The organism is Winogradskyella aquimaris, assembly GCF_042676105.1.
Classification (GTDB): Bacteria; Bacteroidota; Bacteroidia; order Flavobacteriales; family Flavobacteriaceae; genus Winogradskyella; species Winogradskyella aquimaris.
The window spans coordinates 173,014-230,684 of the sequence record NZ_JBHTJQ010000003.1; the positions used below are offsets into that span (position 1 = coordinate 173,014).

Genomic DNA, 57,671 nt, shown 5'->3' on the forward strand with positions numbered 1-57,671 from the left:
CAATCCGAATTCTATTTTAGATGTAGCGGATATCGTATATATCAACCCTGTGAATACAGGGTATTCCCGTAAAGTAGCGGATAAGGATGGGAAGATGCCCGATGATAAGCTCTTTTTTGGCATCAATGCCGATATAAAATATTTAGCGAGTTGGATGAATACCTTTACCACGCGACATAACCGTTGGGAATCGCCAAAATATATTATTGGCGAAAGTTATGGTGGCACACGAGTTATGGGTTTATCCCTAGAACTGCAGAACAGCCAATGGATGTATTTAAATGGTGTTATTTTGGTTTCACCTGCTGATTATAAGGTGTTGCGCGTCGGAGGTCCTTTGGCATCTAGTCTCAATTTACCCTATTATACTGCAGCAGCCTGGTACCATAAAGCCTTATCACCAGAATTACAATCAAAAGACCTGTTGGATATTTTACCTGAGGCCGAAGACTTTGCCATCAACAAACTAATGCCAGCTATTGCTAAAGGAGGTTTTATATTAGATTCCGAAAGAGCGGCTATTGCCAAACAGATGAGCTACTATTCAGGGTTGTCTGAAAAAGTCATCCTACAAATGAATTTAGACGTACCAAATCGCTTCTTCTGGAAAGAACTGTTGCGGGATAAAACAGGTGAAACCATAGGCCGATTAGATTCGCGATATATTGGTATTGACCGTGTGGAAACCGGCTCAGAACCCGATTATAGTGCAGAATTAACGTCTTGGCTCCATTCCTTTACCCCAGCCATTAACTATTACATCCAAAACGAACTAGGCTTTAAAACAGACGTTAAATACAATGTCTTTGGCAATGTTGGTGATTGGGACAGATCTAATGACAACACACGAGATAATTTGAGACAGGCAATGGCTCAAAACCCTTACTTAAAAGTCATGACACAATCGGGTTATTACGATGGTGCGACCACCTATTTTGCCGCCAAATATTCGCAATGGCAAATGGATCCGAGCGGCAAGTTGAAAGATCGTTTTTCTTTTAAAGGCTACAGAAGTGGCCACATGATGTACCTGCGAAATGAGGATTTGATACAGGCCAACGATGATTTGCGTGAATTTATAAAGAATTCATCCTCAAATGGAAAGTCAGCCAAATATTAGCACCAAGTTTATTCTTTATAGAAACTGATTTAATAGAAAAGGCTTCCAATTTGGAAGCCTTTTATTTTGTTATGCAGTTTTCTGCCTAATCAGTAAATTATTAGCCTTTTAACCAAGCCGCTCTTAAAGCTTTTTGCTCTTCAGTTGCATTTTCATCTTCAACTAAAGATTCACTAATCGCTGTAGCTTTACCTAAAGTTCCTTTTAAAGTGATGGCTTCGCCGTTACGCTCTAAATCCAAGCTGTATTCCATACCCTCTTGCCATCCAAACATACCACCAATCACTTGTTGTGCATTGGCTAAAGTTAAGTCTGCTCCGTTTACTTTTCTAATAATATCACCTGGTTGCACACCTTCTGATGCCCAGAATGAATTCTTAGATACCATTGGCGAGAAGAAAATAATACCTTTCTCCTGATCTCCATCAAAAATGATGTTTTGTCCTCCAGCAAAGATATAGTTTGTTGGTACTTCAGTTTCACCCATAGTTAAACCAACCATTTCAAAGAATTTGTTATAGTTAATTGGCACATCACCTTCCACATGGGTTTTTAGGAATTCACCAACACTTGGGTAAGTCATTTCTGTAATTTCGGCAATGATCTTATCATCCTCAAATGGCTTGTCCTTACCATATTTAGCCGATAATTCTTTCATTAAGGACAGCATACTTCTGTTACCATCACTTTCCTTACGCATTAAAATATCTATACACATTCCGATGAGCGCACCTTTCATATAAACATTATAGTAGTTAGAAGCATAAGGCTCTTCCAGTACGTTTTCACTCATAATAGTAAAACTCATGGCATCATCTAAATTTCTAGACGTATTGATTTTTGAAGTGATGGTACTGTAAAAATCAGCAGGCTCTATTAAACCTTCATAGACCTGAAAGTGCTGTGCGAAATACTCCGTCACACCTTCGTACATCCATAAGTGCTTTGAGAATGTTGGTTGGTTGTAATCAAAGTAATGTACATCTTCAGAATGCACCGATAAAGGTGTTACGATATGAAAGAACTCATGTGCTACTACATCTACTATAGAAGCAGCTAACCCTTCTTTACTGGAAGACTCTGGTAACACCACGACAGTTGAGGTGTGGTGCTCTAAGGCTCCCATCCCTTTTGGTGCTGTTTCAGATCCATCGGATAAGTATAAATAAATATCGTAACGTGCAGTACTGTTTATATCACCTAGATATTTCTTTTGTGCCTGCATCATTTTATAAACTGTTTCCTTTTGGCTAGCTGCCGTATGCACTTTATTTGGTGAGAAGACACTCAACACAATTTTAATATCTCCAACCATAAACTCTTCAACATCTAACTTACCGTACATCATTGGGTTGTCGGTAATTTCAAAATAACGCTGGGCAAAATAGCTGCTGGTAATGGATTTACCGTCCGGACTCGATTTCATACCTCTATCCTCTAAAGCAGAAGTTCTTACGAAGGTTGCTGGAGCAGTAACGTCCAAGGCATATTGGTTGTTTTTTAAAGAATCGAAATAGCCAATAAATCCATGTAGGTTTAGCACATAATTATCGTCTTCGATATTCGTGCCCGCTGGTGAGAAGGGATTTTCACCACCTATACCACCTGTAGACTCTATGTCGAACGTATCGTTAACATAATAAGTTAACTTGTCTAATTTAGTCGCATCTGAAATGGTCCATGTATTGGTGTCTACTTTAGATACTTCCAATTCATTACCCTCATAATCCAACGCTTTCATATCATCTACATATTTACCAAAATCACTCACAGAGTAGGTGCCTTGCACAACTCTTGGTAATCTATAGGTTACGGATTCTGTCGTAAAACGACCAGGATTAATTGTTACCGGTACTTTGTCATCTACAACTGCAGTTAAATCTAAAGCTGTTTCAATAGGATTGTTAACGGCTAAATCATCTACTTTTGGCTTGGATGCACCGCAACCAACCAAAATTACGCTCAAGCCCAAAATGGCTAAATAGTTCTTCATTTGTGTTATTTTTTTTTACAAGACGCACAAAACTACAATCTGTTACCACTTTAAGTCTAAAGGTTTTGTTAAATTCGTGCTATGTCGCAGCCTTTGGTAAGCATTTTAATTCCTTTTAAAAATACAGACGCCTTCATTTCTGAATGTATCACCTCAATTATCCATCAAACCTACCCTCATTGGGAAGCCATTTTTGTAGATGACCATTCGAATGATTCATCCGATGAAATTGTAAAAACATTTTCTGAAAAAGACCCTCGAATTCAAATCTATAAAAATAAGGGTGAAGGCATTATCTTAGCCTTGCAAACCGCCTTTGAAAACTGCAATGGCTTTTACATTACCAGAATGGATAGCGACGATTTAATGACTCCAAATCGGTTGGAGATTATGGTCCATAAATTAGAAACATACGGAAGAAGGCATTTGGCTTTAGGACAAGTCAAGTATTTTAGGGAAGATGGTTTGAGCAATGGCTATGCACGTTATGAAACATGGCTGAACGAACTTACAAAAACCGGTACTAATTATTCGGAAATTTATAAGGAATGTGTAATCCCCTCACCTTGCTGGATGTTACATCGTGATGACTTTGAAGCTTGCCAAGGTTTTGAACCCAACCGATATCCTGAAGATTATGACTTGGCCTTTAGATTTTATGAAGCTCGCTATCGATGTATCCCTTGCGAAGACATTTTGCTAAATTGGCGTGATTATAGCAACAGAACCTCGAGAACCCACAAGCACTATGCTGCCAATTACTTCTTAGACATTAAGGTGCATTATTTTATAAAATTGGATTATAATCCTAAACGACCCTTAGTCCTTTGGGGAGCAGGTAAAAAAGGAAAAAAAGTAGCCCGATTATTGCTAAAAAAAGAGATTCCGTTTACCTGGCTATGTAACAACAAAAAGAAAATTGGTAAGGATATTTACAAAAAAACCCTATTAAAATTCAACCATTTAGCCGAACTTGAGCATCCCCAATGCATTATAACAGTAGCCAATAGGAAGGAGCAGAACCAGATAAATGCCTACCTTAACCAACAAGAAATGCAACCAATGGAAGATTATTTCTTTTTCTGTTAAAATTCTCAAAAGCGCATGGCGCTTATCCTTTATCATTTTCTATATTTGGCTAAATAAACATCTTCAAAACAGGAATGCAGTTTAAACATCCCGAATTACTTTATGCGCTTTTTTTACTAGTTGTTCCTATTCTTATACACCTCTTTCAGTTACGTCGTTTTCAAAAGGTGCAATTCACCAATGTTAAGTTCTTAAAAACGGTCCAATTACAAACACGAAAGAGTTCTCAATTAAAAAAATGGCTCACACTGTTCACAAGAATGCTTTTACTAGCTTGTGCCGTAATAGCCTTTGCACAACCTTTTATCCCAACTACCGAGGACTTTAATGAAGCACAGGAAACGGTCATTTATTTAGACAATTCCTTTAGCATGGAAGCTACAGGTAAAAATGGCAGCCTACTAAATGAAGCGGTACAAAATATCATTCAGACCTTTCCTGAAGACGAACCATTAAGTCTTTTCACAAATACACAAACTTTTAGAAACACAACTGTTAAGGCCTTAAAGAACGACCTGATCCAATTAGGGCACTCTCCTACCCAATTAAGTTATGACGCCCTTTTTATAAAGGGTGAACAATTGTTTTCCAAGGACAAGGCCGTTACAAAAAATCTAATATTGGTTTCTGATTTTCAACAAAAAGAAACTTCATTACACTTTGAACCAGATAGTACGATACAACTTCATTTGGTTCAACCAAAATCTACAGTAGTGTCTAATGTAAGTATAGACAGCGTGTATATTGCCAATTATAATGCAGAAACCATAGACTTGAATGTAAAATTATCAATGCAAGGCGAGCCTTTAGAAAGTATTACAGTATCCCTATTTGATAAGGATGCTCTCCTGGCAAAAAATGCAGTAAGTATTAAAGACAGTGCCGAAGCTACGTTTACTATACCCAGTACACTAACTATCAATGGAAAGTTAATAATTGAGGATAGTGGTTTGCAATATGACAATAGCTTTTATTTCAATATCAACACAAAATCAAAAATTAAAGTATTGGCAATTAATGAAGACGTTGACAATAACTTCTTAGAACGCATTTATACCGAAGATGAATTTGACTATAAATCCTATAAAATAAGTGACTTGAATTTTAATCTTATTCCCGATCAGAATTTGATTGTCCTAAATGAATTAGAGTCCATTTCATCCGCCTTAAAAGTAGCCCTTACCACCTTTAAAAAGGATGGTGGCAGCATTTTAATTATACCTTCAGGTAAAGTTTCATTAAATACATATAATCAAACATTTAATGATTTAAATTTTGTTCCATTTGTTGAATTGAATGATCGGCAAAAACGAATTACAAGCATTAATTATAATCATCCACTTTTAAAAAATGCCTTTTACTCTAAAGTGAGTAATTTTCAATATCCAAAAGTTGAATCGAGTTACACTTTAAACTCTAATAATAATGCAGTTTTATCTTACGACGATGGTAGTGCATTTTTAATTGGCAATAGTAATGTTTATGCCTTTTCCTCTGCTTTGAATAGTAATAATTCCAACTTTAAAAATTCGCCGCTAATAGTTCCTGTGTTTTATAATATTGGAAAGCAAAGCCTTAAATTACCACAGCTTTTTTACACTATAGGGCACCCTAATTCCATAGCTATAGATGTTACATTAAGGCAAGATGACATACTCACCTTAGCATCTGATGAAACCTCGGTGATCCCATTACAAAAAACCTATAGTAAATCGGTAATTTTAGAAACGGAAGAATATCCAGAAAGGGCTGGTATTTTAGAAGTAAAAAATAAGGCTGAGGTCCTCCAGAGGTTAAGTTTCAACTACGATAGAGACGAGAGTAATTTGATGTATTTTGATATTGCGAACAATGCAAACTATAAATCAAGTGATAGCTTAACCCTAACCATAAATGACATAAAAAGTAGTACAACAATTAATGCACTATGGAAATGGTTTGTTATTTTTGCACTGGTGTTTTTAATAATAGAAATACTTCTTCTAAAATATCTTAAATGAACGCACTCATAAAATCTGCTACCATCGTTGATTCTAAAAGTGATTTTCACAACGAGACGGTAGATATTTTAATTGAAAAAGGTCGCATTTCCAAGATTTCTAAACGTATTCCGAATCCTGATAATTACAAAGAAATAAAATTAGACAACCTACACGTTTCCCAAGGTTGGTTTGATAGTAGTGTTTCTTTTGGCGAACCTGGTTACGAAGAACGCGAAACTATAGACAACGGATTAAAAACCGCTGCAGAATCAGGTTTTACGGCAGTCGCGCTTAATGCAAATACCAATCCTGTAATAGACAGTTATGCGGACATCACCTTTGTAAAAGCCAAAGCACAAAACAAAGCTACAAGCCTATATCCTATTGGAGCCTTAACAAAATCTAGTAACAGTAAGGATTTAGCAGAACTGTATGATATGAGAAATGCAGGTGCTGTTGCCTTTTATGATTATCAAAAACCCATTTCAAATCCCAACCTACTAAAAATAGCATTACAATACGCTAGTAATTTTAATGGTTTAATATTTTCCTTTCCGCAAGAATCAAAAATTTCTGGCCTAGGTGTTGTAAATGAGCATGTAAATAGTACCAGACTCGGTTTAAAGGGAAATCCTACCCTAGCTGAAGAATTACAAATTGCCAGAGATTTATTTTTATTGGAATATACAGAAGGTAAACTTCATATACCCACCATTTCTACCGCCAAATCTGTTGAACTCATTAGAGAGGCTAAAGCTAAAAAACTGGACATTACCTCTAGTGTGGCCATACATAATCTCGTATTAACTGATGATCAACTCAATAGTTTTGATACGAGATACAAGGTTTTGCCACCACTCAGAACACAACATGATTGTGATGCCTTAATCGAAGGTTTAAAAGATGGTACCATAGATATGGTAACCACAGACCATAATCCTATTGACATTGAAGATAAAAAGATAGAATTTGATCATGCCAAATACGGTACTATTGGTTTAGAAGCTGCCTTCGGTGCTCTACAAACTGTGTTTACAACTAAAAAAGCGGTTAGTTTATTAACCCAAGGAAAATCGAGATTTGGTATTAAAGAGACGACAATTAATGTTGGTGAAACGGCTAATTTAAGTCTATTTAACCCTGAAGGGAAATACCAGTTCAACAAAACTGATATCACGTCTAAATCTAAGAATAGCGCCTACTTAGGCTTGGATCTAAAAGGTAAGGTATACGGAGTTGTTGCTAACAACAAAGTCGTTATTAAATAATGGAAAATCAAGATATCAAAGACGGCAAAACTTTGGCCACCATTGCCTATATTACACCACTAGGTTTACTAATTGCCATTTCATTAAATTTAGAAAAAAGAAATCCTTACATATTCTTCCATGCCAGACAAATGATAGGTTTAATAATCATGGTCGCCTTTTCCAATTTATGCGAAAAATATGTTAACTCATGGTTTGGCACCGCGTTATGGTTTGTAACTTTTTTTTCTTGGATATACTGTTTGGTTTTTGCAATCAAAGGAGAATATAAATTACTTCCTTTTCTGGGTAAATATTTTCAGGATTGGTTTAGAAATTTAGAATAACAAATGAATACAAGCTTATATTACATTAAAAAACCAAGTAGCTTAAAGGAAAATGCACCATTACTTATCATGTGCCATGGCTATGGTAGTGATGAAAATGATTTATTTTCGTTTGCTCCGGAATTACCAGAAGAGCTTTTTATAATATCTCTTAGGGCACCTTATGCTATGCAACCCTACGGAAATGCTTGGTACGCTATAAATTTCGATGCTGAAAAAGGCAAATGGAGTGATAATATCCAAGCTAAACAATCCGTTGAACTAATTTCCGACTTCATTGATTACGCGTGCCAAACCTATGCTGTCAATAAGGACAATGTGACCCTTCTTGGGTTTAGTCAAGGTACAATTTTAAGTTTGGCTGTGGCAATGAATTACCCTCAAAAGCTAAAGAACGTTATCGCGCTTAGTGGTTATCTTAATGAGGCTATACTTCCTGAACACATTGAAAAAAAGCGTGTATCGCATTTAAATGTATTCTGCTCACATGGTTATGCCGACCAGGTGATTCCTGTAGAATGGGCAAGAAAAACACCTGAAGTTTTAAAGGCGCTAGGAATGAACTACACCTATAAAGAATATCCTGTAGGGCATGGAGTTGCTCCCCAGAATTTTTATGATTTTAGAGATTGGTTAAAGGATTACGTCTAACCTATTTTCGGATACATAAAGTATTCGACCAATTTATACTTTAAATCATTGTTTTCATCAATGTCGTATTTGACAAAGATTTCACCCCAATATTCGCCATCCGTAAAATTGGCCAGAATCCACTTATGGTTGACTATTCTAATTTTATTAATTAGTAATTTTGAGCCAGTCATAGAAACAAAAGGTACAATTGGATGGTCCTCCCCTTCATAATGATTTGTATCATAAAGCCCTTCGGTAATGGCTGTAATCAATTCATCAACATCATACCCTTGCGCAATAAAATAATCTAGGGCATTATCATTTCTATCGATATTGAAGTAATTGAGCTCAAAATTTTCGTCCTCTAACTGTGTTATCGTCTTCTGCTGCTCCACAACAGTATTCTTATATTCTTTAATGTCCTTTTCGTATTTATCAAGTATGTTTTTGGAGTTGACATATTGAAAAATTAACAGTAACGCCGAAAAAATAAACAAGTACATAAAAATTCTGTTCTTCATATCCTTTAAATGTTGATTTGTAAGTTATCGTATGCTAAAAAAACGTTTTTAGGAAGTTTTTGTTGTACCTCCTCATGAAATCCTAAATGATGACTTATATGGGTTAAATAGGCGCGTTTGGGTTTTACGTTTTCAATAAAAGCTAAAGCCTCTTCTAAGTTAAAATGTGACATGTGTGGTTCTTCCCGTAAGGCATTAACGACCAAAACTTCAAGATTGTCCAACTTTTTAATTTCTTCATCTTCAATGGTTTTCATATCCGTTAAATACGCAAAATCTTTAAAGCGGAACCCAAATACCTGAAGTTTGTAATGTAAACCATCTATAGGTATCACATCTAAATCACCAAGTCGGAAGGGTTTGTTTTTTATCTTATGGGTTACCACACTTGGAACACCAGGATATTTATTCTTGGATGTAAAAATATAGTCGAACCGTTTCTTTAAGGCTTTAAAAACCCGCTTATGTGCATACAAATCAATATCGCCTTGCCTAAAGAAAAATGGTCTAATATCGTCTAATCCCATGGTATGATCTGCATGCTCATGAGTAAAAACGATACCGTCAATTTTAGAGACTTTTGCATTTAGCATTTGTTGTCTAAAATCCGGACCACAATCTATCACATAAGTAAAATCATTCCATTCAATTAAAACGGAAACACGTAAACGCTTATCTTTAGGATCAGTACTTAAACAAACTGGGTGAGTACTACCAATAATCGGTATGCCTTGTGAAGTTCCAGTGCCTAAAAATGTAATTTTCAAGAGGTGTTAAGTTTAAGACAAAAATAAGGTTATTTTTTTGTTTGCAACACTAAATTAATACCTTTGCGAAAACGATGTAATCCCCATAGCCATGGAAGAAATAACGTATAAGGGCGACTTTGAAATTGAAAATATTCCTTCATTAAAAGACAAGGCCCTACGTATTAACCTCAATAGAGATATCTACGGCACATTTGCAGAGATTGGTGCAGGCCAAGAAACTGTGCGTCATTTTTTTAGGGCTGGTGGCGCTTCCGGTACTATTGCAAAAGCAATGTCTGCGTATGACAAGCATTTTAGCGATGCCATTTATGGTATAGAAGATGATAAACGTTATGTGACCGAAGCAAGACTTCGTAAAATGCTAAATCATGAAGTCAATCTGATGGAGCAGCGTATTCCTAGGGATGACAATCCACATAAAATTTTCTTTTCATACGCCAATACGGTAGCTACTATCGATTTTGCAAAAAAATACAAAGGTCATGGTTGGGTAGGTATCAAATTTCAGGTAAAACCTGGCGCAGATTACAATGAGATTGTACTTCACATTCGATTCAAGGAAAATGATGCTAGATTACAGCAAGAAACCCTCGGAAAGTTAGGTACCAATCTAATCTATGGAGCTTTTTACAAATACAATCAACCGAGAAAACTTTTACGCTACCTTTATGACCATTTAGAAAAAGATCAATTAGAAATTGACACCATTAATTTTTCTGGACCTGTATTTAAAGATATAGATAACCGATTAATGAGTTTACAATTGGTTAAAAATGGTATGACAGATGCGGTAATGTTCTCACCAGATGGCAATAACGTACTGCCTGCCAGGGTCCTGTATAAGAAAAATATATTAGCACTTAGAGGAAGTTTTAGACCTGTAACCAAAGTAAACATGGATATGTATGAGAAATCATATGAAATGTTTATTAAGGAGAACAAGGTAGATAAAAACAATACTCAGGTTATTTTTGAAATAACACTTTCTAACTTGAGAGCAGAAGGTGAAATTGATGAACAAGACTTTATGGATCGTGCAAGACTGTTGTGTTCATTAGGGCAAACGGTTTTGATATCTAATTTTCAAGAGTATTATAAACTTGTAGAATACTTCTCTCAGTATACCAGAAATAGAATGGGGCTTACAATGGGTGTTAGTAATCTGGTTGACATTTTTGATGAAAAATACTATCGCCATCTGAGTGGCGGTATACTAGAAGCTTTTGGTAAGTTATTCTATAAAGACTTACGTGTCTATCTCTACCCTATGGAAAATAAAGATGGTAGTATTACAAATAGTGAAAATCTCAAAGTTCACCCTCGTATGAAAGAGCTCTACAAGTTCTTTAAGTACAATGGAAAAGTGGTTGATATCACAGATTATGATTCTTCTAACTTATCAGTGTTTTCTAGAACCGTCCTTAAAATGATTGCTAATGGGGACAGCGACTGGGAAGAAATGCTACCGGAAGGAGTTGCAAAACTCATAAAAGAAAAGAGCCTATTTGGTTATGAAGCGGAAGAAGTTATGCATAAATAAATTTTAAAGGCTTAAGAAATAAAAAAGCGACCTTAAAATGGTCGCTTTTTTTATTATCTATAATTACAATAAATAATTATTCACTTAATATTTGGGCTGTATGTTCCTTGGTTTTCACTTTAGTAATAACATCTTCCAAAGTTCCATTTTCATCAATAACAAAAGTTGTTCTATGGATACCATCATATTCCTTTCCCATAAACTTTTTTGGCCCCCAAACACCAAAAGCCTCAATAACAGATTTATCTTCATCGGCTAACAATGGATATTGAAATCCATATTTATTTTTAAAATTTGATTGACGTTTGGCACTGTCTGCACTAACACCTAAAATTTCATATCCTAGTGCCTTAAATCTATCATAATTATCGTTTAGATTACAAGCTTCGGCCGTACAACCAGGTGTACTCGCCTTTGGATAGAAAAAAACCACTAATTTTTTCCCTTTATAATCAGACAGCGAAATCGTATTACCATCTTGATCTTTCGCCGAAAACTCTGGTGCTTTATCACCAACTTTTAAATGTGTCATAATTGCTTAATTTTGTTTTTTGTAAAAATACAAGGAATGACAAAGCAAGGAAAGGTACAATTTGTTATAAATACGTTAAACCGCATTACTATTTTGTATAAGTCCTTCAAATAATGTTTTCCACTGATTCATAATTTTATCTACAGAATAGTGTTTTATATTTTCACTTGCTTTTTTACCCATTTGTTTACGTATCTCAACATTATTAATCAACCGACATAACGAATCTGCCAATAGACCTATATTATTTTGAGGTACAAGAATACCGTCTACCGAGTCCTTAACTATTTCCCTTGGGCCGTATTTACAGTCAAAAGATACGACTGGGAGACCAAAAGACATTGCCTCTATTATCACTAATGGAAAACCTTCCAATCTTGAGCTGCATGCATATATTGAAGACTCTAAATAGACTTTTGAAATGTCTTTTGTTTCGCCTTTAAAAATAACCTTATCATAAATATTTAGATTTTTTGCTAAAGATATGAGATCAATATTAGAATTTCTTTTTCCAACAATCTTAAGTTTCCAGTCAGGATATTTTTCTGTTACTTTTTGCCAACAATACAATAGCATATCGAACCCCTTGACATAATCGTGTCTTCCTACAGCCAATACTTGTTTTTGTTCCAATTTTGCTGTTACTCCCTTAGTATCAATTATAATAGGATTGCTTATTATTTCAATACTATTTAAATTTTTCCAGTCTAATCTATGTGCATCCGATAGCAATACAAACTTATCATACCCACCCCCTGCATTAGTAAGCAATAGCTTTTTGAGCTTATTTAAAAATATTGCTTTTACTGAACTATTAATACTTTTTAAATTTAGTTGTTTAGTATCGTGTCGTTGGTAAACCATCTTGAATTTTCGGCTAACAAATCTTGGTAAATACAGACTGAAAATATCACTTTCACATACTATAACAATATCAGGCTTAACTATTTCTAGAGTCCTGTTAAGGCCTTTAACTTTTGAATAAACTCGTATAAAATGATTTTTATAGTGTTTTAGGTAATGTAAGCCTACCTCTTTATCAAGCTCAAAAAAGTTTTTTTCTTCACTTTCATCTTGCTCTAGAAGAAGTAAGTCAATCTCATAATTATAATTTACAATGAAGTAATTAATCTGTAAAGTAATCATCCTTTGCAGACCTGAGGTACCATTTATTTTATTTGCTATGTAGGCTAGTTTCACATGAGTTATTTAAAATTTGACTTATAAAGAATAAAGTTTAAGATTTTATAAAAACCATCAAAATTTACACTTAATTACTTGTTAAAGAGCGATATAAGTAGGATTAACTGATAAGCTTTACATAATATATTTCTTTTATGGCTTCCTAATCAATCTATATTTTTTAACCATTTCTTTAAATTTGTTCATAAATTCAATCATAAATGACTAAGAAAGAGAAAGTAGATTTTGTAATTAATAAACTGAACGAACTTTACCCTGAAATCCCAATACCATTAGAACATAAAGATCCATACACGCTTTTGATTGCTGTGTTAATGTCTGCACAAAGTACGGATGTACGTGTTAATCAAATAACTCCACTTTTATTTGAACGTGCCGATAATCCATATGACATGGTAAAGCTAAGTATTGAAGAAATAAGGGAAATCATAAAACCTGTTGGACTTTCACCTATGAAAAGTAAAGGCATTTATGGACTGTCTCAAATATTGATTGATAAACATGATGGTAAAGTGCCACAAACATATGAAGAACTAGAAGCCTTACCCGCTGTGGGTCATAAAACTGCCGCTGTGGTCTTGTCACAAGCTTTTGGCATACCCGCATTTCCTGTTGATACGCATATTCATCGTTTGATGTACCGTTGGAATTTAAGTAATGGTAAAAATGTTGTTCAAACCGAAAAAGATGCCAAACGCTTATTTCCAAAAGAGTTATGGAATGACCTACACCTTCAAATTATCTGGTATGGAAGGGAATATTCGCCAGCACGTGGTTGGGACTTAAATAAAGATGTTATTACGAAAACTATTGGAAGAAAGTCTATATTAGATGAATATTACAAAAAGAAGAGGTAATCTATTTTGAAATAAAAAAATCCTGACTTTTCAATCAGGATTTTCTTCCAACTTAATTCTGAAGTGCTTCAAACTTCAATTTATTATAATGTATAACACTTAAAGCCTTAGAGTAATTCAAAAGGAAACTAATCGTTTCATCTTTTGGTTTTAGGTTATTATTTTTTGGGGAAGCGTTAGAGTAAATGTTTGCCATATTATCAATTTTAGGTTTATTATATGGCTAAAACGCAACTTAAAACACTTTATTGTATTAATTTGTTAAAATTATATTATTCTGTTCTATCACTTTGCGCATATTAATCAATGCATAACGCATTCTTCCAAGAGCTGTATTAATACTTACTCCTGTGCGCTCAGATATTTCCTTAAAACTCATGTCTTGGTACATACGCATTAAAAGCACTTGTTTTTGATCTTCTGGCAACTCTTCAATAACCCGTCTAACATCAGATTCTACCTGATCTTTAATCATACTCTTTTCTGCATTGAGACTAGAATCGCTTAGCACTGAGAAAATGCTAAAGTCACCTGAGTTATCAAATTTAGGCATACGACTATTCTTTCTAAAATAATCAATCACCAAATTATGGGCAATACGCATTACCCAAGGTAAAAACTTACCTTCCTCATTATATTTACCACGTTTTAAGGTTCTTATAACCTTAATAAAGGTATCCTGAAATATATCTTCAGTAATATCCCTATCGTACACTTTAGAATAAATAAAGCTGTAAATTTTTTGTTTGTGCCTTTCTATCAATATTGATAATGCACTTTCATCGCCGTTAATATAGTTGCTGACCAACTCTGCGTCTTGGATAAGTTCTCTTTTCATAATATTACTCTTAATAGCTAGAAGCAAACTTCTTAGCAAGGGGTTAATTTTTAAGTAATATTATGCTATACGCAGGTGTTTTTTAAATGATTACGTGGTAAATATAACAACATTCATTCCGAAAAAACAAAATTTCGTACCAAATTTTAACATTTTATCTAACATTATGGCATTTTAACAGCTTGATTAGATAACGTATCTTTGCAAAATCATATGCTCAAAAATTCTATGAACACAACAGATTTAGACGTAAATCCTAAAGAAAATATCATCATAAAAGGTGCAAAACTGCACAACTTAAAAAATATTGATGTTGTTATACCAAGAAACAAATTGGTAGTTATTACGGGATTATCTGGATCAGGTAAATCTAGTTTGGCATTTGATACGTTATATGCTGAAGGTCAAAGACGATATGTAGAGAGTTTATCCAGCTATGCGCGTCAATTTTTAGGACGTTTAAACAAACCTAAGGTCGATTATATAAAGGGTATTGCACCTGCCATTGCTATTGAGCAAAAGGTAAACTCAACCAATCCACGCTCAACGGTTGGAACTACAACAGAAATTTATGATTATTTGAAGTTACTTTTCGCCAGAATTGGTAAAACCTATTCACCTATTTCTGGAAATGAAGTTAAAAAACATACAGTAACCGATGTTATAGATTTTATTAAAACGTTTGAAGAGCGATCCAAACTGCTGTTGCTCTCCCCAATTATTTTGGAAGAAGGTAGAACCATTGAAAACAAGCTTCAAACTTTACTGCAACAAGGTTATGCAAGAATAAAATATAAAGATGACGTTCTAAGAATAGACGACGCTTTAAAGCAAGGCATAACTTCTGTTAAAGATTTATATCTAGTCGTTGATAGAATTGTTTACAAAGAAGACGAAGATTTTCTCAACAGATTAGCTGATGCAATAGATACTGCTTTTTTCGAAGGTGTTGGTACTTGTATTATAGAGTCATTAACGGATAACAAACAAACTGTTTTTAACAATAAGTTTGAATTAGATGGTATGACCTTTCTAGAGCCTAACGTACATCTCTTTAGCTTCAATAATCCTTACGGTGCTTGTCCTAAATGTGAAGGTTATGGCGATGTTATAGGAATAGACGAAGATTTGGTCATCCCAAATACCGCACTTTCGGTCTATGAAAACGCCATCTTCCCTTGGAGAGGTGAAAGTATGAGCTGGTATAGGGACCAATTGGTTAACAATTCCCATAAATTCGATTTTCCTATTCACAAACCTTATTTTGAATTAACCGATACCCAAAAAGCCTTGATTTGGAAAGGCAACGAATATTTTGAAGGATTAGACAGTTTCTTTGCTGAATTAGAATCTAAAGCCTATAAAATTCAAAATCGTGTCATGCTCTCTCGCTATAGAGGTAAGACCAAATGCAATGTCTGCAAAGGAAAACGCTTAAGAGAAGAAGCGAGTTATGTAAAAATTAATGGTGCCACCATAACAGATTTGGTAGATCTACCACTTAATGAATTAACAGTGTTTTTCAAAGATTTGAAACTGAATGAATACGGTGAAAAAATTGCCAAGCGTCTATTAACTGAAATAAACACACGCCTAGAATTTTTAACAAATGTGGGTTTAAGTTATTTAACACTAAACCGAAGATCTAACACTCTGTCTGGTGGTGAGAGCCAACGTATTAACCTAGCAACTTCCCTAGGAAGTAGTCTCGTTGGTTCTATGTACATTTTAGATGAGCCTAGTATAGGCTTACACCCCAAGGACACGGAACGTTTAATAAACGTTTTAAAGTCACTACGGGACTTAGGCAATACAGTCATTGTGGTGGAACATGATGAGGATATCATGAAAGCTGCTGATGAAATTATTGATATTGGGCCTGAAGCAGGAACTTTTGGTGGTGAAGTTGTAGCTACAGGAACATATAAAGATATTTTGGTTTCCAATACATTAACAGCTAAATACCTCAACGGACAATTAAAAATTAAAGTTCCTGAAAAACGTAAGACATCCAAATATCATATCGATATTGTTGGTGCCAGAGAAAATAATCTAAAGAATATAGATGTATCCTTCCCTCTAGAAATGCTAACTGTTGTAACTGGTGTCTCTGGTAGTGGAAAAAGTACATTGGTAAAAAAAATATTATATCCTGCGCTTCAGAAAAAACTCACTGGTTTTAGTGATAAAGCCGGTCAGTTTACAGAAATTAAAGGTCAATTCAGCAATGTGCAACATGTGGAATTTGTAGATCAAAACCCTATTGGCCGTTCGTCACGCTCTAATCCTGTAACCTACATTAAAGCTTATGATGATATTAGGGCGCTCTATGCGTCGCAGAAATTGAGCAAAATCAGAAATTACAAAGCCAAACATTTTAGTTTTAATGTTGATGGTGGACGTTGTGAAACATGTAAAGGAGAGGGTGAAGTGACCATAGAAATGCAGTTTATGGCAGATGTTCATCTTACTTGTGATACTTGTGGTGGTAAACGCTTTAAAAAAGAAGTACTTGAAGTAACTTTTGAAGGCCAATCAATAGACGATATATTAAACATGACGATTGATGATGCCATTGAGTTCTTTAAAACACATAAACAGTCTAAAATTGAAAGCAAATTGCAACCGCTTCAAGATGTTGGTTTAGGTTATGTAACTTTAGGCCAGTCCTCTTCTACCCTTTCTGGTGGTGAAGCTCAACGTATAAAACTTGCCACCTTTTTAGGTAAAGGCAGTAAAAGCGATAGTGCATTGTTTATTTTTGATGAGCCGACAACAGGATTGCATTTTCATGATATACAAAAGTTACTAAAGTCCTTCAGAGCTCTTATTGCTAAGGGACATTCTATTATAGTTATTGAGCACAACATTGATTTAATTAAATGTGCTGATCATATTATTGACTTGGGCCCTGAAGGTGGAAAACAAGGCGGTTATCTAGTAGCTTTTGGTAGCCCTGAAGATATAGTAGCTAATCCATTATCGGTTACTGGCAAATACCTTAAAGAAAAGTTATAAGTCAAAATCTTTGCCAAAATACAATTAGGCATTCATCAACCCAAAGAAAAATAGGAACCCTGATGTTAGTACTACTAAAATTGAAAAAATAAAAGTGATAAATCCACTTTTTATAAGCGTGGTGAACCAATGGCGCTCATAAAATTTTAAAAGCCCAAGGTAGAAATAAAAAAACGTTGATAGCACCAGCACAAAACTTATCCACCAAGGAATTTCAAACAAAAATCTGTCAACTGCTAACAAGATCGCAAAAAGCGTAAATAGAAAGGAGAAAAAGTAAAAGGTAAATACTAAGTGATAAGCATATCTACCACGTCTAAAATAAAATATCTTCAAAATTAATGCGAACAATGGTAATAAAATAAACATTGTAATGGGCACAGCATCAAATGCACGCCTTAACATATTACCTGCACCAGAACCTTTGGCAATATTGAGCATACCTTTAAAAACTCCTCTCTCAAAATAACCCGCATCATCAGACATTCCCATCTCTTTATAAATAATAGCATCCTCTGCACCAGTTTTAATTAAAGAATCTATCTTGTTTTTATCAAAATCCCATGAGACATTAGCATTGTTAGTATCGGCTTGTATTATTGAATCGGCCATTTTTATATCCGCTTCCTTTAAGCCTAACTTAGGTCCGCTTTTTTTAATGTCTTCAAGGATTTTAGCTTTTTTGATAGAATCCAAATCTATTTTAGATTGATTATCTTCATTCAAGACTGCTGGAGTGCTAGCGATTTTCTTATTGAGTTCATTAGCCTCCTTTTCCCATTCTGCGATGGTAAAAGATGACAAAAAGAAGAAGACTACTGAAATGAACAAATACATCTGGGCAGGATGCAAATACATTAACCGTTTCCCTTTAATAAACTGTTTTGCCAAGTAACCTGGTTTAAACATTAAAGGAACAAAGCTTTTTAAAAAACGCGCATCAAATGAAAAGTAATTACTGATGGTATTATAGAAAAGTACACCTATGGTCAATTCATCATTAGTTTTCTGTCCGCAATACGGACAAAATCTAAATCCTTTATCAAATTGTTCTTCACAATTTTGACACGTGTCTTTAATGGTACTCATAAATTACGGTTAGTCACATTAAAAGTAATAATTTTTTTGACATAAACTTTTAATAAGGTTGGTACAGTTTATTGGCGTTTGACAAAAGACTATAGAGACAATATGATAATAAACTCAGGAATTCTAAAAACAAATCACTCGATTTAAAAGACTAGTGTAAGTGCCAATGATTAACAATTTTTCATCTTAAAATCCAAATTCGTAAAACAATTTCTTTTAAGCACTTGGGTTGTTTTCTAACAAACATTCAAGATTTTTTTGTTTTCTAAAGGATTTATAACGTCTACAAAATTGGGTATGATAGTGATGTTCTTTCATAAAATTAATTTGGATGTTTCTCCATTCATTTTCCGTAAGTTTAGGATTGTAATGTCGAAGTTCCTTAAAAAGATTATGAGACATTTTTTTATATTTTGAAGTTCCCAAATATTCCAAATCAGCATCCGCAAGAACCGCTTCCATATGATTTTGTGGTTGTTGTGGAATTCTGGTAGCCATTATCATACCGCATACTAACTCAATTTGATTTTTGGAAAAACCAAATTCCTCAAGTTTTTGGGAAGCAATTTTACAACCTTCTTTTTCGTGTTCTATATGTGTTGAAGTAAAACCGATATCATGATATAAAGCGGCAATCTTTATAAGCTCTATATCTTCATCGTTTAATCCTTCTTTTTGCGCAATATAGATAGCCTTTTCCAGAACATACATGGTATGTGCCTTATCATGATAGCTCAAATACTTTGGTAATTTCTGCTCTAAATATTCTGATACGTCAGATAGTATGGTGTTAAAAGGAATACCCACTAATGTGCATTTTGTCTGCTCACAATGCCACCCTTCACCTCATTTATATTTTGAACATACATAAATGCCTTCGGATCCTTAGCTGCAATGGCTTTTTTAATTTTATGAACTTCTAACCTCGTAACAACCGTTACAATAATATCACAATCCTTATTTTCGTTAAAGCTTCCTGGTAAATTACCGCGTTCACCACGGTACACTGAAATGGGCTTATTAAACTCATTAACAATAATTTCTTTCACCAATTGGTCATTTGGTGATATAATAGTTAGAGAAATAAGTTTCTCAAAACCATCAACAACATAGTCGGATACCCTAAGAGCTGTAAAAAAAGTAAGTATGGAGTACATCGCTTTTTCCAAGCCTAAGAAAAATGCAATTATCAAAAATATGGTAGTGTTTATAGCCATTATAATTTCAGCCGCTGACAATCCAAACTTATCGTTTGTGTATTCCGCAATAACTTCTAATCCGTCTATTACCCCACCACTTCTAATCACTAAACCTATGCCTAATCCAACAAAAACACCTCCAAATGCAGCTACAAGAAAATGATCTTTGGTAATCTCTGGAATCGGCAAAACATTCAAAGCAATTCCTAAAAACACAAGTGCAACTAAGGTATGCGCAGCAAAGTTCTTCCCCATTTTTTTATATCCAATATAAACAAAGGGTAAATTTAAAAGTATCAACGGTATCCATACATCAATATAATATATCTCATGAATTAGAATAGAAATACCTAGTAAACCACCATCTAAAAAATGATTTGGTATCATAAAGCCCTTAATGGCAACTACGGCGCATGCCACACCTATTAGTTTTAAAAATATCGATTTGAAAGAGAACACATTTGAGAACTCAAATGTACTAGAATGATGACCACTCATTGAGCTAATTTTAAGTTGGTTAAAACAATTGATGCACTAATATAATGCTTTTGTACTATTATAGGCGATTATTATTTTTAAATTACTTATTTACAAGTGCTTAACCTTAGTACTTACTTTTTGGCACGCTGTTTGTTTTGTTTATAACGAGTTTAATTTAAAACCCAATATTATGAAACGGATTCTATTTTTATTTGCAAGTTTGTTGACGATTTCAGCAACTGCATTCGCAACCACCACAGTAACATCAGAAGCCGAAGCTTCTACTAATAGCTATGCGAGAGGTTATGGTAATTCTTTCATATTTGTAGAAGGAGGTATTGAGTTTTCCGTTTACAGAGATGGTCAATTTGATTTTTATATTCCAAATTACGGACCAGATGTGAGCATCGGAATAGATCGTCCTGGTTTTACATTAAGCTTTAACGCAGGATACAACTATAATCCTTATATACAATATGATAGATTTGGTGCTATTATACAAATTGAAAACACACCTATTTATTACGATTTTTATGGAAGAGTGAATCAGATTGGTGATATCTTCATAACCTACAACAGTTTTAATAGAATTAGTAGAATCGGTGGATTAAATGTATACTACAGAAACAATGTGTTTTGGAGATATGATGGGTTTATTAATGTCTACAATAGAGCATATATTTGGAGACCATGGCATAGATTTTACATGGTACCGCCTGCTAATTATTGTGTAATTAACGTACGTCCATACAGACAATATTATACGCCAGTTAGACATATTTGGTACAGACCATATAGAAATAATGTAAGATATTTTAACGTAAACAACGGCAGACGTGGAAATACTCATAGCGTCAGACGTAACAGAAGCGATAGTTATGTGCAAAGTCCAAGAAACCGACGCGAGCGTACCTTACAAAGAACAGTAACACGTAGAAATGCAGAAATTTCAAGAACACGTTCTACACGTCTGGCTGAACAAAGTGTGACGCGTTCCTCAAGGAATTCTACCCCTCGTCAAAACCAAACAAGGTCAACGCGTTCTAATAGTAGAAATGAAAATGCCACAAGAGCGCAATCTACAAATCAAGTTACTTCACCAAGGACAAGAAGTAATAGAGATGTAAGAACGACCCGAGCTACAAGATCAGTAAGATCTAGAGATATGTCTAGAGGTTCTAACACTAGAAGTAGTGTGACCCAAAGTAGAAATACTGTGTCTAATAGAATAAATAGAACAAAAAACACTTCAGTGTCAAAACCAAAACGTACTTCATCTCGTACATATAATAGAAAAAGTACTCAAAATAACAGACAACGAAGTGCAACTGTTCAAAATAAAAGAAAATCATCTTCTGTTTCGTCAGGTTCTAGTACCAGTAGAAGAAAGCAAAGTACAGCAAGAAATAACTCAAGACGAACAAGAGGATAACGTATAAATATGATTTTTTTGGTTGGTTAGTAGAAGTCCCGTTTGATGTATGCCTCAAAGCACCTTACGGGATTTCTCATTTAATTAATTGTTGTACCTTAAAGTTTAAGGTACTTTCTTATTTGCATGGATATATCTTCAGAAACATTAAGCTTTAATACTAAAATTATATACACTGTAAAAATTAGGATAGACTTTAATGCAATATTCACCAATGGGTGAAATGGAAATTCCCAGAAATACATTGCTAAAATCATAACCAAAAGCAATAGAACTATTATTAGTGTGGACCTTGAAAATGGTTGAATATTAAGTTTCTGTTTTACAAAAAGCACCTTAATGGAATTATATACTACCACAGCTAAAAAGGTTGCTACAGCAGAACCATCTATACCATATATCGGTATAAATATAAAATTAAGGACTATGGCTAAAACGGTTAATATGACACCAAAAAACAAAACCATTTTATAATAATCACTATTAAACAAAATAGCATTATTGTTTCCCAAACTATTATCGTACAATTTGGCAAGGCTCACAATTAATACAACAAACAATCCTCCAGAAAATTCACTTGAGAGAATTTTGTAGAGCTCATTGATATTTAAAATAATTAAAAGAAAAATAAAACCACTTATCACCAATAAATTAATAGAACTTCGTTTGTATAAATTTTCCAAAGACGTCATATTGTTTTCATTAAGATACTTTGCCGTTAAGGGCATCATTATTTGATGCATGGAACGTTGCGGTACAGCAATAACGGTAGCTATGAATATGGCAACACTGTAGTAAGCTACTTCCTCAATATTTTCGAGCATAAGGCCTATCATAAACTTATCAATATCTAAAATTAACATCGCAATAGAGCCAGCGATAATCATTAGCAGTGTATACTTTATAATGGCTGATAACTTAGATACCCTTTCAAATTTCAATTTAGGTAATCTTAAGGAGTACGCATATAGCTTCATAATTATCATGCGAATGACATAGACGGCCACTAATAAATTGATAAACTGCTCAGCATTCAACCACTCTAAATACACTAAACAAAGAAGAATCATTATACAAACACGATGAAATATCTCTTTCATCACATTGCCAAAAACAGTTTTGAGTTGCACTTTAGACCAGGCAAAGAATATTTCGAAATACGCCATAGCAATCGCCAAAATAAAAATATGCCATAGGTAATTACCCACTATTTTATTGTTGTTTGAAAGCATACCAACAATACTCTCGTAGGATAAAAATCCGATTAATATAGCAGGAACAATAAAAACAAATGGCAAAAACAACATTAATGTTAAGAAGCTATTTAAGCTATTTTTTGACTTAAATGTGGTGTAGAATTTAATAATAGCATTATGTACCCCAAAAGCCATGAATGGCATCATAATATTGGCAGCAGACAGCACAAAAGCAACTAAACCATAATACTCATCGGTTAAAAAATTAGTGTATAAGAAAAGTGTATTTATAGCACCAATACCAAAACCAATGTAGGTACTTATGGTATTTTTAAACGATTGATTTAGTACGATTCCCATTATTGTGCAAAATACAACTTAAGATACGCAAATAGAAGGTTATAATGCCTTTATAACCTCACTGAGTCGCTTTGTCAACGCTTTTCTGCTATAGGGTTGCAATCCTATGGCATGTACTGTAAGGCTATCATTAAGATAAGCTTCAAAAAACGATACTATCTGCGTCTTTAACTTTTCTTTCTGACGATAATTAAAGTATACTCCAGTATTGGTATTTCTGATGATATCTTGAACGTCTGAATCTTCTGGACCTATAGCAATAATAGGTGTTTCAGAGATAAGGTATTCAAATAACTTACCTGGGATAATGGCCTTAGTGTCTTCAGAATCTATTTCAATTAACAATAATAAACGTGATGCCATTTGATACTTTATAGCCTCATCGTGGCTTACATAGCCTATAATATTCAAATAATTTTTTAAACCTGAATCATCAATTGATTCAAGAACATCATCACTAACTACTCCAATGAGGTTGAGCTGGAAAGCATTTGAAAATGCGTCATTTTCAGAAATCAATTCAGATAAAACCTCCCACAATACTTTTGGGTTTCTTTCCGATAGTAAGGAACCAATATGTGATAAGGTAAACTTATCGTCCTTACCTTCTACTCTAACCGAATGATTATCGTAGCCATTTGTAATTACAGAAATGGATTGGTTGGTCTTGGTTGTAAACTCGTTTTTGGTATGGTTACTCGTAACAACAATAGCGTCCGCTGTATTTAAAACCTCAGATTCTAATTGAATATGTTTCTTCTTGGAAGTCTTTCTGAGTTTTAAAGCTTTATGATAACCAATAGTTGTCCATGGATCCCTAAAATCTGTTATCCATTTGATATTTAACTTCTGTTTTAGTTGAAGTCCTATAACGTGTAAGCTATGAGGAGGTCCAGTGGTGATTATCGTTTCAATTTTATGTTTGTTAATATAATTTGAAAGAAATTCAACCGAAGGTTTAATCCAATGTTTTCGAGCATCTGGGATAAAGAAATTACCACGAACGTAAATCATCAGGCGCTCTATTAAAGATTGCTTTTTAGCTTTGGGTATAACACCAGAACTTATCTTCTTTGAACTCTTTTTTGATAAGAAACCTGCTATTTGGTAAGGCTCTTTTATGGGTTGTTTTAAAATGGTTATATCCTTAGGAATCTCATTAACCAAGCTTTCATCGACTATTGGGTAATTAGGATTTTCAGGGCAATATACGATGGGTTCTATACCAAACTCAGGTAAGTACTTTACAAATTTTAACCAACGCTGTACGCCTGGCCCTCCTGCTGGAGGCCAATAGTATGTTATTATGAGTACTTTCTCAGGATTCATTATTTGCACTAAACAACTTCTTTTTCCTTCTTAAATTGAAAAAATATACCCAATAGTATTAGAATACCAAAAACAGCAGAACTTGCTAGGGCTATTTTACTTCCTGTTTGTACAACCTTTGGTTCAAACTTAAACTCGATAGTGTGTTGACCTGTAGGAATCTCCATACCTCTTAAAACATAATTAACCCTAACATGTGGTTTTAATTCTCCATCGATATAGGCATTCCACCCATCTTCGTAATAGATTTCTGAAAAGACTGCAAATCCACTATTCGAATTTTTAGATTCGTATTTGAGATAATTTGGTTTGAATTCTTTGAGTGTTATAGAGGCGGTTGAATCAACATTAAATGTTTTCGACGCTGAGATAGTGGTCATTGTAGTTACCGCCTTTCGCTTGGTATCTAAACTATCTAAAGCCTTTATTTCTTCATTTGCACTTGACAATACTTCTAATTCACTAACAAACCATGCATTTCCATTGGCCTCAGGATTGTCGTACGGAAATATCCGTCCTTGATCCTCAGCTATAATGTATTTGGTATTCAGCATATTAATAACATTCATATTGTTGTTATAAATATGAAATTCCATCAAATCATTATAGCGACCTAATTTGGCTGCGTGATAACCAAATAAAGAATTATGGAAATAAGCTGCTCTTGCTGGTTGACGTTGACCTTGAGTAGACATGTCTAAGACCCTATAATGCCCTTTATCCTTTAAAATTTCTTTATCAGCTGCATTAGGTTGATATGGCCTATCAACTTTAATCGCTGAAACAAAATTATCGTTGTTAACGTAGTTTCTGTTGATGGATACCAAATCGAAAAGTATTAAAATCGCAAAGGCAACTACAACCAGATTTTGGGATAATTTTTTCTTTAAAAAGAAATATATAGTACCTGCTGACAGTAATACCAGAAGAAGGGATCTAATGGTATCTGTATTAAAAAGTGACTTTCTATCCTCAATTAGAGCATCTAAAAGAACATCCGGAATTCCTTGGTCTCTAAAACTTTTAAAATCAAAGAAAACCGATTTAAACAGTAGAAAGAAGACGCATAAACCTCCTGTTATAGCTACAGTATATCTTAATGCTTTAAGCTTTTGTTCGTCTTTTTCAAAATCATTAAATAATCTTACCAATGCAAAAATCCCAAGAACTGGAATACACAGTTCTAATAGCACTTGTATAGATGTTACTGCTCTAAATTTATCATATAACGGTATATTATCAATAAAGAAATTTGTTATAAAACCAAAAGGTTCTGTCTTTCCGTAAGATAATAACAAAGAAAAGATGGTACCTGCAACCAACCACCATTTTAATCGTCCTTTTACCAAGAATAAGCCAAGAACAAACAAAAATAAAATCACCGCACCTACATATGCTGGTGCTTCAACTATGGGCTGATCTCCCCAGTACATTGGTGCATTTTTAGAGAGCTCCAAAGCTTCAATCGGTGAAGCTCCCATAGTCACGTAAGTTTTGTACGTTTCAGAATCTTTTCCTATATCTTCAGAATTGCCTCCACCCATAAAACGTGGAATAAACAGATTAAACGTTTCTGCCAATCCATAACTGTATTGGGTAATATAATCTTTATCTAAACCTGATGTGGCCTCTTTTTCAGAACCATCAGGGTTTATGGTCAATTCACTTTTGCCTCTTGTACTTTCTTTGGCATATTGCTGTGTTGCCATTAGGTTGGTAGCATTTAATCCCACTGCTAACAGAGCTGCTACTGTTAATAATCCAACCGATTTAAAAAAGTGTGGTAAAATTTGCTTACGATAAGCATCAATTAAATAAACAATACCCAAAATCATTACCAAGAATAGCAGATAATAGGTCATCTGAAAATGGTTGGCCACAATTTCTAAACCTAATGCAATTACCGTAAGTAAAAATCCAAGAATATACTTTTTTCTAAAGGTAAGGACAATTCCTGCCAGGACCAATGGCATATAGGATATGGCATGAGCTTTGGCATTATGGCCAACTCCTAAAATAATGATGAGATATGTAGAAAAACCAAACGCCAACGCACCAAGTGCCGAAAGCCTAAAATCTATCTTTAAGGATAATAATAAAATGTAGAACCCTATAAAGTATAAAAAAAGGTAATCTGCGGGTCTGGGTAGGAACCGAAGGCTTAAGTCTAGCTTTTTAATATAATTATGAGGGTACTTCGCCCCTAATTGATAGGTTGGCATACCTCCAAAGGCACTATTTGTCCAATAGGTTTCTTCACCTGTTGCTTGGGAAAAATCCTTTTGTTGCTGAGCCATACCTATGTAATGCATAATATCGCTCTGAAAAATCTTTTTGCCTTGTAAGACTGGACTAAAATACGCTAAAGACAAAACAACAAATCCTAGTAAAACGAGGATATGAGGTAAAATTCGTTTGATTGAATATGACATGAAAAAGGATCTAAATAATTGAGACTGAAAAGTACTTAAATTTTAAGAATAATCTGAAAATTAAAACTATATATCAATCTATCTCTTCGTAGTCTATGTATTCACCAACTTTATCGTTTGAAGATTTTTGACGATTGGGCATCTTATCTATTACAGTCTCACCTTCTTTTTGTTTTTGCTCTTTGCGCTGTTGAGATTGGTTTTGAAACCCACCAAATTGCTGCCCAAAGCGTTCTTCAGCTTTTTTTGCAACAAATTTCATTAAATAAGGCGCAAAAATCCTACCAAGAATTTTTAATCCATACCAAATCAATAGAATAATTAATAATGTGCGCAGTAATCCCATCAGAGATGCTTCTTGTACCATAAAGAAAAGTAATATTCAAAAATACAATTATACTTACTTATATTCTGTTATATTTCCTTAAAAAAAGTATAAAATATCTATATTTGAATTTAAACCAAAAGATAATGCGAGTTCTTAAACCCATTTTTATTTTCCTATTAACCATAGCCTACAATGTTTCAAACGCTCAGTACACGGAAGTTATTAATTCAAATCGTCCAGGGCTTTCAGAAAGTGCTTTTTCCGTAGGAACCAATGTTGTTCAGTTTGAGGTTGGTGCCTTTACCGTAAAAGAGGAACATACTCCTTTACAATATGAGGTTTCTGGATTTGGGATTGACTTTTCAGTCAGATATGGTTTGTTATTTGAGCAACTCGAAATTTCTCTTGATGGTGTCTATCAAAACGATAATATAACCTTTAACAGTGGATCTGTTCCCTTTGATGATAAACGTGCCAATTTTAGAAATTTAACACTTGGTGCCAAGTATTTACTTTATGATCCTTATAAAAATGCAGAGGAGGCCAAACCAAATTTATATAGTTACCACGCGAATAGACGATTTCAATGGAAATCCTTAATCCCTGCAGTTTCCGTTTATGTGGGTGGCAATTTTGACACCAAAGACAATCCATACACAGCGCCGGATGTTGAGGGCTTTAGCCCCAAAGTGATGATTGCTACACAAAATAATTTTAATGGTGGTTGGGTCTTTGTGATGAATTTAATAAAAGATAGAATTGGTTCTGAATTTTCGGATTTCCAATACATCTTTACACTTACCCACTCATTTACACCTCAATGGGTGGTGTTTGGAGAAGCACAAGGCATTAGCAGTGATTTTTATGCTGACAATATTTTTAGAGTCGGAGGGGCTTACTTATGGAATCAGAATTTTCAGCTAGATGCCAATATAGCTTTTAACACCAAGGACACACCTTCTGTCTTCAATATAGCCTTTGGTGCCTCTTACCGTCTTGATTTTCACAAGGACAAGAAAATAGATAATGGAAACGGCAATACTGGCAACTTCAAGAAAAAGAGAAAAAATAAAAGAAAAAAAGAGGACGATTTCGACTCTGATGATTTATAGATTTCTGCATGATTACAGTAAAAGAAGCTAAAACCAAAACAGACCTAAAAACTTTTGTAAAGTTTCCGTTTAGTCTTTATAAAGATTCAAAGTATTGGGTTCCACCGATTATAAAGCAGGAACTTGAAACCTTTAACAAAGATAAAAACCCAATATTTAATGATGCTGAAGCACGTTTTTTTCTTGCATATAACGGAGATAAAGTTGTAGGTAGAATAGCTGCAATTATTAATTGGTTAGAGGTCAATAAGCAACAAATTAAAAAAATGCGATTCGGTTGGTTTGACTTTGAAGATGATCTCGAGATTAGCAAATCTTTATTAGAAACGGTCGAAAGTATTGGAAAACAAAATCATTTAGAGTACACTGAAGGGCCTGTTGGTTTTTCAAACCTGGATAAAGTTGGTGTCATGACTGAAGGCTTTGACAGTATGGCTACAATGATTACCTGGTACAATCATCCCTATTATGTAGATCACTATAAAGCGCATGGTTATAAAATTGAAAAGGAATTTGCTGAAAGTAAATTTCCTTTTAGTAATGTCAATCCAGAAACCTTTACTAAAGCACAAGATCTAATAAAAAGAAGATATAAACTAAAAGCGCTAAATTTTGATAAAACAGAAGACGTCATGCCTTACGCAGACAAGATGTTCGATCTATTTAATGAAAGTTATGCCTCCTTATCATCATTTGTTGAAATTACCGAATTACAAAAAGCCTATTTTAAGAAGAAGTTCATAAGCTTTATAAATCCAGAGTATATTAAATTCATAGTAGATGAAAAAGATAGACTTATAGGTTTTGCAATTGTAATGCCAAGTTTTGCTGAAGCGTTACAGAAAGCCAATGGAAAACTATTTCCATTTGGTTTTATCCATATCTTAAAAGCCAAGAAGAATAGTAAGGATGTTATCTTTTATTTAATAGGCATTCACCCTGAATATCAGAACAAAGGTGTGCATGCGCTTATATTCAATGAATATTATCAAACTTTTACTGAAAAGGGTATTGAGACGTGTTATAGAACACCAGAGCTAGAAGATAATGAAGCAATTAAAAAGATTTGGAAACATTTTAATCCTGTGGTTTATAAAAGACGTAAAACGTTCAGAAAAGATTTATAAATAATTAAGGCTCTGCTTGAAAAAGCAAAGCCTTAATAAACATTCATAAAATATCGTTGATTACTCACCCATCGCTGCCGTTAAAGCTGCTGACATACGTTTGTAAGTACCGTTTTGTAAGCGCTCTCTTATGGCGTCGAATGCATCTAATGTTTCTTTAACATCTTCCAAAGTATGTGTTGCTGTAGGAATCATTCTAAGCAAAATTAATCCTTTAGGTATCACAGGGTAAACTACTATAGAACAGAATATTCCATGATTTTCACGAAGATCTTTTACCAATGCCATTGCTTCTGGTATACTTCCTTTCAAATAAACAGGAGTTACACAACTTTGTGTAGTTCCAATATCAAAACCACGCTCTTTTAAACCAGATTGTAATGCATTTACAATAGTCCAAAGATTTTCCTTTAGCTCTGGCATAGTACGTAGCATATCCAATCGTTTTAATGCACCGACTACTAACTGCATTTGTAACGATTTTGCGAACATTTGTGAACGCAGATTATACTTTAGATAATCAATGATTTCTTGATCACCTGCAATAAATGCACCAGTACTTGCCATTGATTTTGCAAACGTTGCAAAATACACATCTATGTCGTCTTGTACACCTTGCTCCTCGCCTGCTCCAGCACCTGTTTTACCTAAAGTACCAAAACCGTGAGCATCGTCTACAAATAATCTAAAATTAAACTTTTTCTTAAGTTCAACAATTTCTTTCAAACGCCCTTGTTCACCGCGCATCCCAAATACACCTTCAGAAATCACCAAAATTCCACCACCGGTCTGTTCTGCCATTTTGGTGGCACGCTCTAAATTTTTCTCAAGGCTCTCAACATCATTATGCTTGTAAGTAAAACGTTTTCCCATGTGCAAGCGTACACCATCTATGATACAAGCATGAGCATCTACATCATAAACAATAATATCATCTTTGGATACCAAAGCATCAATGGTAGAAACCATACCTTGGTAACCAAAGTTTAAAAGATAAGCAGCCTCTTTTTTTACAAATGCTGCTAATTCGTTTTGTAATTGTTCATGTAACTCAGTATGTCCAGACATCATTCGTGCTCCCATTGGGTAAGCAGAACCATATTTTTTAGCCGCTTCCGCATCAATCTTTCTTACTTCTGGATGATTAGCTAAGCCTAGGTAATCGTTTATACTCCAAGTAATCACTTCCTTACCTTGAAATTTCATTCTATTTGAAATTTCCCCTTCTAACTTAGGAAACACAAAATATCCTTCGGCTTGTGCTGCCCATTTTCCTAACGGTCCCTTATCTCGGTAAATTTTTTCAAATAAATCCTTCATACGTTGCGTTTGCCATTAATCTATACCTTCACCCTTGGGAGCAAAAGCATTAAATTTAAATTTTAATTAGTTCTATTAGCATCGGCAAAATTAGGTAATATTATCATCACTGCATAATATAATTTAACCAATCTATTCACTAAGTTTTAAACATAAAAAAGCCTACCCTTATTAGTGGTAGGCTTTTGTATCCAATATGGATCTTACTTTATATATTGTATGGTTGTGGAAACCTCATTTTTACTATCAAAAAAGCCTTGGTCTTCCATCCACTTATCACTGTAAACCTTACTCATATATCTTGAACCGTGATCTGGAAAGACTACAACAATTTTATCTGTAGATTTAAACTCTCCCTCTTCATTCAGTTGTTTAATCGCTTGCATGGCCGCACCACTAGTGTAACCAACAAACAAACCTTCTGTATTCGAGATTTCACGAGCTGTGTGAGCACTTTCTTCATCGGTAACCTTAACAAACCTATCGATAATATCAAAATCAGTGGCCGTAGGAATTAAATTTTTGCCTAAACCTTCAATTCTGTACGGATAGATTTCCTTATCATCAAACTCTCTAGTTTCATGATATTTCTTTAATACAGAACCATAAGCATCCACACCAATAATTTTCACATCAGGATTTTGCTCCTTTAGATACTTTGCTATTCCTGAGATTGTTCCACCAGTCCCACTACATGCAACCAAATGAGTGATTTCACCATTAGTCTGATTCCATATTTCTGGACCTGTAGAATTATAATGGGCATCGATATTTAACTGATTGAAATATTGGTTGATGTAAATAGAACCTTTAATCTCTTCATGAAGTCTCTTAGCGACTTGGTAGTAGGATCTTGGATCATCTGCATTAACATGAGCAGGGCAAACATACACCTTTGCTCCCATAGACCTTAACATATCTATTTTGTCTGCAGAAGATTTTGAACTTACCGCTAAAATACACTCATACCCCTTGATAATACTTACCATAGCAATACTAAATCCCGTATTACCAGAGGTAGTTTCAATAATAGTATCACCTGGAGTTAAGATACCTTGACGCTCTGCTTCTTCAATAATATGTAACGCAATTCTGTCCTTGGAAGAATGACCTGGATTAAATGCCTCTACTTTAGCATAGAAGTCGCCATCATAGTCAGCAGTCATTCTGTTTAACTTGATAAGTGGTGTATTACCAATAAGTTGTAATACGTTATCAAATACATTTTTGTTTTTGTCCATAAATGCAATTTAAACAAGTGTATTAAAAAACACACTTTAAACCTCGCAAAACTAATACTTTTTTTTTAAAATCAACTGGATATACCTTCTAAATCTAAAAGAAAAGCAAATTCCTCTGCATCTTCCTTGATACTTTCAAACCGACCAGATGCACCACCATGGCCTGCATCCATATTAGTTTTAAGAAACAACTTGTTATTATCGGTTTTCATATCTCTAAGTTTAGCAACCCATTTTGCAGGTTCCCAATACTGCACTTGGGAATCATTTAGCCCAGCGGTTACCAACATATTCGGATAGTCATTTGCTTCTATATTATCGTAAGGTGAATAGGATTTCATATATTCATAATATAGTTTATCATTTGGATTTCCCCACTCGTCGTACTCACCCGTTGTTAATGGAATGGAATCGTCTAACATAGTGGTAATTACATCTACAAATGGAACCGCAGCAACTATACCATTATAAAGTTCAGGTGCAATATTTATGATAGCACCCATTAGCAATCCTCCAGCACTACCTCCCATAGCATAGAGATGCTGTGATGACGTATATTTTTTCTTTATTAAATGAATAGAGCAGGTTACAAAATCAGTAAATGTATTTTTCTTTTTCAGGAGTTTACCATCCTCATACCACTGCCTGCCAAGATACTCTCCTCCCCTAACATGAGTAATTACATATATAAAGCCTCTATCGATTAAACTTAAACGAATTGTTGAAAAATAAGGATCTACTGTCGAACCGTAACTACCATAAGCATATTGTAGTAAAGGGTTTTTACCATCCAATTTTAATCCCTTTTTATAAACTACCGACATTGGAATTTTTGTTCCATCATTTGCGGTTGCCCAAATACGCTCTGATATATAATTGTCTTTGTTAAATTTTCCTCCTAAAACTTCTTGCTCTTTTAAGATGGTCTTCGTCTTAGTTTTCATATTAAATTCTATGACCGAAGCTGGTGTTGTAAGTGCATTGTAGGCATATCGCAAATATTCAGTATCAAATTCAACATTGGTTGTAGTGTAAGCCGTATACGTTTCATTATCGAAGGGTAAATAATAGTCTTGTTTACCATCCCAGCGCATTATTCTTATTTTGTTCAGGCCATTGTTTCGTTCACTTATAACAAGGTAATTTTTAAAAATATCTATATTCTCAATGAGCACCTCTTCTCTATGTGGAATTACCTCTTCCCATTTATCTATAGCTCTATCATTTTCAGTGCATTTCATTAGTTTGAAGTTGGTCGCTTTATCTTTGTTTGTAAGAATGTAGAAAAACCCATTATAGTGTGAGATACTATATTCTAAGCCTCTTATACGAGGTTGAAAAACTTCGAACTTACCTTCTGGTTGATCTGCATTAAGAATATGATATTCGTTAGTCAAGGTACTATAGCAGGCAATAATGATGTATTTTCTGGATTTTGACTTATATATTGTGGTTCCAAAAGTTTCATCTCCTTCCTGAAAGATTAAAACATCTTCTTTATTTGAGCCTAGTTCGTGTCTAAATATTTGGTAAGCCCTCAGCGTAATTGGATCCTTTTTTGTGTAAAAAAGTGTTTTATTGTCATTGGCCCAAGTTGAAGATCCTGTTGTGTTTTCAATGTGGTCGTTATGAACAACACCCGTTTTTAAATCCTTAATCTTTATTGTGTATTGCCTCCTACCTGTTGTGTCAATTCCATAAGATACTTTCTTATTATCTGGGCTGATACTAATACCTACCAATTTGAAATAGTTTTGACCTTCTGCCATTTGGTTACAATCAAAAAGCAATTCTTCAGGATTGTCTAATGATTCCTTTTTTCTCGTATAAATTGGATAATCCTTATCTTTTTCAAATCTAGTCATATACCAATATCCATTATATTTATACGGTACAGAAGAATCATCTTCCTTTATTCTTGCTTTCATTTCCTCGAACAAACTCTTCTGAAAGGCTTTAGTATGGGTGGTCTCAATCTCATAATAAGCATTTTCTTCCTTAAGATAATTAATCACTTCAGGATGCTCCCTGTCCTTCATCCAAAAATAATTGTCGATTCTAACATCACCATGCTTTTCTAATTCATGTGGAATCTTTTTAGCTATTGGTGCTTTAATTTTAGGGGTCGCTTTCATTCGTATTTTTAAGAAAAATTTAATCTGAAAAGTGGCGCAATTTAGTAATTTTGAGGCATAACTTTTAAAAGATATTGATATGTTTGGTGATATGATGAATATGATGGGTAAATTAAAAGAAGCCCAGAAAAAAGTTGAAGAAACAAAAGAACGTCTTAATACCGTTATGATAGATGAGTCTAGTAACGACGGTAAACTAAAAGTAACCCTAACCGCCAACCGAACCATTAAATCTATCTCTATTGATGAAGAACTGCTTCAAGACAAAGATATGCTTGAGGACTACCTGATATTAACGCTCAATAGAGCCATAGAAAAAGCAACAAATGTTAATGAAACTGAAATAGCTGCTGTTGCCAAAGAAGGAATGCCAAACATACCCGGAATGGATATGTTTAAATAAAGTTCCTATAAAGCCTTTAATACTGTGAGTAATGCTTCGTGCATAGAGTCGGTATAATCCAGATGTGTTACCATTCGTAATTTATGACTCCCCATACCAATAATGTGGATATTTTTTTCCTTGAGCTTATTTAGAAAATCTGTTTCACTAATATTATCATCTAACTCAAAAATAATAATGTTAGTCTCTATCGGCTCTACCGTTTTGATAAAAGACAATTGGTTTAACACTTCACCTATTACCGTTGCTTTTCTGTGATCATCGGCAAGGCGTTCTAAATGGTTATCTAAGGCATAGAGACCTGCTGCCGCTAAATAACCTACTTGTCGCATTCCGCCACCTAATATTTTTCTTACGCGTAATGCACCACTCATTAATTCCTTTTTTCCGATTAGAACAGAACCAACAGGACAACCAAGTCCTTTACTTAAACAAACCGATATGGTATCAAATAATTGCCCATATTGTTTAGGGGTTTGTTTTTTGGCTACCATCGCATTCCAAAGTCTTGCTCCATCTAAATGATAACCTAAATTATTCTTATCAGCGACTTCTCTAATTTTTTTTAACTCTTCAAAGTCCCAGCACGCTCCACCACCTTTATTAGTAGTGTTTTCGACCTCAATTAAAGACGTTAAAGGGCTATGGTAAAAATCTGGTGGATTTATAGCTTCTTCGGCTTGTGCAGCGGTAAACATACCTCTTTGACCATTAATCAACTTACAAGAAATACCACTATTAAAAGAAGCGCCACCACCTTCATAATTATAGATGTGAGCATATTTATCACATATAACTTGTTCGCCTGGATTGGTATGCAGTTTTAAAGCCGTCTGATTGGCCATTGTACCAGTAGGAAAAAATAAAGCTTCATCCATTCCAAACATTTCTGCCAATCTGCTTTCAAGTGCATTTACGGCAGGGTCTTCTTTATAAACATCATCACCAACTTCTGCAGACATCATAGCATCTAACATATCCTTTGTTGGCTTAGTGACCGTATCGCTTCTTAAATCTATTTTCATATTACTAGTTTAGGGATTAAAACTACACAATTTCTAAAAAAGAATTTCAAAAATTATGGCACCTTATCTGCGCCTATTATATTTGTAGAAAATTCAAACTATATGATAACATCAGATCAAATTAAAGATCTTAATTCCCGTCTAGACATACTTAGACAGTATCTTTGACTTAGATACCAAACTTATAGAAATCGCTAACGAAGAAGAACAAACTTTTGACCCAAATTTTTGGAACGATTCAAAAAAAGCCGAACAGGTTATGCGTTCCATTAGAGAAAAAAAGAGTTGGGTCAATGATTTCAACAACGCCAAAACACTTTTTGAAGACCTAGAGGTCATTTATGAATTTTATAAAGAAGAAGAGGCCACCTTGGAAGATGTAGAAGCTCGTTTTCAAAAGGCCGTTAATGCTGTTGAAAAACTCGAGTTCAAGAACATGCTTTCTGAAGAAGGAGATAGTTTGAGCGCTGTATTGCAAATCACCGCTGGTGCAGGTGGTACAGAATCTTGCGATTGGGCAAGTATGCTCATGCGGATGTATTTAATGTATGCCGAAAAAAGTGGTTTTAAAGTAAAAGAACTCAACCATCAAGAAGGAGATGTAGCCGGCATTAAAACAGTAACACTTGAAATTGAAGGAGATTATGCCTTTGGATGGTTAAAAGGCGAAAATGGTGTCCATCGTTTGGTTAGGATTTCACCTTTTGACAGTAATGCCAAGCGCCATACGAGTTTTGCCTCTGTATATGTCTATCCTTTGGTAGACGATTCTATTGAAATCGATATAAACCCTGCTGATATTGAAATTACCACAGCACGATCTAGTGGTGCTGGTGGACAAAATGTAAATAAGGTTGAAACGAAGGTGCAATTATTACATAAACCTACTGGTATACAAATACAATGTTCAGAAACACGTTCACAGCATGACAATAGAGCTAGAGCAATGCAAATGCTTAAATCTCAACTGTACGAGATCGAATTACAAAAGCAATTGGCGCAGCGCGAAGATATTGAGGCCAGTAAGATGAAGATTGAATGGGGAAGCCAAATAAGAAACTATGTAATGCATCCCTATAAACTTGTAAAAGATGTCCGTACAGCTCATGAGACTGGTAATGTAGATGCGGTTATGGACGGAGATATTGAGCCTTTTTTAAAGGCCTATTTAATGATGATGGGACAAAAGAATGAAGAATGAGTAATGGTCATTTAATAAAAAGTGTTGGCATAAAAATTGATTAACAATATAACATGATAACTATTTACCACAACCCAAGATGTCGAAAGTCTAGAGAAGGATTAACCTTACTGGAAGAATCTGGAAAAACGTTTGAGATTGTAAAATACCTTGAAGATTTATTGAGCGAAGAAGATCTGAAAACAATTATTTCTAAATTAGACATCAAACCCATAGATTTAATCAGAAAGAATGAGTCTACTTGGAAATCAGATTTTAAAGGAAAGGAATTGACAGATGAACAAATTATTAAAGCTATGGTAAACCATCCAAAGCTTATAGAACGACCAATAGTTGTTAACAATGATAAAGCCGTAATCGGAAGACCAAAAGAACGCATATTAGATATTATTTAGTCATGAAAAAACTAATCTTAATAATTTTTGCATTAGTTCTCGGATTTAGTACTAATGCCCAAGCACGTAGAGATCGCATGGGAAATCCTGTTATTAATAGGGAGCCAACCGAAGAAGAAATTGCAAAATACGAACAAAAGTTAGAAGAACGTAAGGATGAATATATTTCAAATTTCTTGACTACTCTTGAAGCTGATGATTTTCAGAAAGAAATTATCAAGCAATACCTCAATTCTTATTTCGATGCCAAAAAGGAACTTTTAAAAGTTAAATACGAACGAATTTTTGACAGAGAACAAGCCATAAAAAAGCTTGACGATACTCATTTTAAAGAATTGACAGAACTAATCTCTGATGAAGACATGTCTAAAATCAAGGAAATGATAAAGGGAAACTTTGATGAAAAGGAAGTTTTAAAAGAAAAAAAGAAAAAGCGCAAAAAAAGAAAAAAGGATTAAGGCTAATTGAGTTTACCTATTCTTAAATTGAAAATCCGTATTTCCCTTTAACATAAGATTAACCAATAGCTCTGCAAGTAGAAGTACCTTTGCGAAAAACACTAACTACTTGTTATGAAATTAAATTTACCTCTATTAGTTATTTTTTTTCTATGTGCTTCGTTGACTTTTGCTCAAAAAGAAATCAAAGTTGAGGGTAAAGTTGTTGAAGAGGGCACAAATATTCCCCTTGAATATGCTACAATAACAATTAAATCAGTTCCAGACAATAAGGTTGTAACTGGCGGAATTACCGATATTGATGGTAATTTTGAATTAGACATAAAACCTGGTACCTACAATATTTATGTGGAATATATTTCCTACCAAACAAAAGAATATTTAAACAAAATCCTAAATAGTTCTATAAACCTTGGTACCGTAAGTTTAGCACTTGACGTTGCATCCTTAGAGGAAGTTACTATTGTAGCTGAAAAAACTACGGTTGAGGTCAAATTGGATAAAAAAGTCTACAACATAGGACAAGATTTAACCACTGCAGGTGGTACGGTGAGTGATGCTTTAAATAATGTACCTTCTGTCTCTGTTGATATCGAAGGTGGTATAAGCTTAAGGGGGAATCAGAATGTAAGAATTTTAATTAATGGCAGGCCATCTGCACTTGCAGGTTTTGGCGACACCAATGTTTTAAGTCAATTACCTGCAGAAGCAATTGAGCGTGTCGAAGTTATTACTTCACCATCTGCCAGGTACGACGCTGAAGGAACGGCAGGTATTCTCAACATTATTTTAAGACAAAAAGAAACACTTGGTTTTAATGGTTCATTCAACTTTACAGTGGGTAATCCAGATAATATCGGACTCAACTCTTCCATAAATTACAGAACTGAAAAGTTTAACATATTTACTAATTTAAGTTGGCGTTATTTCGACGCCCCAAGAACAAGTTTCACCGATGTGGATTATTTTGACCGAGAAGTTGATGGAAATATCATAGAACCTGAGTTTAGAAGAATTATAGAAGACCAAGATGTGGAACGTCTTAACAGAAATTATAATGCCAATATTGGTATGGAGTATTTCATAGATGAGTCCTCATCTATTACAGGTGGCTTGTTTTACAGGTTGGGTAGTGATGCCGATTTATCCTTAAATAGCAGTGAACGCTTTAATGAGGGAATAATCGTAGAAGAAACTCTAAGACGTGAAAAAGAAACGGAGCAAGATAACAGTTATCAAATCACCTTAAATTACGTGAAACGTTTTGGTGATGACAGCGACCATAAACTTACAGCCGATTTTCAGTATGCCAATGACGCCGAGGACGGCTTTACCAATCTAACTGAAGACTATATTACGACCAATCAAACAGATCCTGAACCCTTTCAGCAAGAACAAGAATTCACGGAGGAAGTTCAAAACGAATATTTAATTCAAACCGACTATGTCTTGCCACTAGGTAAAGACTCACGTTTCGAAGCTGGATATAGAGGCACCTTTGAAAACGAAGTCACGGATTACAGATTAGAGCAGGAAGATATTAGCACAGGTAATTTGGTAGTCAATGATACAATTACAAATGTTTTCGATTATGATGAAAATGTGAATGCAGTATATACACAATATGGGTCTAAGTTTGGTAAGTTTTCTTTTCTATTGGGACTTCGATTAGAACATACACAGTTAAAGGGCAAAATTGACTCTAGGTTAACAAATGAGGAGTTAGTAGAAGCTTTTGGCTTTCCGATTCAAACCAATTTTGATAATAATTACTTGGGGCTCTTCCCAACCGTCAACATCATATATAATTTAGGAAACAACGTTTCCGACGCTGAAGAAAGTATAACACTTGGTTACAATAGACGAATCAATAGACCTCGAGGTTGGTTTATAAACCCTTTTCCGACGCGATCCAGTAGAACTAACGTGTTTCAAGGAAATCCTAATCTACAACCAGCCTTTGCTAGTGCCTTTGATTTAGGATATTTGAAGCGCTGGGACGAGTTTACCTTAACTACCTCTGTATACTATCAGTATGAAACTAATTCTTTTGAGCGTGTCCAAGAAAATACAGGACAACAAACTACTGACGGTATCGATATTATTAGAACCATTCCTATAAATTTATCCACAAATGCCAGAACTGGAGCAGAATTAGGTATTTTGTATAATCCTGCTAAGTGGTTACGTCTAAATTCCAGTTTTAACTTCTTTCAATTTGAAACTGAGGGTGAGTTTAATGGTGTAGATTACAGTGCTAAAAATACGAGTTGGTTTGCCAGATTAAGCTCAAAGGTTATTTTGCCTTGGAAAATAGATTGGCAAACCAATGCCAATTACAGGGGTGCCATTCAGGATGCCCAATCAGATACTGACGGGATTCTATCTATCGATTTAGCTTTTAGTAAAGAACTTTTTGACAATAGCCTAACCCTTTCGTTAAACGTTAGAGACTTGCTCAATTCAAGACGACGTGAATCAGTTACTACTACCGACTTTTTTAGACGTTTTAGGGATTCTCAATGGCGTCAAAGACAAATTAACTTCTCTATTATATACAGATTTAATCAGCAGATTAACAAACGAGAGCGTTCTAGAAACGGAAATGGCAATGGTGATGATTTTGAATTTGAAGACAAATAAACTATAGCATTTTAGCAACAAAATGACCTTTATTATCCAGTAAGGGTCTTTTTTTGGTTAAATTGCTTCTGTGAATACTATTGCAGAGCGTATATATGATTATTTAAAAGGGTTCCCCCCTTTTAATTTATTGACTAGAAATCAACTTTTTTCTATTTCTAGTTCTGTAGATGTTATGTATTTGGAGAACAATCAATTTGTTTTTGAAATTGGTCAGCCGGTCTCTAATCAATTTTACGTTGTAAGGGATGGTGCAATAGGTTTATTTAGAGACAATAATAATTTGGTAGACAAATGCGATGAAGGAGATATTTTTGGACTTCGTGCCTTACTTCGCAAGGGCAAATACAAACTCAACGCCAAAGCCATTGAAGAAAGTATTGTATACTGTATTTCACTGGAGAACCTAGATACTTATATTACTCCTAATACTGATGCTAGCCAATTTCTAATGGCAAGTTTTGCTTCAAACATTAGGACCAGAAATACAGAGGAGGACGACTTTTATCAAGCCCTACAACAATCATCTGAATACACTTACCTACAAACAGCTGACTATTCTAAAAACCCTATAACCTGTAGTACTGAGACCAGCATAAAAGAAGCCGCCAACATCATGACAGAAAAGCATGTTGGCTCTATTATAATTGTAGACCAAAAAAAGCCTATAGGCATTATTACCGATAAGGATTTAAGAACAAAAATTGCAACAGGAAAATTCACTATAAATCAAACGGTATCGGCAGTAATGTCTTCACCCGTTATTACTTATCCCGAAACTATTTCAGTTGCTGAAGCTCAAATTGCCATGCTTAAAAATAAGATAACACACCTGTGTATTACAAAAGATGGCACAAACCAGTCTGAGCTTACAGGTATTTTATCAGAACATGACATCATTGTACTCAGAGAAAATAATGCTTCATCCCTTATAAAAGAAATTAAACGCAGCCATACGGCACTAGAGCTTCAAAAAATAAGACAACGCACCCAAAAGTTGGTGGAACGCTATCTAGAGCAAGACATCCCAATAGATTTTATATCAAAACTAGTATCTGCAATAAATGACATCATAACTCAGAAAGTTATTGAATTGAGCATTGTAAAAATGAAAGTTAAGCCTCCTGTCAAGTTTACTTGGTTAGCTATTGGCAGTCAAGGTAGACAAGAACAATTATTGATGACTGATCAAGACAATGCGCTAGTTTTTGAAGATGTTAACGAAACCAATTTCGAGAAGGTAAAGTCATACTTTTTAAAACTATCAAAGTATATCAATAATGATTTGGAAACTGTTGGATTTGAATTATGTCCAGCCCAAATGATGGCTAACAATCCTAAATGGTGTAAATCGGTTTCTGAGTGGTCAAAACAATTTAAAAGTTGGATTACCACACCAGATCAAGACAACTTAATGCTTTGCACTATTTTCTTTGATTATGAGCACGTTTATGGAGACGTGGAACTTGTGAATCAATTGTCTGAAAGCATATTTAAAAGTATTGAAAATCATGATATATTTTTAACATACTTAGGAAGAAATGCATTGCAAAATCCACCGCCTTTAAGCTTTTTTAGGCAATTTTTGGTAGAAGATGATGGTGAGCATAAAGATCAGTTTGATATTAAAGGGCGTGCAATGATGCCCCTTGTTGATGCCGCGCGACTCTTAATACTTTCCCACAATATAAAAGCCGTAAATAATACATTTTTACGTTACGAAAAGCTAATGGAATTAGAACCTCAAAACAAGGACACTTATTCATTTTGTATAAAAGCTTATAAAGACCTCTTAACCTTTAGAACCAAACAAGGCTTAGCACATAATGATTCAGGTAGGTTTATAGATTTAGAATCCTTAGACAAAGGAAATCGGCTTCAACTAAAAAGAAGTTTCAAAGCTGTCAAAGAAGTACAAGAACTCATAAAGGTTAGATTTAAACTTTCTCAACTGCTCTAAGATGAATTGGTTTAAACGTAAATCTTATCCTGAATTTTGGGAAGTGTACAAAAGTAGTTTCCAAAGACGTCAGGCGCAAAATATTGAAGAAATACGATTCGTTGTTTTTGATACTGAAACCACAGGCCTAGATACTAAGCATGATAGAATTTTATCTATAGGATGTGTAGCCATAGAAGGTTTAAAAATTAAAGTTTCGAACCAGCTAGAATTATATCTAAAACAGGAAAAATTTAATGCAGATACTGTTAAAATACATGGCTTACTTAAAGAAGGTAAATTATTGAAAGTTGAAGAACCTGAAGCGGTCAAGCTATTTTTAGAATACATAAAAAATGCTGTTCTAGTGGCTCACCATGCTGCGTTTGATGTAGCTATGATTAATACCTCTCTTAGAAGAATTGGTCTACCAAAACTAAAAAACAAGGTCTTAGATACAGGTCATATCTTTCAGAAAACCAAACTCGACACTAGCAAAACACATTTCGGTTTGGATGAATTGTCCAATAGATTTAAAATTCCGCTTCACGATAGGCATACTGCTTCTGGTGATGCCTACATTACGGCGTTATTATTTTTAAAGCTAATTTCCAAACTGAATAAAAATACTGAACTAAAAGTAAGAGACTTGGAAAGAACTCATAAACGTATTGGATTGTTATAACTTTCGTTTAAATTGACTTTTACATAAAACAAAAACACATCCTAAATTGGATGTGTTTGTAAACTTTTAAAAAGTTAAATTATATTTTTAGTTGATGATTACTTTCTCTGTTCTTACCGCACCAGACACATCTAGTTTCACAATATAAACACCTGATTGTAGTGCCTCAACATTTATTGAATTTGTATTGCTTCCGCTTTCCAATTTTCTAGTCATTACTAATCTACCTTGCAAATCATAAAGATATAATTCGGCTGACCCAGTCAACTTACCATTTATATTCAGGTAATCAGGATTAGCAGTTGTAAAAATTTGTAAACCATTAATTATGTTAGTATCATTCGATAAAGTCGAAGGTGAAAAATGCAGAAAGAACCTACCAGTACCATTTATATCCTCGATTGCAGTAAAGCTGTAAGTATTTGAATTTAATAAAGTGAAGGTATTCGCTAGATTATCTTCAAGGTATATATTAATATCCTCGGATAAGTCACTTTCAAAAATATTAACATTGATGTTATCACCAGCTGAAGCATTTATTCCCAGAGGGACAACAACACTATCCATATCATCAAAAGACAAACATTGAATAGCAAGGTCTACACCAATATTATCGGCAACTAAATGGGAATACAAGGAAAAATCAGCATCACTAGCATCTAAAGAACCAGCATCATACCCGATGTCTAACCCTGAAGAGCAATTATCTGAAAAATAAAAATCTGTATCATAGTTACCTGATGCATTGGCAATTCTCAAACTTAAATGAGAAATTGAATTATTTGCACTATTTCTGCCCAAAATAAAATCATCTGTTCCATTTAACGTTCTCATTTCGGGTGTAAACACTAAATTATCAACCCCTCCAGATCCATTTGAATAAACAAAAAATCCTTGGCCAGGGGCAATATTTTTCCCTACATTTTGAACATTGTTGATAATCGTCCAAATACCCGTACCGTCAGTACTGTCATTATAACCATAAACCGCATTGTAACTTGAACCTAAAACGTCGTTTCCTGTTGAACCATTTTCACTGATAAACGTTTGAGCATCGATATAACTGGTGTATGGATTTCCTACTAAATTCCATGGACTCGATGCTCCAACAGAAATTGTAGTACTTACATCTCCAATTTTAGCATTTCCTGTAAACACCACAGGGCTACCATTAACCGTTGCTGCTCTGTATCCCTTGCCAGCTTCTAGTGAAGTTGTTTCATTGACAACGATATCATAATTCTCATAACTTCCAGATTCATTATTAAAAGGTGCAAAAGCTCTGAGGTTATTTAGTGCTGCTAAGTTTTTATTCCAATCAGCAAAGTCACTAAATGATTCCATAGTACCTTCGGTCACTGGAGACGAGATTAGATCGTTTCCACCGCCTGCGGACGACCCTATTTGGTTAACATAACGCTCATACCGCACTCTTCCATTAACAATACTTGTTGATGAGGGTATTAAACTTGAATATTTATTAGACTCTGATTCTATAACAATACTTTTAGCCGTTAAACTGACACCTGGGTCTACACTTAGATTTCCATCTGGATTAACAACAACAGTATTAAATGTTGTATTGGCATTAATATTCGCTTCACCAGAAATCACTACCAAATCTTTCATATCAGTAGATACACCGTTTGGGTCATTTCCATCTTGCCAGCCATTATCATAGACATAGTCTGGGCCTTTATGGATAGTAAACTGATCTTCAATAACACCGAAACGATTTAAAAATTTCATTGAAAGAGTATTGCCTTCTACCTCTAAAATTCCTGTACCAAATTCAGATACTCCATAATATATCGCATTGTGGTCTAATTCACCACCAGCCACACGAGATGCTGTTGCATTGACGGAATATACAGTGCCAATTCCTGCATCATCACCAACTGTAGACTTACTATAAGCCCCATCACCACTTGGTTTTCCGTCACCATCTCCATTAGGCCCTACTGCATGGGTCGCAAAATCAAAAGATGCAGATTCACCATAATGACCATTAATGAAGTAAGATCTTTCGTAGACTTCACTATGGCCAGCTATGATTAGATCTATACCGTTGGCTTCCAACATTGGAACAATATTCTCACGCATTTCTTTTAGCTCAATTTCTGCAGGAAGACCATTGAATTGATCACCTTCTGAAGTATGATAGCCTTTTGAATACGGAGGATGATGCCAAATACCAATGACCCATTGCTGTGTTGTGTTTTGAATATCATCTAAAGCCCAGTTATACATAGCAGCTCCTACGGACCTGTCTTCTTCAAAAGAATTTAACACAATAAAATGAACATTACCATAATCAAATGAATAATAAGATTCTGTACCTGACGCTACACCACCAGACTCACCTAGTGTTGGAAAAGTAAAAATGTCATAATATGCGCCTATCGGTGCAGATGTATTATTAACGTATTGACCATCTATATTACCAATGGTAGACCAAACAATTGAGTTTTGTAATTTGTCATAGTATGTATTAAACATGTGGGTTTGAAATTGAGCATCGGTTCCCTTCGAGTCTGCATTATCTCCGGTTAAAATAATACCATCTGTAATATTACTTCCTATATAAGTATAATATGCATCACGAACCTCGGCTGCTGCTAATAAATTAGAGCTAACACCAGCTTTACCAATACCTCCAAGAATCCAAAATGTATAAGGATCAGTTGAGCCAATTGTGGGATGGGTTTTGAAATAATGGTCAGAATCGTTAGCCAATAGACTACCACCTGAACCAATTCTATAATAATAAATCGTTCCTGATGATAAGCCGGTTAGCGTCACTTCATGCTCTGTTGTTAGGGTGGCATCACTAAATGTTGAAAATGAAGAAAAATTTTCATCGATACTGTATTCCACGATTGATGAATCATCTATATCTGTTCTCCACTTTATTGTCACACCTGTTTCAGTACCTTTCTGGAGATAGGGTAGCCTTGTTATCGTCTGCCCAAAAGCAGATATTACGGTCAATAAAAAAAGCAATAGTATGTAAATTCTTTTCATCTAATTCTATTTTTTAAACTCGATTTTTTCAATTGTAACTCAGAATAAAATTCCCTCATAAATTTAGCATTCCTTATTCTATGTGGTAATTTTTTAAAATTTTCCTCAGCTTGTGTTATGGAGATTTCTGCTTCATTAAATAATTCTTTATGAATCTGTATATCTGCAAGCCTTAAAAAAGCACGTTCTTTTCTATTACTCATCTTAATCACTTTTTCCTGAAACTTTATCGCTGAATTAAAGTCTTTTATCTCTATGTAATTTGAAATAAGCTGATCATATAAAACAATGATATCTCCCAATTTTTCAAGTCCTTTAAGGAGTATGGATTGAGAACGTTCAAAACAATCCATTGTGTTAGCGGCACGCCAAGCTTGAGAAGCATATAAATAATACTCAGGAAAAGTTACTTTTGAATTATAAATGACTTCCTCGTATAATAGTGCGGATTTCTTATACCCCCCTTTTTTAAAATAAATATCAGCCAATAACTTTAAAGCTCTAACATTAATCGATTCTTTTCGCAGGATCCGCTTTATAAGTCTTTTGGATTTAGAATACTTCTCTAAGTGATAGTTACTTTTGGCTATCAGAAAATCCTGTTCAGCACTCTGAAGGCCTAATTTTTTGGCATTTTTAAAATCCTCTAGACTATTTTCGTAATTGTTATGTTGGTAATAAAGTTTTCCTCTTTTGAAATATAATTTTGCACTATCAGGATTTTTCTGAATTTCTTCTGTAACATTAGTTATGCGTTTATGTAAATCACCATGTGCTCTGCTGTTTAAGCTCGATAATAAACAAAATAATATGAAGAGATATCTTAATTGCAAAAGTTTTTAATTGTTTGGGGTATTAATAGCATACCAAAAGAAATGAAAATTTAAATAGAGGATAAAAAATTTAGATAAAAAGTAAGATTACCTGTTTAAATACAATCTGTAATAAAGCGAACTATTTGAACATACTTAAACCACTAATCTTCAAATTGTTAAAATAAAAAAACACATCCATTGCCGAATGTGTTTTCATCTAACTAAATTAATGAACAACTGATTATTATCAGAGTTTTCGAATCATGATATAATTAAGCTACTACACTTAATTTTTTATGAATTTTGGTCTTATCATCATATAATTTAAATTGGTTTGAAGTGTTCTTTTTACCTCCAGCCTTTAAAGCTTTATCGCCCGCAAAGAAAGATTTGTGATCATCACCCAGATCGGAACCAGCCATTCTTTGATGTTTCACACATGATACTCCTTTTCTAATTTCTTGACGCTGTACATCTCTTACGTATGTTAGCATTCCATCTTTTCCAAAATAGCCTTTCGTTAAGTCGTTCATATGCAATGCTGTTGTGTGATATGTTGGTAATGTAATTAAGTGATGAAAAATCCCCGCTTCTCTTGCACCATCCATTTGGAAGGTCTTAATTTTTTGATCTGCTCTGTAACATAATTCAGTTCCATCATATTCAGCACTCATTAGGTTATTTCTATCATAGGCTGTCATATTTTCGCCTTCAGCTAACATTTCTTCATAGACCTGATTTCGGAAATTCAACGTCCAATTAAATGAAGGTGAATTATTATAAACTAGTTTGGCATTTGGTACAACTTCTCTCACCCTGTTAATCATGTGAGCAATTTGCTTTACGTTTGGGGTCGGTGTTTCAATCCATAACAAATCTGCTCCATTTTGTAAACTAGTTATGCAGTCCAGTACAACTCTATCGATATTAGACCCTTCTTTAAATTTGTACAAACCATTTGGTAATCTTTTTGGCTGCACAAGTTTACCATTTCGCTTCAATAATACTTCACCTTCTTTCACCTCTTCTATCTTTACTTCTTCGGCATCTACAAAAGCAAGATACTTAGAAGCTATATCACCTGGTTCTTTACTAACAGGAAGTTTTTGCGTTAACCCTGCACCTTCAGAATCTGTACGTGCTACTATGATACCATCATCTACACCTAACTCTAAAAACGCATAACGAACTGCATTAAGTTTTGCAATAAAATCTTCGTGTGGAACAGTTACTTTACCATCTTGATGCCCACATTGCTTGGCGTCAGATACTTGGTTTTCTATTTGAATAGCGCACGCACCAGCCTGAATCATCTTCTTTGCTAGTAAATAAGTAGCTTCTTCATTACCAAAACCAGCGTCAATATCAGCAATAATTGGTACAACATGGGTCTCAAAATTATCAATCTCATTTTGCACATCCTCGCCATTTGCATGTCTTCTAAATAAATCATTTAGCTCAATGGCATCTGCTTGTCTAAGAAAATCATATATCTCTTCAATTAACTTAGGCACAGCCGTTTTCTCATGCATAGACTGATCTGGTAAGGGACCAAATTCTGAACGTAAAGCAGCAACCATCCAACCAGATAAGTATAAATAGCGTTTACTTGTTGTTTTATGATGCTTTTTTACAGCTATCATTTTCTGCTGTGCCACGAAACCATGCCAACACCCCAAGGATTGCGTATACTTTGAAGAATCCGCATCATAGTCCGCCATATCTTTTCGCATAATAGCAGCTGTGTATTTTGCGATATCCAAACCTGTTTTAAAACGGTTTTGAATTGTCATTCTTGCTGCATTTTCTGGGTTAATAGCATCCCAACTTGTACCAAATTTTGTTTTTAAATCTTTAACAGTCTTCAAGGCAGAAGCAAAGTTTGATTGTGGTAAATTTTTCATAATTTTGAATTGTATTAATGATACTTTAGATTTAATATAGATCCCGTGTAATGTTGCCGCATTAGCGGGATTTTTTGTTATAATAGTTTATAGGCTGAAAGTGTTAAGAACTCCTCAAAGTTTGGTTGTGTCACTAAGCGTTTAAAAAGATTGATAGCATCGCAAAACTTGGTAGCCTTAATTTTGCCCTCACCTACTTCTCTAATAATCTTTTCAACTTCATCATCAAAAATAGAATCGAATAATTCTCTGTTAAACTGACGTCCGTCCTCAATAAACGCTTCATTTTTTAGCCATTGCCAAACTTGTGTTCTCGATATCTCCGCTGTTGCTGCGTCTTCCATTAAGTTGTACAACGCTACTGCACCAAATCCACGCAACCAAGCTTCCATATATAAAATACCTACATTGATGTTTTTTCTTATTCCTGTTTCAGTTATGGTACCTTTTGGCAACTCTACCAAATCGGCTTCGGTAACCGTGATATCTTCACGCTTTCTGAAAATCTGATTTGGAGTTGGCATGTACTTATCAAATTCCTTCATGGCCACTTCCACTAAAGCTGGATGTGCCACCCAGGTACCATCATGCCCACTCTTAGCTTCACGCTCCTTGTCCATTCTAACTTTTTCTAGAGCTTCCGCATTAGCTGTTGGATTATTTTTAATAGGAATCTGAGCTGCCATTCCTCCCATAGCATGAATACCTCTTTTGTGACAACGTTGTATTACTAAATTAGAATATGCCGCCATAAAAGGGGTTGTCATGGTTACTTGATCTCTATTGGGTACTATAAAGTTTTTGTGATTTCTAAATTTTTTAATGTAGGAAAAGATGTAATCCCAACGACCGCAGTTTAATCCAACAATATGGTCTTTAAGTTCGTATATAAATTCATCCAGTTGAAAACTTGCTGTTATGGTTTCAATAAGCAAGGTGGCTTTAAATGTGCCTTGAGGCACTCCTAGATATGCTTGTGAATATTCAAAGACTTCGTTCCACCATCTTGCTTCTAAATAATGTTCAAGTTTTGGTAAGTAGAAATAAGGAGCACTTCCTTTGTCTATAAGTACTTTACTGTTATGGAACACATAAAGTCCAAAATCAAACAAACTTCCTGACATTTGCTCACCATTAACCAATAAATGTCGCTCATTAAGATGCAATCCTCTTGGTCTAACCAACAGCACAGCGGTTTCGTCATTGAGCTTATAATGCTTTCCTTTTGTATTATCCATTATTTCAATATTGCCGTTGTTGGCATCTATCAAATTTTGTTGTCCTTCCAAGTTATTTTTCCAACTTGGTGCATTGCTATCCTCAAAGTCCGCCATAAAGGTTTTAGCACCAGAATTTAGAGCATTAATCACCATCTTGCGATCTACAGGACCGGTAATCTCTACGCGTCTATCCAATAAATCATCTGGTATAGGTGCAGCAACCCAGTCTGATTCCCTTATACTTTTAGTTTCAATAGGAAAAGAAGGGAATTTGCCAGAATCAAAAATGGCTTGTTGTTCTTTTCGGTAATTAAGCAATAAAAGTCTTTTATCATTAAATTTTTCGTGTAATGCCGATAAAAATGTTAGAGCCTCTTCGGTTAAGATTTCTGGATAGACGTTCTTAACGTCTTGTAATAATTTAGTTTTTTCCTGATGTGTAACTGAAATTTGCATATCCTATAGATTTTGATGAAACAATGTTACAACGTATTTTTGAAAAAAACAAGCGAACGTTCGCTATTTTTATTTTTTCGCTAATAATGTATATTCGCAAATAATACTATATTTGTGACTATGGAACAGGATTATATTAAGTTAATTTTTGGTTTAAAATTAAAGCAAATCCGCACAGATCGTGGGCTTTCGTTATTTGGACTTTCTAAATTATCAGGATTGTCAAAATCCTATCTTAATGAAATAGAAAAAGGAAAAAAATATCCTAAACCGGATAAAATTGCAGCGTTATCTGAACATTTGGAAGTGCCTTATGACGAATTAGTTTCCTTAAAACTAGACAAGAACCTCGCCCCTATTGGTGAGATTCTGCAGTCAAAATTATTAAAGGAAATTCCATTAGAATTGTTCGGTATTCAAGAAAGTACGCTAATAGATATTATATCTAATGCACCTGTTAAAGTCACTGCTTTTATTAGTACCATCATTGAAATTGCCAAGAATTACAACTTTAGTAGAGAAAACTTCTTTTTAGCATCAGTTAGATCTTTTCAGGAAGCCAACTACAACTATTTTGAGGATATTGAAACTGCGGTATTAAAATTTGCAAAAACTTATCATATTGACCTATCCAATAAAATAACGTCCCAGGAATTAGAAGATATTTTGGTCGAAGAGTTTGGTTACAGCATTAATAGCCATGAGTTAGAGGAACATAGCGAGCTGGATAACCTCAGATCTATTTATGTACCTAAAACAAAAACCCTTTTAATCACCAAAAGTATTGATGATGCCCAACGTGCTTTTGTTTATGCTAAGGAATTAGCATATAACTTTCTTAATATTACAGAACGCCTTTATACTTTTTCCTGGATTAAATTTGAAAGCTTTGATGAGGTACTTAACAATTTCTATGCTTCGTATTTTGCCGGTGCCTTAATAATTCCCAAAGAAAGTATTGTCGCAAACCTAAAGCAGCTATTTGAGCAGCAACACTTTAAAGCTGAAGATTTCGAATTGTTACTTAGTAAATATAATGCCTCACCGGAAAGTGTCTATCAAAGACTCACAAATATCCTCCCGAAGGAATTCAAATTAAAAAATCTATTCTTTTTAAGATTCTCTCACCAACAAGGATCTGATAAATTCTCTCTAAATAAAGAACTGCATCTCGAAAAACAGCAGTCTCCTCGAGCAAGAGAAACCAATGAACATTACTGTAGAAGATGGGTATCTATAAAAGTATTGCAAGCTATAAGCGCTAATAATTCCAATCATGAATTTTCTATGCAGATTTCAGATTATGTGGCTGAGAATAAGAAATATTTAGTGCTAGCTTCTGCAACCAAGGACCCTTTCAAACAAAACAGCTACAGAAGTATTTCTATTGGCATAGAATTAAATGCTCAATTACAACGAAAAGTAAACTTTGTAAACAATAAAAGTATTGAAAGCCCTCATGTTGGTGTTACCTGTGAGCGCTGCGGCGTTATAAACTGTAGTGTGAGAAAATCTCCACCTACAATACTAGAATCCATGAACAAAGAGTTGAAAACTTCTCAAATAGTTAAAGAAATTACCAAAAAATATAGCCAATGACTAAACTAGCTTTCTTGCCTTTTCATAATCAATTTCACTGAAGCTTGATATGACCATATCTGCCCTTGAATAATCTTGGTGGGATGAATGAGGACTTTGAAAACCTACGCAAAATATATCAGCAGATTTTGCGGCATCAATACCGTTTGTTGAATCCTCAATAACCAAACATTCGGATTTCAAACAACCAGTGTGCTCATAAGCTTTTAAAAATATTTCTGGATGCGGCTTGGACTGTTTTAAATCTGCACCACTAAATTTTCCCATAAAATATTGATTTAAATCAAATCGCTCAAAAATTCGATTGATGTTTGGCATAGATGCTGAGGAAGCCACTACCAATTTGACTTCATTAGAGTAATAGTCTTTTATGATATCTAAAACACCATCTATTAAAGCTAAGTCCGAATCATTTTCAAATAAACTTTTAAAATGCTGTCGCTTTAGTTTTACTAATAATTCTGGCACTTCCCTTAGTTGAAAATGATTAACCAATCGTCTGCATATATTTATCGTAGACTGTCCGGTAAACGAAGCATATAAATCCTCATCAACATTAATGTTAACATCAGAAAACATTTTAAAATATGCCTTTCTATGTAATGGCTCAGTATCTACAATAACACCATCCATATCAAACAAAACAGCTTTCAACATTGTTATTTTAGTTTTTGCAAAATTAGAAAAGCATATTATAAGAGCCTATTTTACAAATAAAAAATCCCAAACTCCATCGCACACATTTTTTTAGGAATTTGGGATTGGAAAATTAAATTTTAGAAATCACAATACGTTATCCATTATTTCCTGAACAACCTCTGGATTCAATAGGGTACTTGTATCCCCAAGGTTACTTGTGTCTTTCGATGCTATTTTTCTCAAAATTCGTCTCATGATTTTTCCTGATCTCGTTTTTGGCAATCCAGTAGTAAACTGAATTTTATCCAGCTTGGCAATTGGCCCAATTCTATCGGTTATCAATTGATTAATTTCTTTACGAACATTATCATGATTTCTATCCTCACCCGTATCTTTTAAGGTAATGTAACCATAAAGGGCGTTACCCTTTACATCGTGTGGGAAACCAACAATAGCAGATTCTGCTACAGCATTATGTTCATTAATTGCATCCTCAATAGGTGCCGTACCCAAATTGTGACCAGATACGATAATAACATCGTCTACTCTACCGGTTATTCTATAGTACCCTACTTCATCCCTTAAAGCACCGTCACCTGTAAAATACATGTTTTCAAAAGCCGAGAAATAAGTATCCTTGTACCGTTGATGATTTCCCCAAATCGTTCTCGCCATAGATGGCCATGGGAATTTAATGCATAATCGACCATCAACCTGATTTCCTTTTATTTCTTTACCTTCTTCATCCATTAGTGCAGGTTGAATCCCTATAAATGGCAACGTTGCATAGGTTGGTTTTGTCGGTGTAGAAAACGGTATTGGTGTAATCATAATACCTCCAGTTTCAGTTTGCCACCAAGTATCTACTATAGGACTCTTCTTTTTACCAATATTGTCATTATACCAATGCCATGCCTCTTCATTTATGGGCTCTCCGACAGAACCTAAAACTTTCAATGAAGACAAATCATATTTCTCGACCAATTCGGTACCATGTTTTGCCAAAGCGCGTATAGCCGTTGGAGCTGTGTAGAACTGATTGACTTTGTGCTTCTCTACAATGTCCCAAAAACGACCAAAGTCAGGATAGCTTGGTACACCTTCAAACATTACAGTGGTAGCACCATTGCAAAGTGGTCCATAAACAATATAACTATGACCTGTAATCCAACCAATATCCGCTGTACACCAATACACATCATCTTCACGATACTGAAAAACATTCTTGAATGTATAGGCAGAATACACCATATAACCACCTGTCGTGTGTAGCATTCCTTTTGGCATGCCAGTAGACCCTGAAGTATATAAAATGAATAAGGGATCTTCAGCATCCATAACCGTTGCTGTTAAATCATTGTAAGCTTCATCTAACAGTGGTTGCAACCATTCGTCTCGTCCTTCTTTCATATTAACTTCCGAGTTAATACGTTTGGCTACCAATACAGATTCAACTCCTGGACAATCTTCTAAAGCCTCATCAACTATCCCCTTTAAATCAATCGTTTTAGCACCTCTATAAGAACCATCCGAAGTTAAAACCATTTTTGCATCACAGTCATTAATACGTGTTGATAATGCTGTTGCGGAAAACCCTGCAAATACTACAGAATGTACCGCGCCAATTCGCGCACAGGCCAAAACTGAAACCGCCAATTCAGGTATCATTGGTAAATAAATACATACACGATCCCCTTTTTTAATTCCCTTTTCCAACAGCACATTAGCAAATTTGCAAACACGTTCGTGTAGCTGCTTATATGTGATATGCTCAGCAGGTTCATTAGGGTCATTGGGCTCAAACAAAATAGCTGTTTTATCACCTCTAGTATGCAAATGTCTATCGATACAGTTTTCAGTGATATTTAATTTAGCACCTTCAAACCATTTTATTTCGGGCTTTTTAAAATCCCAACTTAAAACGTTATCCCATTTTTTTCTCCATATAAAGTGTTCCTCAGCAATTTCCTCCCAAAATGCCTCTGGATTTCTTACCGATTTCCTATAAACTTGAAAATACTCTTCAAAATGTTTAATATGATAATTACTCATGATTGATTATGTTTTTGTGTATACCTATTTGATTTTTTTTGTAAACGGATTCGATTTCTGAAATAATCGTAACATCCTCTATAGTTGATGGCACGTTGTATTCCAAATCATCTGAAATATTCCTCAACAATTTACGAAGAATTTTACCAGAGCGCGTTTTGGGCAATCGCTTAACCACCAGCACATCCCTAAATGCTGCTACGGCACCTATTTCGTGCCTTACATCTTGTATGATTTCTTTAGAAATTTGATTTTCATCCTGTTCGTCCCCTGTTTTTAAGACGATTAAGCCCAAGGGTTTTTGACCTTTTAAGTCACAATGAACTCCAAAAACAGCACATTCTGCAACCGCATGGTGTGAAGCAACTATTTCTTCCATTTCTGCGGTTGATAAACGATGACCTGCTACGTTAATGATATCATCAACTCTACCTGTGATAAAGACATAACCATCTTCGTCCTTATAGCCTCCGTCTCCCGAAAAATAATAGCCAGGAAACTTATCCAAATAACCAGACTTGAAACGTTGTGGATTTCCCCAAAGATTTAATAAAGTACCTGGTGGTAGCGGAAGTTTTGCTGCAACATAACCCTCTACACCTGCAGCAACCTCTTTTCCTTCTTCATTTAATATTTGAATATCGTATCCGCAAACCGGTAGAGATGCTGATCCTGGCTTTACCGCCATGAGCTCCACTCCGACCATATTAGTCAGCATAGGCCATCCACTTTCGGTTTGCCACCAGTGATCTATTACCGGAATTTTCAGATGCTGTTCTGTCCAACGTAAGGTTGCAACATCACAACGTTCACCCGCTAAAAATTGATATTTAAGACAACTTATATCGCTTTTATTAATGAACTCACCATTAGGATCTTCTTTCTTTATCGCTCGGATGGCTGTAGGTGCCGTGAACATCACTTTGACGTTATGCTCACTGATGACACGCCAAAACGTAGAGGCATCAGGAGTTTTAATTGGTTTTCCTTCAAATAGAACGGTCGTATTTCTATTAAGTAAAGGACCATAAACTATATAACTATGCCCTACGACCCAACCTACATCACTTGCTGCCCAATAGACATCACCTTCCTCGACACCATAAACATGTTTCATAGAAAATTTAAGAGCAGTGGCATATCCACCAGAATCTCTAATAATACCCTTAGGCTTACCTGTTGTACCAGATGTGTACAAGATATAAAGCGGGTGATTTGATTCTACTTCAACAGGTGCAACAGCTTCTGATTTTGAAACTAATTCACCATAATCAACGTCTCTATCTTGATGTGGAATTTCAACTCCTAATTTTCTATCATAGACTATAACCCGTTTAGGTTTAAACTCAGCCAAATTAATAGCTTCATCTACAAACGGTTTATAAGGAATAATTCTTTCGATCTCAATACCATTTGAGGCTGTAATTATAGCCTTAGGCTTGCAGTCATCAATTCGTATTGCTAACTCATGTGGAGCAAAACCTCCAAAAACAACCGAATGAATAACACCTAGTCTAGCACAGGCTAACATGGCATATAAAGCTTGAGGAATCATTGGCATGTATATAACACATGTATCCCCTTTTTCTAGTCCAAGGGACTGAAGACCCCCTGCCAATTTAGAGACCTCTTCGTGTAGTTTATTGAATGATATGTGCTGTTTTGTCTGTGTTACAGGGGAATCATAAATAATAGCATTTTGATGTCCAAACCCATCTTCAATGTGTTTATCGATGCATAAGTAACTAACATTTAGTTTTCCGTCTTTAAACCATTGTGGATAATTGTATTGATCCAATCCTAATATGGTTTTAGGCTCTTGAAACCAAGCCAAACGTTCAGCCTGCTTTTTCCAGAAGTGTTCAGGCTTCATTATACTTTCCTGATACATGTATTGATAGCTCATGGCTCGATTTTTTTTGAATTAAACAAACCAAACCAATTTGGATTTAAAACCTTAAGCTTTATAAGAGCCCAAATTATAACCACAAAACAAAGGCCCATGACCATTGATTCCAATGGACCTGTAGCAGTTTCACCCTCAAGTTTAAAACGGAAATACAAGGTTACAATAACGTAAACACTGATAATGATATCAGACGCTAATGCATTTATTCTAAGACGTTTCATTTTTTTAATACTTTAATTAAACATTGTTTGTTTGCACACAAAACGGATGTTTATTAAAGTGAAATCTAAGCGATGAGCGCTTTAATTTCTGAAACTATTTTTTTCACTGAAAACGGCTTTGTTAAATATTTATCTGCTCCAAGTTTTAAGCCTTTTTCAATATCAGAAGCTTTATTTTTTGCAGTTAAGAACACTACCTTGGTATTCTTTAACTTATCATTTTCTTTAATTGACTTAAGTGTTTGATAACCATCTACTTTTGGCATCATTACATCTAACATAATAACATCTGGAACAACAGTCTTTAATATGTCCAAAGCCTCGCTTCCATCTCTGGCAATATACACTTCAAAATCATTCTTTTTAAAAGTGTATTCTAAGGTCATCACTATGTTTGGCTCGTCATCGACGATTACAATTTTCTTCATTTATCAAACACGATTACAATTTACTTAAAAGGTAGTTTAAAACCAAAGATTGCGCCTCTTTTTTGATTATTTTTTACCCAAATTTTACCGTTGTGATTTTCTACAATCTGTTTACAGATGGCTAGTCCGAGACCACTCCCTTCCGGTTTTTGAATATTTTGGTTTTTTGACTGGTAAAATTTATT

General features: G+C 34.7%; 48 protein-coding genes (2 of these 48 only partly in view). 20 read left to right on the forward strand and 28 right to left on the reverse strand.

All coding sequences use genetic code 11. From position 1 onward, the window contains the following. Positions 1 to 1,120 carry the 3' portion of a S10 family peptidase gene (locus ACFQ1K_RS03645; RefSeq protein ID WP_320555050.1) on the forward strand. The gene continues 368 nt to the left of window position 1, outside the view, so only the last 1,120 of its 1,488 coding nucleotides appear in the window; its start codon lies beyond the left edge, outside the window; the stop codon is at positions 1,118 to 1,120. Positions 1,121 to 1,220: 100 nt separating this feature from the next. Here the strand turns inward: ACFQ1K_RS03645 and ACFQ1K_RS03650 are convergent, their stop codons facing one another. Next, entirely contained in the window at positions 1,221 to 3,113 is a 1,893-nt protein-coding gene (locus ACFQ1K_RS03650; RefSeq protein WP_320555051.1) for a M61 family metallopeptidase, read from the reverse strand. An 81-nt stretch (positions 3,114 to 3,194) separates the two neighbouring features. Here ACFQ1K_RS03650 and ACFQ1K_RS03655 point away from each other — a divergent pair, with 81 nt between their 5' ends. From ACFQ1K_RS03655 to ACFQ1K_RS03675, 5 genes are all read left to right on the forward strand, one after another. Next, entirely contained in the window at positions 3,195 to 4,202 is a 1,008-nt protein-coding gene (locus ACFQ1K_RS03655) for a glycosyltransferase family 2 protein (RefSeq protein ID WP_320555052.1), read from the forward strand. Between the two features lie 74 nt (positions 4,203 to 4,276). After that, complete coding sequence (locus ACFQ1K_RS03660) at positions 4,277 to 6,202, forward strand: BatA domain-containing protein (RefSeq protein WP_320555053.1); 1,926 nt, start codon at positions 4,277 to 4,279, stop codon at positions 6,200 to 6,202. After that, the gene (locus tag ACFQ1K_RS03665) at positions 6,199 to 7,452 is read left to right on the forward strand and encodes a dihydroorotase (protein ID WP_320555054.1); all 1,254 of its coding nucleotides are present in this window, start codon (positions 6,199 to 6,201) and stop codon (positions 7,450 to 7,452) included. The genes ACFQ1K_RS03660 and ACFQ1K_RS03665 overlap by 4 nt, the downstream gene beginning before the upstream one ends. Further along, on the forward strand, positions 7,452 to 7,778 hold the full coding sequence (locus ACFQ1K_RS03670) for a hypothetical protein (RefSeq protein ID WP_320555055.1): 327 nt from the start codon (positions 7,452 to 7,454) through the stop codon (positions 7,776 to 7,778). Before ACFQ1K_RS03665 ends, ACFQ1K_RS03670 begins: the two co-directional genes overlap by 1 nt. Before the next feature lie 3 nt (positions 7,779 to 7,781). Beyond that, positions 7,782 to 8,429, forward strand: coding sequence for an alpha/beta hydrolase (locus ACFQ1K_RS03675; RefSeq protein ID WP_320555056.1), 648 nt, complete (start codon positions 7,782 to 7,784; stop codon positions 8,427 to 8,429). Here the strand turns inward: ACFQ1K_RS03675 and ACFQ1K_RS03680 are convergent. Both ACFQ1K_RS03680 and ACFQ1K_RS03685 read right to left on the reverse strand, forming a co-directional pair. After that, a complete protein-coding gene (locus ACFQ1K_RS03680) occupies positions 8,426 to 8,932 on the reverse strand; it encodes a hydrolase (protein WP_320555057.1) in 507 nt (168 codons plus the stop codon). The two genes, ACFQ1K_RS03675 and ACFQ1K_RS03680, sit on opposite strands and share 4 nt — an antisense overlap. 5 nt (positions 8,933 to 8,937) lie before the next feature. Further along, positions 8,938 to 9,699, reverse strand: a complete 762-nt coding sequence (locus ACFQ1K_RS03685) for an MBL fold metallo-hydrolase (RefSeq protein ID WP_320555058.1) — start codon at positions 9,697 to 9,699, stop codon at positions 8,938 to 8,940. A gap of 91 nt (positions 9,700 to 9,790) precedes the next feature. On the opposite strand from ACFQ1K_RS03685, the gene ACFQ1K_RS03690 reads away from it, so the two are divergent. Next, complete coding sequence (locus ACFQ1K_RS03690; RefSeq protein ID WP_320555059.1) at positions 9,791 to 11,242, forward strand: TonB-dependent receptor; 1,452 nt, start codon at positions 9,791 to 9,793, stop codon at positions 11,240 to 11,242. A gap of 76 nt (positions 11,243 to 11,318) precedes the next feature. Here ACFQ1K_RS03690 and bcp read toward each other — a convergent pair whose 3' ends face one another. Continuing rightward, the gene (bcp, locus tag ACFQ1K_RS03695) at positions 11,319 to 11,774 is read right to left on the reverse strand and encodes a thioredoxin-dependent thiol peroxidase (protein WP_320555060.1); all 456 of its coding nucleotides are present in this window, start codon (positions 11,772 to 11,774) and stop codon (positions 11,319 to 11,321) included. Positions 11,775 to 11,849: 75 nt separating this feature from the next. Further along, complete coding sequence (locus tag ACFQ1K_RS03700) at positions 11,850 to 12,974, reverse strand: glycosyltransferase (RefSeq protein ID WP_320555061.1); 1,125 nt, start codon at positions 12,972 to 12,974, stop codon at positions 11,850 to 11,852. A 203-nt stretch (positions 12,975 to 13,177) separates the two neighbouring features. Here ACFQ1K_RS03700 and ACFQ1K_RS03705 point away from each other — a divergent pair, with 203 nt between their 5' ends. Continuing rightward, entirely contained in the window at positions 13,178 to 13,834 is a 657-nt protein-coding gene (locus ACFQ1K_RS03705; protein ID WP_320555062.1) for an endonuclease III domain-containing protein, read from the forward strand. A gap of 52 nt (positions 13,835 to 13,886) precedes the next feature. On the opposite strand, the gene ACFQ1K_RS03710 is transcribed toward ACFQ1K_RS03705, so the two are convergent. Both ACFQ1K_RS03710 and ACFQ1K_RS03715 read right to left on the reverse strand, forming a co-directional pair. Further along, entirely contained in the window at positions 13,887 to 14,030 is a 144-nt protein-coding gene (locus ACFQ1K_RS03710; protein ID WP_320555063.1) for a hypothetical protein, read from the reverse strand. Positions 14,031 to 14,087: 57 nt separating this feature from the next. Further along, on the reverse strand, positions 14,088 to 14,672 hold the full coding sequence (locus ACFQ1K_RS03715; protein ID WP_320555064.1) for an RNA polymerase sigma factor: 585 nt from the start codon (positions 14,670 to 14,672) through the stop codon (positions 14,088 to 14,090). Positions 14,673 to 14,900: 228 nt separating this feature from the next. Here ACFQ1K_RS03715 and uvrA point away from each other — a divergent pair, with 228 nt between their 5' ends. Next, on the forward strand, positions 14,901 to 17,690 hold the full coding sequence (gene uvrA, locus ACFQ1K_RS03720) for an excinuclease ABC subunit UvrA (RefSeq protein WP_320555065.1): 2,790 nt from the start codon (positions 14,901 to 14,903) through the stop codon (positions 17,688 to 17,690). Between the two features lie 24 nt (positions 17,691 to 17,714). On the opposite strand, the gene ACFQ1K_RS03725 is transcribed toward uvrA, so the two are convergent. The 3 genes from ACFQ1K_RS03725 to ACFQ1K_RS03735 all read right to left on the reverse strand — a co-directional run bounded on the left by ACFQ1K_RS03725 (position 17,715) and on the right by ACFQ1K_RS03735 (position 20,476). After that, the gene (locus tag ACFQ1K_RS03725) at positions 17,715 to 18,779 is read right to left on the reverse strand and encodes a DUF3667 domain-containing protein (RefSeq protein ID WP_320555066.1); all 1,065 of its coding nucleotides are present in this window, start codon (positions 18,777 to 18,779) and stop codon (positions 17,715 to 17,717) included. Positions 18,780 to 18,995: 216 nt separating this feature from the next. Next, entirely contained in the window at positions 18,996 to 19,586 is a 591-nt protein-coding gene (locus tag ACFQ1K_RS03730) for an HD domain-containing protein (RefSeq protein ID WP_320555067.1), read from the reverse strand. Continuing rightward, on the reverse strand, positions 19,586 to 20,476 hold the full coding sequence (locus ACFQ1K_RS03735) for a YitT family protein (RefSeq protein ID WP_320555068.1): 891 nt from the start codon (positions 20,474 to 20,476) through the stop codon (positions 19,586 to 19,588). Before ACFQ1K_RS03735 ends, ACFQ1K_RS03730 begins: the two co-directional genes overlap by 1 nt. Positions 20,477 to 20,648: 172 nt before the next feature. Here ACFQ1K_RS03735 and ACFQ1K_RS03740 point away from each other — a divergent pair, with 172 nt between their 5' ends. Beyond that, complete coding sequence (locus tag ACFQ1K_RS03740) at positions 20,649 to 21,890, forward strand: hypothetical protein (RefSeq protein ID WP_320555069.1); 1,242 nt, start codon at positions 20,649 to 20,651, stop codon at positions 21,888 to 21,890. 98 nt (positions 21,891 to 21,988) lie between these two features. Here the strand turns inward: ACFQ1K_RS03740 and ACFQ1K_RS03745 are convergent, their stop codons facing one another. The 4 genes from ACFQ1K_RS03745 to ACFQ1K_RS03760 form a co-directional block, all read right to left on the reverse strand. After that, entirely contained in the window at positions 21,989 to 23,446 is a 1,458-nt protein-coding gene (locus ACFQ1K_RS03745) for an oligosaccharide flippase family protein (protein ID WP_320555070.1), read from the reverse strand. A gap of 39 nt (positions 23,447 to 23,485) precedes the next feature. Beyond that, positions 23,486 to 24,775 carry a glycosyltransferase family 4 protein gene (locus ACFQ1K_RS03750; RefSeq protein WP_320555071.1) on the reverse strand — a complete coding sequence of 430 codons (1,290 nt, stop codon included), beginning with the start codon at positions 24,773 to 24,775 and terminating at the stop codon, positions 23,486 to 23,488. Positions 24,776 to 24,783: 8 nt separating this feature from the next. Beyond that, complete coding sequence (locus ACFQ1K_RS03755; protein WP_320555072.1) at positions 24,784 to 27,207, reverse strand: YfhO family protein; 2,424 nt, start codon at positions 27,205 to 27,207, stop codon at positions 24,784 to 24,786. A 73-nt stretch (positions 27,208 to 27,280) separates the two neighbouring features. After that, the gene (locus ACFQ1K_RS03760) at positions 27,281 to 27,574 is read right to left on the reverse strand and encodes a DUF4834 family protein (RefSeq protein ID WP_320555073.1); all 294 of its coding nucleotides are present in this window, start codon (positions 27,572 to 27,574) and stop codon (positions 27,281 to 27,283) included. Between the two features lie 104 nt (positions 27,575 to 27,678). On the opposite strand from ACFQ1K_RS03760, the gene ACFQ1K_RS03765 reads away from it, so the two are divergent. Together ACFQ1K_RS03765 and ACFQ1K_RS03770 are read left to right on the forward strand one after the other, a co-directional pair. Beyond that, on the forward strand, positions 27,679 to 28,647 hold the full coding sequence (locus tag ACFQ1K_RS03765; protein WP_320555074.1) for a transporter: 969 nt from the start codon (positions 27,679 to 27,681) through the stop codon (positions 28,645 to 28,647). 8 nt (positions 28,648 to 28,655) lie between these two features. Then, a complete protein-coding gene (locus tag ACFQ1K_RS03770) occupies positions 28,656 to 29,774 on the forward strand; it encodes a GNAT family N-acetyltransferase (protein ID WP_320555075.1) in 1,119 nt (372 codons plus the stop codon). A gap of 60 nt (positions 29,775 to 29,834) precedes the next feature. Here ACFQ1K_RS03770 and ACFQ1K_RS03775 read toward each other — a convergent pair whose 3' ends face one another. The 3 genes from ACFQ1K_RS03775 to ACFQ1K_RS03785 all read right to left on the reverse strand — a co-directional run bounded on the left by ACFQ1K_RS03775 (position 29,835) and on the right by ACFQ1K_RS03785 (position 34,470). Then, a complete protein-coding gene (locus tag ACFQ1K_RS03775) occupies positions 29,835 to 31,094 on the reverse strand; it encodes an aminotransferase class I/II-fold pyridoxal phosphate-dependent enzyme (RefSeq protein WP_320555076.1) in 1,260 nt (419 codons plus the stop codon). 203 nt (positions 31,095 to 31,297) lie between these two features. Then, a complete protein-coding gene (locus tag ACFQ1K_RS03780; protein WP_320555077.1) occupies positions 31,298 to 32,335 on the reverse strand; it encodes a PLP-dependent cysteine synthase family protein in 1,038 nt (345 codons plus the stop codon). Positions 32,336 to 32,406: 71 nt separating this feature from the next. Next, entirely contained in the window at positions 32,407 to 34,470 is a 2,064-nt protein-coding gene (locus ACFQ1K_RS03785) for a S9 family peptidase (protein ID WP_320555078.1), read from the reverse strand. A gap of 79 nt (positions 34,471 to 34,549) precedes the next feature. Between ACFQ1K_RS03785 and ACFQ1K_RS03790 the strand changes: the two genes are divergently transcribed. Next, entirely contained in the window at positions 34,550 to 34,873 is a 324-nt protein-coding gene (locus ACFQ1K_RS03790) for a YbaB/EbfC family nucleoid-associated protein (protein ID WP_320555079.1), read from the forward strand. A gap of 5 nt (positions 34,874 to 34,878) precedes the next feature. Here ACFQ1K_RS03790 and ACFQ1K_RS03795 read toward each other — a convergent pair whose 3' ends face one another. Beyond that, a complete protein-coding gene (locus tag ACFQ1K_RS03795; protein ID WP_320555080.1) occupies positions 34,879 to 35,898 on the reverse strand; it encodes a threonine aldolase family protein in 1,020 nt (339 codons plus the stop codon). A gap of 102 nt (positions 35,899 to 36,000) precedes the next feature. Here ACFQ1K_RS03795 and prfB point away from each other — a divergent pair. From prfB to ACFQ1K_RS03825, 6 genes are all read left to right on the forward strand, one after another. Next, positions 36,001 to 37,099, forward strand: a protein-coding gene (prfB, locus tag ACFQ1K_RS03800; protein WP_320555081.1) for a peptide chain release factor 2 whose coding sequence is annotated in 2 segments (ribosomal slippage) — positions 36,001 to 36,063 and positions 36,065 to 37,099 — 1,098 coding nt in all. Because the reading frame shifts where the segments join, the coding sequence is not laid out codon by codon here. 53 nt (positions 37,100 to 37,152) lie between these two features. Continuing rightward, a complete protein-coding gene (gene arsC / locus ACFQ1K_RS03805) occupies positions 37,153 to 37,494 on the forward strand; it encodes an arsenate reductase (glutaredoxin) (RefSeq protein WP_320555082.1) in 342 nt (113 codons plus the stop codon). Positions 37,495 to 37,496: 2 nt separating this feature from the next. Next, positions 37,497 to 37,952 carry a hypothetical protein gene (locus ACFQ1K_RS03810; protein WP_320555083.1) on the forward strand — a complete coding sequence of 152 codons (456 nt, stop codon included), beginning with the start codon at positions 37,497 to 37,499 and terminating at the stop codon, positions 37,950 to 37,952. A gap of 114 nt (positions 37,953 to 38,066) precedes the next feature. Further along, a complete protein-coding gene (locus ACFQ1K_RS03815) occupies positions 38,067 to 40,595 on the forward strand; it encodes a TonB-dependent receptor domain-containing protein (protein ID WP_320555084.1) in 2,529 nt (842 codons plus the stop codon). Between the two features lie 70 nt (positions 40,596 to 40,665). Beyond that, positions 40,666 to 42,555, forward strand: coding sequence for a DUF294 nucleotidyltransferase-like domain-containing protein (locus tag ACFQ1K_RS03820; RefSeq protein ID WP_320555085.1), 1,890 nt, complete (start codon positions 40,666 to 40,668; stop codon positions 42,553 to 42,555). 1 nt (position 42,556) lies between these two features. Continuing rightward, complete coding sequence (locus ACFQ1K_RS03825; RefSeq protein WP_320555086.1) at positions 42,557 to 43,219, forward strand: 3'-5' exonuclease; 663 nt, start codon at positions 42,557 to 42,559, stop codon at positions 43,217 to 43,219. A gap of 87 nt (positions 43,220 to 43,306) precedes the next feature. Here the strand turns inward: ACFQ1K_RS03825 and ACFQ1K_RS03830 are convergent, their stop codons facing one another. The 4 genes from ACFQ1K_RS03830 to aceB all read right to left on the reverse strand — a co-directional run bounded on the left by ACFQ1K_RS03830 (position 43,307) and on the right by aceB (position 50,638). Further along, the gene (locus ACFQ1K_RS03830) at positions 43,307 to 46,243 is read right to left on the reverse strand and encodes a fibronectin type III domain-containing protein (protein WP_320555087.1); all 2,937 of its coding nucleotides are present in this window, start codon (positions 46,241 to 46,243) and stop codon (positions 43,307 to 43,309) included. Continuing rightward, positions 46,240 to 47,076, reverse strand: coding sequence for a tetratricopeptide repeat protein (locus tag ACFQ1K_RS03835; RefSeq protein ID WP_320555088.1), 837 nt, complete (start codon positions 47,074 to 47,076; stop codon positions 46,240 to 46,242). Before ACFQ1K_RS03835 ends, ACFQ1K_RS03830 begins: the two co-directional genes overlap by 4 nt. A gap of 254 nt (positions 47,077 to 47,330) precedes the next feature. Then, complete coding sequence (locus ACFQ1K_RS03840; protein WP_320555089.1) at positions 47,331 to 48,962, reverse strand: isocitrate lyase; 1,632 nt, start codon at positions 48,960 to 48,962, stop codon at positions 47,331 to 47,333. Positions 48,963 to 49,039: 77 nt separating this feature from the next. Then, complete coding sequence (gene aceB / locus ACFQ1K_RS03845) at positions 49,040 to 50,638, reverse strand: malate synthase A (protein ID WP_320555090.1); 1,599 nt, start codon at positions 50,636 to 50,638, stop codon at positions 49,040 to 49,042. 120 nt (positions 50,639 to 50,758) lie between these two features. Here aceB and ACFQ1K_RS03850 point away from each other — a divergent pair, with 120 nt between their 5' ends. Continuing rightward, on the forward strand, positions 50,759 to 52,237 hold the full coding sequence (locus ACFQ1K_RS03850) for a helix-turn-helix domain-containing protein (protein ID WP_320555091.1): 1,479 nt from the start codon (positions 50,759 to 50,761) through the stop codon (positions 52,235 to 52,237). Here ACFQ1K_RS03850 and ACFQ1K_RS03855 read toward each other — a convergent pair whose 3' ends face one another. The 6 genes from ACFQ1K_RS03855 to ACFQ1K_RS03880 form a co-directional block, all read right to left on the reverse strand. After that, a complete protein-coding gene (locus tag ACFQ1K_RS03855; protein WP_320555092.1) occupies positions 52,238 to 52,894 on the reverse strand; it encodes an HAD family hydrolase in 657 nt (218 codons plus the stop codon). A gap of 126 nt (positions 52,895 to 53,020) precedes the next feature. Continuing rightward, positions 53,021 to 54,928 carry an acetate--CoA ligase gene (gene acs, locus ACFQ1K_RS03860; RefSeq protein ID WP_320555093.1) on the reverse strand — a complete coding sequence of 636 codons (1,908 nt, stop codon included), beginning with the start codon at positions 54,926 to 54,928 and terminating at the stop codon, positions 53,021 to 53,023. Further along, on the reverse strand, positions 54,921 to 56,834 hold the full coding sequence (locus ACFQ1K_RS03865) for an acetate--CoA ligase (RefSeq protein ID WP_320555094.1): 1,914 nt from the start codon (positions 56,832 to 56,834) through the stop codon (positions 54,921 to 54,923). The genes acs and ACFQ1K_RS03865 overlap by 8 nt, the downstream gene beginning before the upstream one ends. Next, positions 56,831 to 57,058: a hypothetical protein gene (locus tag ACFQ1K_RS03870; protein WP_320555095.1), complete on the reverse strand. Its 228-nt coding sequence runs from the start codon at positions 57,056 to 57,058 to the stop codon at positions 56,831 to 56,833. The genes ACFQ1K_RS03865 and ACFQ1K_RS03870 overlap by 4 nt, the downstream gene beginning before the upstream one ends. Positions 57,059 to 57,123: 65 nt before the next feature. Next, positions 57,124 to 57,486 carry a response regulator transcription factor gene (locus ACFQ1K_RS03875; RefSeq protein WP_320555096.1) on the reverse strand — a complete coding sequence of 121 codons (363 nt, stop codon included), beginning with the start codon at positions 57,484 to 57,486 and terminating at the stop codon, positions 57,124 to 57,126. Between the two features lie 20 nt (positions 57,487 to 57,506). After that, a protein-coding gene (locus ACFQ1K_RS03880) for a sensor histidine kinase (RefSeq protein WP_320555097.1) crosses the window boundary here: on the reverse strand, positions 57,507 to 57,671 show its 3' portion. The gene runs 2,526 nt beyond the window's last position; only the last 165 of its 2,691 coding nucleotides appear in the window; its start codon lies off the right edge, out of view; it ends in the stop codon at positions 57,507 to 57,509.

Bases quoted from the DNA above. Each gene is read 5' to 3' on its own strand.
- ACFQ1K_RS03650 (WP_320555051.1), bottom strand. From the start codon at position 3,113: ATGAAGAACTATTTAGCCATTTTGGGCTTGAGCGTAATTTTGGTTGGT.
- ACFQ1K_RS03655 (WP_320555052.1), top strand. From the start codon at position 3,195: ATGTCGCAGCCTTTGGTAAGCATTTTAATTCCTTTTAAAAATACAGAC.
- ACFQ1K_RS03660 (WP_320555053.1), top strand. From the start codon at position 4,277: ATGCAGTTTAAACATCCCGAATTACTTTATGCGCTTTTTTTACTAGTT.
- ACFQ1K_RS03665 (WP_320555054.1), top strand. From the start codon at position 6,199: ATGAACGCACTCATAAAATCTGCTACCATCGTTGATTCTAAAAGTGAT.
- ACFQ1K_RS03670 (WP_320555055.1), top strand. From the start codon at position 7,452: ATGGAAAATCAAGATATCAAAGACGGCAAAACTTTGGCCACCATTGCC.
- ACFQ1K_RS03675 (WP_320555056.1), top strand. From the start codon at position 7,782: ATGAATACAAGCTTATATTACATTAAAAAACCAAGTAGCTTAAAGGAA.
- ACFQ1K_RS03680 (WP_320555057.1), bottom strand. From the start codon at position 8,932: ATGAAGAACAGAATTTTTATGTACTTGTTTATTTTTTCGGCGTTACTG.
- ACFQ1K_RS03690 (WP_320555059.1), top strand. From the start codon at position 9,791: ATGGAAGAAATAACGTATAAGGGCGACTTTGAAATTGAAAATATTCCT.
- bcp (WP_320555060.1), bottom strand. From the start codon at position 11,774: ATGACACATTTAAAAGTTGGTGATAAAGCACCAGAGTTTTCGGCGAAA.
- ACFQ1K_RS03705 (WP_320555062.1), top strand. From the start codon at position 13,178: ATGACTAAGAAAGAGAAAGTAGATTTTGTAATTAATAAACTGAACGAA.
- ACFQ1K_RS03710 (WP_320555063.1), bottom strand. From the start codon at position 14,030: ATGGCAAACATTTACTCTAACGCTTCCCCAAAAAATAATAACCTAAAA.
- ACFQ1K_RS03715 (WP_320555064.1), bottom strand. From the start codon at position 14,672: ATGAAAAGAGAACTTATCCAAGACGCAGAGTTGGTCAGCAACTATATT.
- uvrA (WP_320555065.1), top strand. From the start codon at position 14,901: ATGAACACAACAGATTTAGACGTAAATCCTAAAGAAAATATCATCATA.
- ACFQ1K_RS03725 (WP_320555066.1), bottom strand. From the start codon at position 18,779: ATGAGTACCATTAAAGACACGTGTCAAAATTGTGAAGAACAATTTGAT.
- ACFQ1K_RS03735 (WP_320555068.1), bottom strand. From the start codon at position 20,476: ATGAGTGGTCATCATTCTAGTACATTTGAGTTCTCAAATGTGTTCTCT.
- ACFQ1K_RS03740 (WP_320555069.1), top strand. From the start codon at position 20,649: ATGAAACGGATTCTATTTTTATTTGCAAGTTTGTTGACGATTTCAGCA.
- ACFQ1K_RS03745 (WP_320555070.1), bottom strand. From the start codon at position 23,446: ATGGGAATCGTACTAAATCAATCGTTTAAAAATACCATAAGTACCTAC.
- ACFQ1K_RS03750 (WP_320555071.1), bottom strand. From the start codon at position 24,775: ATGAATCCTGAGAAAGTACTCATAATAACATACTATTGGCCTCCAGCA.
- ACFQ1K_RS03755 (WP_320555072.1), bottom strand. From the start codon at position 27,207: ATGTCATATTCAATCAAACGAATTTTACCTCATATCCTCGTTTTACTA.
- ACFQ1K_RS03760 (WP_320555073.1), bottom strand. From the start codon at position 27,574: ATGGTACAAGAAGCATCTCTGATGGGATTACTGCGCACATTATTAATT.
- ACFQ1K_RS03765 (WP_320555074.1), top strand. From the start codon at position 27,679: ATGCGAGTTCTTAAACCCATTTTTATTTTCCTATTAACCATAGCCTAC.
- ACFQ1K_RS03770 (WP_320555075.1), top strand. From the start codon at position 28,656: ATGATTACAGTAAAAGAAGCTAAAACCAAAACAGACCTAAAAACTTTT.
- ACFQ1K_RS03775 (WP_320555076.1), bottom strand. From the start codon at position 31,094: ATGAAGGATTTATTTGAAAAAATTTACCGAGATAAGGGACCGTTAGGA.
- ACFQ1K_RS03780 (WP_320555077.1), bottom strand. From the start codon at position 32,335: ATGGACAAAAACAAAAATGTATTTGATAACGTATTACAACTTATTGGT.
- ACFQ1K_RS03785 (WP_320555078.1), bottom strand. From the start codon at position 34,470: ATGAAAGCGACCCCTAAAATTAAAGCACCAATAGCTAAAAAGATTCCA.
- ACFQ1K_RS03790 (WP_320555079.1), top strand. From the start codon at position 34,550: ATGTTTGGTGATATGATGAATATGATGGGTAAATTAAAAGAAGCCCAG.
- ACFQ1K_RS03795 (WP_320555080.1), bottom strand. From the start codon at position 35,898: ATGAAAATAGATTTAAGAAGCGATACGGTCACTAAGCCAACAAAGGAT.
- arsC (WP_320555082.1), top strand. From the start codon at position 37,153: ATGATAACTATTTACCACAACCCAAGATGTCGAAAGTCTAGAGAAGGA.
- ACFQ1K_RS03810 (WP_320555083.1), top strand. From the start codon at position 37,497: ATGAAAAAACTAATCTTAATAATTTTTGCATTAGTTCTCGGATTTAGT.
- ACFQ1K_RS03815 (WP_320555084.1), top strand. From the start codon at position 38,067: ATGAAATTAAATTTACCTCTATTAGTTATTTTTTTTCTATGTGCTTCG.
- ACFQ1K_RS03825 (WP_320555086.1), top strand. From the start codon at position 42,557: ATGAATTGGTTTAAACGTAAATCTTATCCTGAATTTTGGGAAGTGTAC.
- ACFQ1K_RS03830 (WP_320555087.1), bottom strand. From the start codon at position 46,243: ATGAAAAGAATTTACATACTATTGCTTTTTTTATTGACCGTAATATCT.
- ACFQ1K_RS03840 (WP_320555089.1), bottom strand. From the start codon at position 48,962: ATGAAAAATTTACCACAATCAAACTTTGCTTCTGCCTTGAAGACTGTT.
- aceB (WP_320555090.1), bottom strand. From the start codon at position 50,638: ATGCAAATTTCAGTTACACATCAGGAAAAAACTAAATTATTACAAGAC.
- ACFQ1K_RS03850 (WP_320555091.1), top strand. From the start codon at position 50,759: ATGGAACAGGATTATATTAAGTTAATTTTTGGTTTAAAATTAAAGCAA.
- ACFQ1K_RS03855 (WP_320555092.1), bottom strand. From the start codon at position 52,894: ATGTTGAAAGCTGTTTTGTTTGATATGGATGGTGTTATTGTAGATACT.
- acs (WP_320555093.1), bottom strand. From the start codon at position 54,928: ATGAGTAATTATCATATTAAACATTTTGAAGAGTATTTTCAAGTTTAT.
- ACFQ1K_RS03865 (WP_320555094.1), bottom strand. From the start codon at position 56,834: ATGAGCTATCAATACATGTATCAGGAAAGTATAATGAAGCCTGAACAC.
- ACFQ1K_RS03870 (WP_320555095.1), bottom strand. From the start codon at position 57,058: ATGAAACGTCTTAGAATAAATGCATTAGCGTCTGATATCATTATCAGT.
- ACFQ1K_RS03875 (WP_320555096.1), bottom strand. From the start codon at position 57,486: ATGAAGAAAATTGTAATCGTCGATGACGAGCCAAACATAGTGATGACC.